Raw genomic sequence first — 57,142 nt, forward strand, 5'->3', positions numbered from 1 at the left:
CGCGCCCCCACCCGGCCACCCATAGGGTACTATCGTTGGGTGGCCGGGTGGGGGCGCGGGCCGGTGCCGCCTCTCGCCAAAAAAGAAGAGGATCTGCCTCGATGAACAAGATCTATCCCAGTGCGGAGGCCGCGCTGGAAGGCGTGCTCAAGGACGGCCTGCTGATCGCCAGTGGCGGTTTCGGGCTTTGCGGCATCCCTGAAAGGCTGCTCGACGCGATCCGCGATTCCGGCGTCAAGGACCTGACTTTCGCCTCGAACAATGCCGGCATCGACAACGAAGGCATCGGCAAGCTGCTGCGCACCAAGCAGGTGAAGAAGATGATCTCGTCCTACGTGGGCGAGAACAAGGAGTTCGAACGCCAGTTCCTCGCCGGTGAACTCGAGGTCGAGTTCTGCCCGCAAGGCACGCTGGCAGAGCGCATGCGCGCCGGTGGTGCAGGCATTCCGGGCTTCTACACCAGGACCGGTGTGGGCACCCAGGTCGCCGAGGGCAAGGAAGTGAAGCAGTTCCGCGGCGAGGACTATATCCTCGAGGAAGGCATCTTCGCCGACCTGTCGATCGTCAAGGCTTGGAAGGCGGACGCAACCGGCAACGTCGTGTTCCGCAAGACCGCGCGCAACTTCAACGTGCCCGCCGCCACTTGCGGCAAGGTCTGCGTCGTCGAGGTGGAGGAGATCGTCCCCACCGGCTCGCTCGATCCGGACGCGATCCACCTGCCCGGCGTCTTCGTCCAGCGCATCGTCGTCGGCGCACCTTACGACAAGAAGATCGAGTTCACGACGACGCGCGAGAGGGAGGCGGCATAATGCCCTGGAATCGTAACGAAATGGCCGCGCGCGCGGCGAAGGAGCTTCAGGACGGGTTCTACGTGAACCTCGGCATCGGCATTCCGACGCTAGTGGCGAACTACGTGCCCGAGGACATCACCGTCACCCTGCAGAGCGAGAACGGCATGCTCGGCATCGGTCCGTTTCCCTACCCGGACGAGGTCGATCCCGATCTCATCAATGCGGGCAAGCAGACCATCAGCGAACTGCCGCACTCGGCCTATTTCGACAGCGCCACCAGCTTCGGCATGATCCGCGGCGGGCACATCGACCTGACGGTGCTGGGCGCTATGGAAGTGGCCGAGAACGGCGACATCGCCAACTGGATGATCCCCGGCAAGATGATCAAGGGCATGGGCGGCGCCATGGACCTCGTCGCGGGTGTGAAGAAGATCATCGTCGTCATGGAGCACACCTCCAAGAACGGCGATCCCAAGCTCATCCCCGCCTGCACCCTGCCGCTGACGGGCGTGGGCGTGGTGGACATGGTGATCACCGACCTCGCGGTTTTCCAGCGTCCGGATCACGACAGTCCGTTCAGGCTGATCGAACTCGCGCCCGGGGTGACGGCCGAGGAAGTCGCCGCGAAGACGACCGCGCATTACGTGAGCTGACCTGGCCGTTCCTCCCCGAGCTCGTCTCGGGGAGGGGGACCGCCGCCGCAGGCGGTGGTGGAGGGGGAGAGCCTTGCGCAATTCCCCCTCCGTCAGTCGCTTTGCGACTGCCACCTCCCCGAGCAAGCTCGGGGAGGAATTTCGCCCCTCTCGCCACGCCGCAAACTTCACGCTATCCCTCGCGCACTCTTCGCAAGGGACCATCCATGACTTACACCCTCATCACCGCGAACCGGAACTATTCGAGCTGGTCGCTGCGCCCGTGGGTGCTGATGAAGGCGCTCGCCATCCCGTTCGAGGATGAGCTTGAGCCCTTCACCATGCCGGTGAACTACGACGCGTTCCGCAGCTTTTCCCCCACCGGCCAAGTGCCCGCGCTGATTGACGAGGAGCGTACCGTGTGGGATTCGCTCGGCATCACGCTCTATCTCGCCGACCGCCATCCCACCGTCTGGCCCAAGGCCCCGGACGCCCGCGCCTTCGCCCAGAGCGCGGTATGCGAGATGCACGCGGGCTTCTCCGCCTTGCGCAACGTCTGCACGATGAACGTGGGCGTGCGCGTGAAGCTGCGGCCGATGAGCGGCGCGCTGGTGCGCGAGATCCACCGCCTGCGCGAGATGTTCGAGGAAGGGCTGGACCGCTTCGGCGGCCCCTGGCTGGCGGGCGCCGAGTTCACCGCCATCGATGCCTTCTACGCGCCGGTGGCCTTCCGCATCCGCACGTATGGCCTCGACGTCGGCGGCGGGCAGGCCTGGGTCGATGCGATGCTCGCCCACCCCGCCATGCGCCAGTGGGAGGAGGAAGCCCTCGCCGAGACCTGGCGCGAGGAAAGCCACGAGGCCGAACTGGTCGAAGCCGGCGCGATCATCGCCGACTACCGCGCCCCGGCCTGACGAAGCGGCTGCGGCAGTCTTGCGGCGGTCATCCAGTCGTGCGCATAACCCGCCCGAACTCTAATGGGAGAACATCCAATGGCCGACCTCGCCTCCATCCCGCTCACCCGCATCGACGGCAAGCCCGACACCCTCGGCGATCACGCCGGCAAGGTGCTGCTGGTGGTCAACGTCGCGTCCAAGTGCGGCCTTACCCCGCAGTACGAGGGCCTCGAGGCGATCTACGGCGAATACAGGGACAAGGGCTTCGAGGTGCTGGGCTTCCCGGCCAACGACTTCGGCGCGCAGGAGCCCGGCACGCATGAGGAAATCGCCGAGTTCTGCTCGGTGAACTACGGCGTCTCGTTCCCGCTTTTCGCCAAGGCCGACGTGACGGGCGAAGCCAAGCAGCCGCTCTACGCCGCTTTGACCGAGGCTGTGCCCACCAAGCAGGGCGACGTCGAGGGGATGAAGGAGAAGTTCAAGGGCTACGGCATGACCCCGAACGACGATCCCGAAGTGCTGTGGAACTTCGAGAAGTTCCTGATCGCGCGTGACGGCTCGGTCGCGGGCCGCTTCGCACCGGGCACCGCGCCGCAGGATCCGCTGCTGACCGGTGCGATCGAGGCCGAACTGGCGAAGTAGGCGCCGCCCCCCGCCCTCAATCTCCCACCAGCACGAACGGCGCCCAGGTCGCGGGGTGGGCGCCGCCGGGCACGTCCTTGCCGCGCAGGATCGCCACTTGCGCGCGGCGCAGCGCCTCGGCGTGCGACAGGCCGCTGCGTGCGCCTTCCAGCGTGCGCAGCGTGAGGCGCCCGGCGACATCGTCGCGCACCGGCCAGTGCGAGAGCAACAGCGCCCGCGCGCCTGCCGATACGAAGGCGCGCGCGAGGCCCGAGTATGTCGGCGCATTCTCGCTGTCGCCGGCGCTGGTATCGCAGGCCGACAGGATCACCCAGTCCGCATCGAGCCGCAGCTGCGCGACTTCGGAGGCGGTGAGCAGCCCGTCGTCGAGCGGCGTCGCCACTTTGGGCGGCGTCATCACCAGCCCCGGTTCCACGACCCCGCGCAGGGCGCCGCCGACGAGGCCGTGGGTGGCGAAGGCGATCACCCGCGCCTGTTCCAGCGGGGCCGCCTTCACCGCCGTCTCGGTCGCCTCGGGGCCGACGAGAAGCTGGCTCTGGCCGCCGAAGTGGCTGGCCATGCTGCGCAGTTCCTCCGCCGCGTCGGGCAGGCTGCCGAGCTGGGCGAGCGCATCGATGCCGGTGTCGCCGGCCTTGAGCCGGGGGGCCGATCGCATCGCCAGCCTCGCCGGCGGCCCCAGCAGCGGCGCGCCGATCCCGGCGAAGGTGAGCGGCTGCCCGGCCCCGGCGGGGCGATGCGGCAGCGGCTCGGCGCTTATCATCACGCTGGTGGCGAAGTCGAGCGCCAGCCAGCGTGTCCCGCGCAGCGCCTGCGGGTCGGTGTCGGCCCCCTCGGGCGTGCGGGTCACGAGCGCGGCGAAGGGCACCGTCGACAGGCTGCCGGGGGCGAGGATTTCCAGCTCGCGAACCGATCGCAGGGTCTTGCGCAAGGGATCGGGGAAGATCAGCCGGTACAGTTCGAACGCGGCCTGCCGGTCGAAGCCCGCGTTCCCGTTGTCGAGCAGGCCGTTCTCCACCGAGGCGCGCAGGCGCTGCTGCAACTGCACCAGATGCCGTCCGGAAACCGCCGCCTCGCCCGAGACGACCGTGTCGTGGGTGACGAGCTGGGTGACGAGGCCGGTCTCGTCGCTGCCGACCAGCAGCAGTCCCTGGCCGCGCCGCAGCCGTGCCTGCGCATCGGCAAGGCGCGCGGGCGTCACTGCCGTCAGGGCCTGGTAGCCGGGTACGAGCCGGGCAAGCCGGGAATCGGCATCGCGCAGGCGGGCGTCGCTGTTGGCGGCCTGCGCCTCCAGATCGCGCGTCCTGGCGCTGTCGCCGGCGATCAGCGCCTGGTCGAGACTGCGGTGCAGTTGACGGCCCTGCGCCGCGAGCGTCAGGTACGTCCGGATCGCCTCGCGCGCCTGCGGCCCGTAATCGTCCTGCAGCGCCGCCAGCGAGGAGAACGCCCCCTGCAGGTCGCCGAGGTTGGCCATCTGCAGGGCGTCGAAGGCCTGCGGGTCGGCGCCGGCGCGCGCCGCGATGCGGGCCAGCTGCATGAACGCCGCGCGCGATTCGGTGGCCATCGCCAGCACGTCGGTGCGCGCGGTGGCCCGATCGAGCAGGCGCGCGCGCAGCGGCGCCAGCGCTTCGCCGAGCGCCGCCAGCGCCTGAGCATTGCGGCCATGGCGCGCGTCGATCCGCGCCGCCAGCCCGACGGCGGTGATGCGGCGCTTGTTGGTCGGCGCCATGCCCGTGATGAAGCCTGCGCGCGCATGCTCCAGCAGCGGCGCCGCGTCTCCCTCGCGCCCGGCATCGAACAGTGCGGATGCGAGGTTGAGTTCGGCGGTCAGCACGGTCTGGTCCTCGGCCGAGGACGAATAGCGGCGCGCGGCGGCCAGCGCCTTCTCGCGCAGGGCAAGGGCGCGCACGTCGTCGCCCTCCCACTGCGCGACGCGGGCCTGCTGGCCGATCATGGTGGCGAGGCCGTTGGCCTGCAGCCGGTCCGGGTTGGCCTCGAAGATCGCCACCGCCTTGTCGTAGAGCGGCCCGGCCTCGGCGCGCATCCCGGCATTGTCGAGGGCATAGGCGAGCGCATGGAGCGACATCGCCAGCTTGGGATCGTTGGCGGGAAGAATGGCGCGCCGCTTTTCCAGCGTGGCGCGCAGGATCGGGATCGCCTGCGCGTAGAGCCCGGCTTCGGACAGGATCGCGCCGAGCTGCTGCGCGGTGGCGACGCGCACGCGGTGGTTTTCGGGCAGGTGGGCCTCGGCCCAGGCGGCGGCGGCGCGGGCGGTGACGACGGCGCTATCGGCATCGGCGACGTTGAGCTGGAGCGCCGAGAGGCTGATGCCGTAGTCGGCGGGACCGTCGAGGTTCTCCCCGGTCGCCAGCGCGTGGGCGCGGGCGATGGCGAGCGCCTCGGCGATCTTGGGGATCGCCGCACCCTGCGCGCCGCGCTGGTAGTCGAGCAGGGCGAGGCCGTAGAGCGCCTCGGCATATTCGGGGCTCTGGCGCCCGCCGGTCCGCTCCGCGAGGTCGAGCGCCCGCCGGGTATAGCCCTGTGCCTCGTCCAGCTTGCCCAGCGCGCCCAGTTCGGAGCCGATGTGCAGCAGCAGGCTGGCGCGCTCCGCCGTGACCGGGGCCTGGCGCGCGGCCAGCCCGGCATCGACCTGCCGGAACAGCGCCAGCGCTTCCTCGGTGCGGTCGAGCGAGGACAGCGCGCGGGCACGGACGGCCTGGGCATAGAGCAGGTCGATCGGGTCGGCCCGCGGCGAACGGGCGGCGCGGGCCAGCACTTCGTCGACATGGCGCAGCGCGGCTTCCGGATCGCCGGCGGTATCGTAGCCGCGCAAGTCGCGCAGTTCCTCGGACGTCGAGGACACGCCTGGCGCGGGGAGCGCCGCGGCAGGCAGCGCCATCCCCAGCAGTATCGCGCAGAGCGCCGTGCGCATGCTTTCCCTATCCCCGCGGCGACGCGCGGATCGACCGCGCCTGGACGGAAAGGAGAAGCATTTTCAGCCGGTAATGCAATTCACAAGTGCTGTCATGTCGATGGCAAAGGCTCCGGATCGGTTCCTGTTCCGGTCTCCACGGGGCGGGCGGGGTCGGCGATCCACTCGCTCCACGAACCCGGATAGAGGCGCCCGGCGGGCAGTCCGGCGATCGCCATGGCCAGCGCGTTGTGACACGCGGTGACGCCCGATCCGCACTGCAGGATCGCGGGCGCGCCGCCGAGCAGGGCCGCGAATTCAGCGGCAAGTTCGGTGGCCGGGCGAAACCGTCCGTCGGGGCCCAGGTTGTCGCGGAAGAAGCGGTTGCGGGCACCGGGGATGTGGCCGGCGACGGGATCGAGCGAGTTGGGATTGCCCGCGAAGCGCGAGGGATCGCGCGCGTCCAGCACTTGCGCCGCCTGCTCGTCGATGTTGCGCAGCACCTGCCGGGCGCTGACCGGGGTGGGCACCAGCGGCTCGCCCGGCTCGAAATCGCCCGAGGCGGCGGGCGGGACGCCGCCCGCCTCCAGCGGCAGGCCGGCTGCGATCCAGGCGGGCTTGCCGCCGTCCAGCACCGCCACCGGTGCATGGCCGAGCCAGCGCAGCAGCCACCACAGGCGCGCCGCCCAGGCACCGCCGCTGCTGTCGCAGGCGACGACCTGCTGCCCCTTGCGCAGTCCCTGCGCGCGCAGCCACGCGGCCAGCGCCACGCGGGCCGGCAGCGGATGGCGGCCGTTCGTCCCGTCAGGGGGCGAGGCGAGATCCTCGTCGAGATGCGCATGGCGCGCACCCGGAATGTGTCCTGCGGCATAGACCCGTGCGCCCTTGCCGGGGTCGCCCAGGTCGAATTCGCAGTCGAACACCAGCACGTCCGCACCGGACGCGAGCATGTCCCTGAGCGCGTCGACCGCGATCAACGTTTCGTAAGCCATCGTTTGCCCCTGCCCCCGCCGGCGGTTGAATGGAAATGTCGCAAAGTGTGCCTAGTGCACACAACCAAGGATAAGCCCCTATTCGGGCCCGTGTCGACCGATCACTTCGACATCCCGGCGCTTTTCACGCCTTCGGACGGAATTCGCTCGATGTTTTTGCGCGATATAAAAGCAAAGGGGCCGGACAGCTTGCGCTGCCGGCCCCTGTCCACATGGGGAAGTGGACTCTGCTATTCTTTTCAGGGCGACTCTTATCAGGCGTCGGCCTTGGTCGCCTCGTAGCGCTCGATCGCCTCGATCACGATCCGGCGGGCGTCGGCGGCGGTGCCCCAGGTGCCCACGCGCACCCACTTTTCCTTCTCCAGGTCCTTGTAGTGGGTGAAGAAGTGCTCGACCTGCTGGTAGACGATGTCGGGCAGGTCTTCCTTCTCGTTGACGTGCGAATAGTACGGGAAGGTCGAATTGATCGGCACGCAGAGCAGCTTCTCGTCGCCGCCATGCTCGTCCTCGAGGTTGAGGACGGCGATCGGACGCACCTTGACCACGCAGCCCGGGATGAAGGGCGAGCGGGCGACGACCAGCGCGTCGAGCGGGTCGCCGTCGGGCGAGAGGGTGTGCGGCACGAAGCCGTAGTTGGCCGGGTAGCGCATCGGCGTGTGCAGGATGCGGTCCACGAAAAGAGCGCCCGACGCCTTGTCGAATTCATACTTCACCGGTTCGCCGCCGACGGGAACTTCGATGATGACGTTCAGGCTCTCCGGCGCGTTGTCGCCGACGGGGATCATGTCGATGCGCATAATGGTCCTTTTCAATACTGGCGCTGTTCGTCGTCGTGCCCAGGAATCACGTTGCGCGCGGGCTTAGCGTCGCCTCTATTGCGTCGCAACAGTCATTTCGGACTAATCCCGGGTGTTTGTGCGAATGCGGATGAAATCGTCCCGGCCCGGCCGGGACGACAATCGTTTTAACGCGTAACGGCCACGTTCCAGCCGCCGGAGCGTTATCTGCCGCGCGCGGTCAGCAGCTTGTCGAGGCCGTTCGCCTTGCCGGGCGTGGTGCTCTCCAGCCACGGGTAGCGCAGGCCGCCGTGGTAATCGATCGCGACCGTCTGGTAGTTGTCGCCGCGCTTGACGAGCAGGCTGATCGGCGCCTTCGTGCCCTTGGCGGCGGTAATCGCGCCGCGCATCACGTCGGGCTCGTAGGCGCGGCCGTTCACCGCCACCACCTTGACGGTGTTGACCACGCCGGCGTCGTAGGCCGGGCCATCCCACAAGGTCGCGGTGACCTCGCCGTCCTTGTTCAGCGTCATGCCGAGCGAATACGTCAGGTCCAGCGTCTTGCGGTTGTCGGAGACGCCCTTGTCGTAGACGTTGGGCTTGTCCTTCCACACCAGCTTGTAGCCGGCCATCTGCACGCCGTTCAGCGGTGCGGGCTGGTTGGTGGCGTAGAGGCGGGTGCGCAGGAAATTCGCCCAGTCGTAGGCATAGACCCCGTTCAGCACCTTCACGACCTCGTCGAAGTCGTACGTCACCTCGCCCCAGTCGCCGTCGCGCACGCCGAAGAAGGCCCTGGCGAAATCGTCGAGCCCCCTGGCGCCGCCAGTGCCCTTGCGGATGATCTGGTCGGCTTCCAGCCAGGTCAGCGCGCCCTCGACGTAGTAGTCCTCCGAGCGGGTGAGCGAGGTGTAGGGCAGCGGGCGGCGGCGCACGAGCTGCGGCGCGTTGACGGTATCCTCGACCGAGCGCCACGAGCGGCCGGGCGTGCCTTCGGCGTACTTGCCCGCCGCCGTCGCGAACTGCGCCATGACCATGTCGCGCGACTGCACGCCCGAACGCGCCGCCAAGACATAGCCCCAGAACTGCGTCTGGCCCTCGTAGACCCACAGCATCGTGTTCTGCATCGGCTGCTGGTAGTCCGGCGTCCAGGCATCGGCACCGCGGCGGAACTTGCCGTTCCAGCTGTGCACGAATTCATGGGCGATGACGTTGCGATCCCAGTCCATGGCGTCCCAGTCGGTCCACGACTTGGGCTCCTGCTGGTTCTCGCTCGAACGGTGGTGCTCCAGGCCGATGCCGCCCATGCGGTCGGTCAGCGCGAGCAGGAAGTCGTAATGGTCGAAGTGCTTCGAGCCGAACGTGGTGACCGCCTCGGTCACGAGCTTGCGGTAGGTCTGCAGGTTCTCGGGCTTGATCGCGAGCAGGTCGGGCTCGTCGGCGACGACGTCCATGAAGACGTTCTGGCCCAGATCCCAGCGCTGCGAATGGACGCCGGCGAAGATCGGCGAATCGACCAGGCGCTCGAAATCGATGGCGTTCCAGGTGACGGTGTCGCCGCTGCGGCTGAAGCCGTCGAGCGCGGTGTAGACCTGCCAGCCCCCGGGGAAGGTCACGGTCGGCTTGTAGGGGATGCCGCGTGTATAATAGCCCGCAGGGTAGAGGCTCATCTTCTCCCACTGCAGGTTGAGCATTTCCTGCGTCATCGTCACGCGCCCCTCGCTGGTCTGCAGCGGTGAGGTGTGGACGAACTTGGCGGTGACCGTCTTCGTGCCCTCGGGCAGGGCGAGGCGGAAGGCGTTGACCGCCACCACGTCGCGCACCCAGGGGATTTCCTTCCCGTCGGCGTAGAAGTGGATGTCGGCGAGCAGTGCGTAAGGCCCGGTTTCCGAGTGATTGCCCGGCAGCCAGCCCGCCTGCAGCAGGATCAGGTCGCGCGCGCCGGGGGCGACCGGGATCTGCTGCGTCACGCGGTAGACGCCGTGCGTGACGTCGCTGGCGTCGATCCTGAGGTCGATCGTGCCGGCATAGGGCACGTCCTTGGCGGCGGGCATCGCCGGCGGCAGCGGCGGGGCCATCGGGGTGGAACGGGTGGCGTCCTGAGCGAAAGCGGAAGTCGACAGGAGCAGGGAGGTGAGGAGGGTCGCGCCCGTAAGCAAGTTCTTCATTGCGCAGGTCTTTGCGCTTGTTGCCGCATTTGGCAACCATCCAATCCGCTCAAAGTGGCAGGACCACTTTTATAAAAGCGCCATTGCGGCTAGACGCGCGCGTCATGAACACCACACCACAGGCCATTCGCGGAACCCAGGACATCTTCGGCGCCGATGCCGAGGCTTTCGCCCACGTCGTCGAGACCTTCGAGCGCGTGCGCAAGCTCTACCGCTTTCGCCGCGTGGAAATGCCGGTGTTCGAGAAGACCGCCGTGTTCTCGCGCTCGCTGGGCGAGACGACCGACGTGGTCTCCAAGGAGATGTATTCGTTCGAGGATCGCGGCGGCGAATCGCTGACGCTGCGCCCCGAATTCACCGCCGGTATCGCCCGCGCCTACCTGACCGACGGCTGGAAGCAGTTCGCGCCGCTCAAGGTCGCGACGCACGGGCCGCTGTTCCGCTACGAGCGCCCGCAGAAGGGCCGCTACCGCCAGTTCCACCAGATCGACGCCGAAGTGATCGGCGCGGCCGAGCCGATGGCCGACGTGGAACTGCTGGTCATGGCCGACCAACTGCTCAAGGAACTGGGCATCGCCGATGGCGTCACGCTGCAGCTCAACACGCTGGGCGACGGCGAGAGCCGCGAGGCCTGGCGCGCGGCGCTGGTCGAATACTTCCGCGGCCACAAGGATGCGCTGAGCGAGGATTCGCAGGATCGCCTCGAGCGCAACCCGCTGCGCATCCTCGATTCCAAGGACCCGCGCGACAAGCCCTTCACCGCCGATGCGCCCAAGATCGACGATTACCTCTCGGCCGAGGCGCAGGACTTCTTCGGCGCGGTGACGTCGGGTCTCGATGCGGCGGGCGTCGCGTGGACCCGCGCCGAGGCGCTGGTGCGCGGGCTCGATTATTACCGCCACACCGCCTTCGAGTTCGTGACCGACCGGCTGGGCGCGCAAGGGACCGTGCTGGGCGGCGGCCGCTACGATGGCCTGATGGCCGCGCTGGGTGGTCCCGAGACCCCGGCGGTCGGCTGGGCGGCGGGTATCGAGCGTCTTGCGATGCTGGTCGCCGATGCGGGCCAGACCACCGAAGCGCCGCTGACGGCGATGCTCGCGGTCGAGGACGATGCGGCGCTGCACTTCGCCCTCAAGACGCTGACCGCGCTGCGTCACCAGGGCATCGATGCCGAGATCATCGCCACCGGAAGCCCGCGCAAGCGCTTCGACAAGGCGGTGAAGTCGAACGCCAAGGCGATCGTCTCGTTCGTGGTCAAGGGCGGCGTGCCGACTGCCAACTTGCGCGCGGGTGAAACCACCCCGGCGCGGCTGGCCGTGGAGCAGGTGCTGGTGACCATCCAGCCGTGATCCCGCGTCTCGTCCTGACTTTCCGTCACCCTGAACTTGTTTCAGGGTCCATCGTGCCGATCAGGCCGCCGGTCTCGGCGGCGCGATGGATGCTGAAACAAGTTCAGCATGACGGTGGTGGAGCAGGTTACGTGGCAGGTGCAAGCTGATGGCGATCTCCGACATCCGCCTCGCCCAGCTCGGCGGCCGTCTGGCCGAGCTGGAGGCGCGCCTTGCCTCTGGTACGCTGGAGGGCGAGGCTTTTGTCGCCGCCAGCCGCGACTACGCCGAACTCGAACCGGTGGCGCGCGCCGCTGCCGAGGTCGTCTCGATGCGCGGCGAACTCGAATCGCTGCTTGGCCTCGAAGACCCCGACCCCGAGATGCGCGCGCTTGCCGCCGAGGAAGCCGCACGCCTCAAGGCCGAACTGCCCGAGGCCGAGCGCCGCCTCGCCATCGCCATGCTGCCGCGCGATGCCGCCGACGTGCGGCCGGCGATGCTGGAAATCCGCGCCGGCACCGGCGGTGACGAGGCCGCGCTGTTCGCCGCCGACCTTTACCGCATGTACGAGAAATACGCCGCCGAGCAGGGCTGGCGTGTCGAAATGGTCAGCGCCAATGCCAGCGATGTCGGCGGCTTCAAGGAAGTCGTCGCCAACGTCACTGGCTCGGGCGTCTTCGCCAAGCTGAAGTTCGAAAGCGGCGTCCACCGCGTCCAGCGCGTGCCGGTGACCGAATCGGGCGGGCGCATCCACACATCGGCGGCCACCGTCGCGGTCCTGCCCGAACCCACCGAGGTTGACGTGGCGATCGAGGACAAGGATCTCAAGATCGACATCTACCGCGCCTCGGGCGCGGGTGGTCAGCACGTCAACACGACCGATTCGGCGGTGCGCATCACGCACCTGCCATCGGGCATCGTCGTCACCTGCCAGGACGAGCGCAGCCAGCACAAGAACAAGGCCAAGGCGATGCAGGTCCTGCGCGCGCGCCTCTACGAGAAGATGCGCGACGAAGCGCAAGGCGCCGAGGCCGAGGCGCGCAAGGCCATGGTCGGCTCGGGCGACCGCTCGGAGCGCATTCGCACCTACAACTTCCCGCAAGGGCGCGTCACCGACCACCGCATCAACCTGACCTTGCACCGCCTGCCCGAAGTGCTCGAAGGGCCGGGCCTGGCAGAACTGGTCGATGCGCTGATCGCCGAGGACGAGGCGAAGCGGCTGGCGGCGATGGATGGTTGACGGCACTACCGTAGTCGAAGCCATCCGCGACGCGGCTTCACGCCTTTCGGAAACCAGCGATACCGCCCGCCTCGACGCCGAAGTCCTGATGGCCCATGCGCTGGGCGTCACCCGCTCGCAGCTTCTGCTCGGCCGCATGCGCGATCCCGCGCCGGAAGGTTTCGCTGCGCTGATCGAGCGCCGCGCCGCGCATGAACCGGTCGCCTACATCACCGGCACGGCCGAGTTCTACGGCCTTGAACTTGCGGTCACTCCGGCGACGCTGATCCCGCGCGGCGATACCGAGACACTGATCGAGGCCGCCCGCGAGGCTTTGGCCGCCCGCCCGCCCGCCCGCATCCTCGATCTCGGCACCGGGACCGGCGCGCTGCTGCTGGCGGCGCTGTCGGTGTGGCCGGAGGCGCAGGGAGTCGCGATCGAACGTTCGGCTGAGACGCTGGCGGTGGCGCAGGTCAATGCCGATCGCCATGCTCCGACCGCACGGATGTTGCTCGCGGACTGGACGCAGCCCGGCTGGTCGGCCGATCTCGGCCGCTTCGACCTGATCCTCACCAACCCGCCCTATGTCGAGGACGAGGCCGAACTCGACACTTCGGTCCGTGCCTTCGAACCTGCGGGCGCGCTGTTCTCGGGGCCTGAGGGGCTCGACGACTACCGTGTTCTCGTGCCCCAGCTTCCCGGCCTCATGGCACCGGGCGGCGTGGCGATGGTGGAGATCGGCTGGCGTCAGGCCGAGGCCGTAGCGATGATCGGCGCTGCTGCCGGGCTTTCGCCCCGGATTCACCGCGATCTGGGCGGCCGTGACCGGGTCGTCGCGTTTTCGGGGACAAACGTACGTGAGGCGTAAGTTTCCGCTTGGAATCGTCCTCTACAATCCCTAATGATTACGGCGAACCGGCCGATGGACGATGATTTCCCATACCCGGTTCGCCTCCAGCATTTGCAAGCAGTCGGCGGCGTCAGCGTCTCCGACAGGGCAGATGGGGAAAATCGCGGCGGCCGGGGGGCCGGCCGGGATCATGTGACGCAGGGCAGATCCGGCTTTATCGGAACCGGAGCGTGCCAGGGTTTGAAGCCCGGGGTTTTGAGGAAAGTCATCCCTTGAATAACAACAATCGTGGTAACAACCGTCGGCGCGGCCGCGGTAACAATCGCCAGCAAGGCGGCCAGCAGACGAATCGGATCGACAGCAGGGCGCGCGGCAACGCGCCGCAACTTCTGGAGAAGTACCGCAAGCTGGCGCATGATGCCCATCTCAACGGCGATCGTGTGACCGAGGAATACTACCTCCAGTTCGCCGACCACTACTTCCGCGTCATCGCCGACCAGAAGCAGCGGCAGGAGGAATCGCGCCAGCCCAACCAGCCGCGCCGCGACGACCATCGCCAGAACGACTACGGTGACGATTACGGCTCCTACGACGATCCCTACGGCGAAGTGCCGTCGGCTCCCGTCGAGCGCGCCCCGCGCCCCGAGCGTGAGCCGCGCCAGTACGAGCAGCGTGCCGAGCACCGGAACGAGGCCCGGAATGAACAGCGCCATGAGCCGCGCGCCGAGCAGCGTGCTCCCGAGCCGGTCGTCGAGGATGTGGTCCCGCCCGTAGCCGAGGCCGCCGAAGGCGAGCCCAACGTCTACGAGCCGGCGGAGAACCCCTTCGTTCGCGACAACCGTGCATCGCGCGGGCTCAAGCAGCGCAAGCCCCGTGGCCCGCGTCGCGAAGGCGACGAGGACGAACCCGCGCAGCAGGTCGAAGCGGCCGCTGCGCCCGAGACCGCGCAGGAACCGGCCGGTTTCGACGCCGCCGCGCTGCCGCCCGCGATCTCGGCCAAGCCCGCCCGCAAGCGCGCGGCCAAGCCCGTTGCCGCTCCGGTTGCCGAAGCGGAAGACGAGCCCGCCGCCGAGGAAAAACCGCGCCGCCGCCGTACCCGCAAGGCTGCGGCTGGCGACGAGACCGCCCCCGAGGTCGTCAACGGCTGACCCCTTTCCCCCGGCGCGACGTCACCGACCGTAACTGGTCCCTTGCGTCGCGCCGGGTCGGGCTTACAAGCCCTTTGCGATGCAGTCCGACCGGTACGCTTCGCCTCTTTCCCAAGCCCTTGGCCTGGCCGTGCCCTCGAGGCCGGCCCTGCGCGCGCTGGCGGCGATCGCCGCCGGGGCGCTTGCCGCCTGCGGTTTCCAACCTTTCGCGCTCTGGCCCCTGACCCTGATCGGCGTGGCCTGGCTGCTCGAACTCGCGATGCGTTCGCGGACCGGGCGGCAGGTCTTCGCGCTCGGCTGGTGCTTCGGGCTCGGCCATTTCACCCTCGGCGACAACTGGATCGCGACGGCGTTCACCTATCAGGCGCAGATGCCGGCCTGGCTGGGCATGATCGCGGTGGTGCTGTTGTCGCTCTACCTCGCGCTGTTTCCGGCCTTCGCGCTTCTCGCCGCCTGGCTGGTGGCGCGGCCCGATCGGAACACGGGAAGCCTGCGTGGCTATGCGGGCCTGTTGCCGGCCTTCGCGGCGGCGTGGATCGTGACCGAGTGGATGCGCGGCTGGGTGTTCACCGGCTTCGCCTGGAACCCGATCGGCGTCGCCCTGCTCGGCGGGTTCGAAAGCCGGGGGCTGGCGCTGCTGACACCGTGGATCGGCACCTACGGCCTTTCGGGGGTGCTGGTGTGCCTGAGCGGATTGCCGGGGCTGGCGGCGCGCATGGCGCAGGGGCGCGGCGGGATGGTGGCGCGGGCCTTGCCGGCTATCGCGATCGCGCTGCTGGCGGGAGGGCTTGCCCTCGTCATGCATGCGCCCGCCCCGCCCGTTCGCGAGGGTGCGGTCCGCTATACGCTGGTGCAGCCCGACATCCGGCAGGAGTTCATCGACGATCCGCGCTACTTCGAAGGCAACTTCCAGCGCCTTGCCGGGCTGTCCCTGCCGCGTTCGCCGGGGGATCGGAGGCTGGTGCTGTGGCCCGAATCGGGGCTCGGCGATTTCCTGCGCGATGGCTATCCGAGCTACCTCTACCGTATCTATACTTATGCCGGTGACCCGGAGGTTGCGCGCCGCCGGCTCGGGCGCGTGGTCGGGCCCTATGGACTACTGCTGACCGGCGCGGTCGATCTCGTCATGGAGGGCGACAAGGAAGCCGCCGCGCGCAATTCGGTGACTGCCATCGACGGTGGCGGCGCGATCCTGGCGGGCTATTCCAAGGCCCACCTCGTCCCTTACGGCGAGTATCTTCCGCTGCGCTGGCTGCTGGAGCCGCTGGGCGCCAGCCGCCTCGTCGCCGGGGCGCTGGATTTCCTGCCCGGGCCGGGGCCGCGCACGATCGATTTCGGCGCCTATGGCAAGGCCGGCGTCCAGATCTGCTACGAGATCGTGTTCAGCGGCGAGGTCGTCGATCCCGCCAACCGGCCGGACTATATCTTCAACCCCTCCAACGACGGGTGGTTCGGCGCCTGGGGCCCGCCCCAGCACCTCGCGCAGGCGCGCCTGCGGGCGATCGAGGAGGGGCTGCCGGTGCTGCGCTCCACCACCACCGGCATCAGCGCGGTGATCGACGCTGACGGCATCGTGCGCGCCTTCGTGCCGCGCCACCAGCCCGGGCGGCTCGACGGGCTGATCCCGCAGGCGCACGAGCCCACCGTGTTCGCGCGGCTGGGCAACGTGCTGCCGCTGGCGCTTGCCGCATTGCTCATGGCGGTTGCGGTTTGCGTGGTTGCACTTGGTCGCCGTCGCGGCTAGACCGACGGCTCACATAAAGCTTCCTTTATATCCCAAGGGATCACATGCGCAGCAACTACGTCTTCACGTCCGAGAGTGTTTCCGAAGGGCATCCGGACAAGGTCTCCGACCAGATTTCCGACGCCATCGTCGATCTGTTCCTGTCGAAAGACCCGGAGGCGCGCGTCGCCTGCGAGACGCTGACGACCACCCAGCTCGTCGTCCTCGCCGGCGAAATCCGCTGCAAGGGCATCTTCGAGAACGGTGAGTGGGCCGAAGGCGCGCTCGAGGAAATCGAGAAGACCGTGCGTAACGTCGTCAGGAAGATCGGCTACGCGCAGGACGGTTTCCACTGGGAGACCTTCGAATTCATCAACCGCCTGCATGCCCAGTCCGCGCACATCGCGCAGGGCGTCGATGCCGCGGGCAACAAGGATGAAGGCGCCGGCGACCAGGGCATCATGTTCGGTTTCGCCTGCGACGAGACGCCTGACCTGATGCCGGCGACGCTCGATTACAGCCACAAGATCCTGCACAAGCTGGCCGAGGACCGCCACTCGGGCGCCGCGCCGTTCCTTGAGCCCGACGCCAAGAGCCAGGTGACCCTGCGCTTCGAGAACGGCGTGCCGGTGGCCGCCACCGCCGTCGTCGTCTCCACCCAGCACGCGCCGGGCTACGACAAGGGCGAGCAGGAAGCCGAACTCAAGTCCTACGTGAAGAAGGTCGTGACCGACCTGCTGCCCGAAGGCTTCGTCACCGCCGAGACGGTGTTCCACATCAACCCGACCGGCTCGTTCGAGATCGGCGGCCCTGATGGCGACGCGGGCCTCACCGGCCGCAAGATCATCGTCGATACCTACGGCGGCGCTTCGCCCCACGGCGGCGGTGCGTTCTCGGGCAAGGATCCGACCAAGGTGGACCGTTCGGCCGCCTATGTGACGCGCTATCTCGCCAAGAACGTGGTCGCTGCGGGTCTGGCGACGCGCTGCACGATCCAGGTGTCCTACGCGATCGGCGTCTCCGCGCCGCTCTCTCTCTATGTCGATACCCACGGCACCGGCACCGTGGACGACGCCGTGCTGGAAGCCGCGATCACCAAGGTCTCGGCCGACAAGCTCGGTGGCCTGACCCCGCGCGGCATCCGCGTCGGCCTGGGCCTCAACAAGCCGATCTACGGCCCAACCGCCGCCTATGGCCACTTCGGCCGCAAGCCCGAGGGTGATCTGTTCCCCTGGGAGCGCACCGACCTTGCCGACGCGCTGAAGGCCGCGCTGGGCTGATCTGGAAGGCCCTTCGACAAGCTCAGGGTGAGCGGGGATGGAGGAACCTCTCAATCCCGCGCAGGCTAAGCTTGTCGAAGCTCCCGGAACCACGCACCCGGTTCGACCAACCGCCGACGCTGTTCGATCAGCGTCGGCGTTTCTCTTGCAACGATGCGGCAAGGCGATAGCTTCGGCCGATCGACCGCGTTTCGGGCGCGGAATGCAAGGGACACACCATGATCGAAACCGACCGTCGCGGCGCGCTGGGCATCGCTGCCGCGCTTCCTCTCGCTTCGGCGCTCCCCTCCGTGCTGGCAGGCGCGGCGCATGCCGCCGACACCGCAGCGGCGCAGTGGGACTTGACCGAACTCTACCCCAGTCTCGACGGCTGGGACGCCGCGCGCAAGCAGGTTGCCGCCGCGCTGCCGCGCCTCGCCGCCTACAAGGACAGCTTCGGCACGGATGCCGCCGCCATGCTCAAGGCGCTGGAGGATATCTCCGAAGTCTCGAAGACCTTCGCCCGCGTCTATGTCTATGCCTCGCTGAAGGCGGACGAGGACGTGCGCGTTTCCGCCAACCAGGAGCGCAACGCGCAGGTCATGGACCTTTACGCCGCTTTCGGCGAGGCGACCGCGTGGACCGCGCCGGAAACGCTGAAGCTGGGCAAGGACAAGATCGAAAGCTTCATCGCCGCCGACAAGACGCTTTCCACTCGCTTCGCCTTCGGCCTGCGCAAGACCTTGCGCGAAGCCGAGCACACGCTCGATGCGAAGGGCGAGGCGCTGCTGGCGGCGGTGTCCTCGCCGCTGTCCGGCCCGCAGACGATCCGCGAGCAGTTGGTCTCCTCGGACATTCCCTGGCCCGAAGTGACGCTGTCGGACGGGCGCAAGCAGGTGCTCGACGCGCAGGGCTATACCCTGACCCGTGACGCGCCGAACCGCGATGACCGCAAGACGGTGATGGACGGCTTCTTCGGTCAGATGGGCAAGTTCGAAAGCTCGCTCGGCGCGGCGATGGCGGCCAAGCTGAAGGGCGACGTGTTCGAGGCCCGCGCCCGCAGCTACAAGAGCTGCCTCGCCATGGCGCTGGCGCCGGGGGCCGTGCCCGAGGGCGTCTACCGTACGCTGGTGGCGGAGACGAATGCCGGCCTGCCGCAGCTTCACCGCTCGTTCGAGCTGCGCGGCAAGATGCTGAAGCTGCCGGACATGCACTATTACGACATCTATCCGCCGCTGGTCAGCCTGGAGCGCAAGTTCACCCTGACCGACATGCGCAACATCACCCTGAAGGCGGTGGAGCCGCTGGGCCCCGACTACGTCAAGCGCCTCGGCGCGGCGACGGCGGCGAAGTGGATGGACCCCTGGCCGCGTCCCGGCAAGCGTCCGGGCGCCTACATGAACGGCTCGGCCTACGGTGTGCATCCCTACCTGCTGCTGAACCTCGGCGAGAACTACGAGGGGTTGTCCACCTATGCGCATGAGTGGGGCCACGCGATGCATTCGCTGCTGGCCGATTCGGTGCAGCCTTACGAATTGTCCGACTACCCGATCTTCACCGCCGAGATCGCCTCGACCTGCAACGAGGTGCTGCTGACCGAGTACATGCTGAAGCAGGCGAAGACCAAGGAAGAGAAGATCTACTACCTCGGCATGCGGCTGGAGGGCATGCGCGGTACCTTCTTCCGCCAGGCCATGTTCGCCGAATTCGAGCTGAAGATGCACGAGATGGCCGAAGCGGGAGAGGGCCTTTCCGGCGAGAGCCTGACGCGCGTGTACCTCGACCTGCTGAAGCGCTACCACGGCCCGAACTTCGTGATCGACGAGCCTTACGCGATCGAGTGGGCCTATATCCCGCATTTCTACAGCACGTTCTACGTCTACCAGTACGCCACCTCGATCTCGGCGGGGACGTGGTTCGCGCACTCGATCCTGAACGGCGGCAAGGCCGAGCGCGAACGCTACCTCGACGTGCTGCGGGCAGGCGGCTCGGCCGATCCGGTCGATATCCTGAAGAAGGCGGGGCTCGATATGACCGCTCCCGATCCGTACCGGGGCCTCGTGGCGGACTTCAAGGCGACGATCGACGAGATCGAGGCGCTTCTGGGGTGAATGCCCAGGGATGAATCCGCAATGACAAGCGGGGCGCGAGCGGCGATGATGCGGGCAGGACACTCTTTCGCACCAGGGAGATGCGTCGATGGCCCGTATCCTGTATCCGCTCGCGCTGCTGCTTCTGGCGCTCGCGGGGTTTCCTTCGAGCGCGGCGGCGCCGGAAATTCCGCCTGACCTGTTCGGTCGTTATGCGCCGGCCGGAAATTGCGCCGTTCTGCCACGCATAAACGTCGGCGCGGGCGGAGTCTTCCTCGACACCGCGACCGGACGCAGCGGGCCTTTGCCCATCGACATGTGCTTCAGCTGTGCGGGCGGGGCGCAATACGAAGGCATCCAGATCTGGATGGGCATCAAGTACGGCAAGGACAAATGGGGCGGTGACAACATGCCCGTCATCTTCGTCTTCAATGACGGAGAGAAACGCGGTGTGCTGTCGGTCAATCATGACGACACCCTGCGCACGCCGCTGGGCGCCCCGATGACGCAGGTGGTGAAGGCTGGGGCCTTCCGGAAATGCAAGGGTTGAGCGCTCCCCGGCAGATTGCAGGGAGCGCTCCGGATATCAGGCGGGCGTAATACCCATGCAGAGGTACTTGACCTCCATGTAGTCATCGAGGCCGTAGTGCGATCCCTCGCGGCCGAGGCCCGACTGCTTGACGCCGCCGAACGGGGCGACCTCGGTGGAGATCAGGCCGGTGTTGATGCCGACCATGCCCGCTTCGAGCGCCTCGGCGACACGCCACACGCGCGACAGGTCGCGGGCGTAGAAGTAGCTGGCGAGGCCGAACTCGGTGTCGTTGGCCATACGGATGGCGTCGGCCTCGTCGGTGAAGCGGATCACGCCTGCGAGCGGCCCGAAGGTCTCCTCGCGGGCGAGCTTCATGTCGGGCTTCACGCCTGCCACAACTGTGGGATTGAAGAAGCTGCCGCCGAGCGCATTGCGCTGGCCGCCCGCGAGCACCTTGGCGCCGCCGTCGATCGCGTCCTTCAGGTGCTCCTCGACCTTCTCGACCGCCTTCTCGTCTATCAGCGGGCCGACCTGCACGCCTTCGTCGAGACCGTAGCCGACCTTCATGCCGCTGACGCGCGCGGCCAGCTTGGTCACGAACTCGTCGTAGACGCCGTCCTGCACGTAGAAGCGATTGGTGCACACGCAAGTCTGGCCGCCGTTGCGGAACTTGGAGATCATTGCGCCTTCGATGGCGGCGTCCACGTCGGCATCGTCGAACACCAGGAACGGCGCGTTGCCGCCCAGTTCCATCGAGCACTTCTTGATCGTCTCGGCGCATTCGCGCAGCAGGTCGCGGCCGATCTCGGTCGAGCCGGTGAAAGTCAGCTTGGCGACCTTGGGGCTGGCGGTCAGCGCCGAGCCGATCTGTCCGGCGCTGCCGGTGACGACATTGACGACGCCCTTGGGGATGCCCGCCATCTCGCACAACTGCGCGATCGCCAGCGCCGAATAGGGGGTGGCCGAGGCGGGCTTGATGACGATGGTGCAGCCTGCCGCCAGCGCCGGGCCGAGCTTGCGGGTAATCATCGCATTGGGGAAGTTCCACGGCGTGATCGCGGCGACGACGCCGACGCCCTGCTTGAGCACGACGATGCGGCGGTCGGCGGCATGGCCGGGGATCACGTCGCCGTAAGCGCGCTTGCCCTCTTCGGCGAACCATTCGATGAAGCTGGCGCCATAGGCGATCTCGCCCTTGCCCTCGGCCAGCGGCTTGCCCTGCTCGCGGCTGAGCAGTTCGCCCAGATCGTCCTGGTGCTGGAGCATCAGTTCGAACAGCTTGCGCATCAGCTTCGCGCGCTCACCGGCGGTCTTGGCGCGCCAGGCGGGGAGGGCGGCTTCGGCGGCGTCGATCGCGCGGGCGGTTTCGTCGGCGCCCATCTTCGGGACGGTGCCCAGAACCTTGCCGGTGCCGGGGTCGGTAACCTCGAAGGAAGCCCCGGAATCCGCGTCGACCCACTCGCCGTCGATGTAGCACTGCTGCTTCAGGAAGTCGGTGTAGGCCATTTCGCGCGGGTTCCTCTTGGTTGCCGGTGGAGCGTCTCGGACGGACGCTCGCGGGTTCCGGCATGGTCTAGGCACGACCCCTAGCGGTTACAAGCCGCGCCGCCCCCTGCGACAAGCGCGAGGTGCGATGATTGACGCCTCGTCACGCGTCGGATAGTCTACAGTGAGAATAATAATTCGCAAATACGAATTGTATCTGGAGAGTGGGCTTGGAGTACGCAGGGTACATCGGCGGTCGCTTCGTGCGCGGCGAGGGTGAGCAGTTCGCCGTGCAGAACCCTTCCGACGAATCGATCGTCGCCGAGGTGGTCGGCGTTTCGGCCGGGCAGGCGGACGCGGCGATCGGCGCGGCGCGCGCGGCCTTCGATGGCGGCGCGTGGTCGGGCCTGTCGATGAAGGCGCGGGGCAAGGTGATGACCCGCTTCGGCGAGGCGCTGCGCAAACGCGCGGATTTCCTCAGGGATTGCGCGGTTAACGAGGCCGGTTGCCCGGTCTCCTCCACGGTCATGGGCGCGCAGGTTCACGCGCCGCTACGCATGACCGACGAGATCATCGACCTGTTCCTGCGCCTGCCCGAGCAGGAGGAAAACCCGCTGCCGATCCACGAGCGGGTCAATCCGCATTTCGTGGTGCAGAGCCTCAAGCGCTGGTTGCCGCTCGGGGTGGTCTCGGCAATCTCGGCCTACAACGTGCCGTTCTACACGGCGTTCTGGAAGGTCGTGCCGGCGCTGATGGCAGGCAATTCGGTGATCCTCAGGCCAAACCCTTTGACGCCCATCTCATCCATGATTTTCGCCGAAGCGGCCGAGGAAGCGGGGCTTCCCCTCGGCGTAATGAACGTGATCGTCGAGCCGGGGCTGGCGGGCGGGTTCGCCATGACCACCGATCCGTGCGTGGACATGGTCTCGTTCACCGGCTCCTGCACCGTCGGCGCGAAAGTGGCCGAGCAGGCGGCGCCGACGCTCAAGCGGCTGGTGCTGGAACTGGGCGGCAAGTCGGCGCAGATCTACCTGCCCGACGCTGTGGGACGGGCGGCTTCGGCGGCGGTCTCGGTCTGTACGTCGCATGCGGGGCAGGGCTGTGTGCTCGGCACGCGCGTCTTCGTGCCGCAGGAAAGCAAGGCCGAGGTGCTGGAGGGCATGGCGAAGCTGCTGGCAGGGGTGAAGATCGGCCCGGCCAGCGATCCGGCGACGCAACTCGGCCCGGTCATCAGCGCCGCCCAGCGCGACCGCTGCGAACATTTCACGCAAGCGGCAGTGGCGGCGGGCGGCCGCGTGGTCTGCGGCGGCAAGCGGCCGGAGGGTTTCGACAAGGGCTTCTACTGGGAGCCGACGGTGCTCGACCTGCCGGACAATTCAAACCCGGCCGCGCAGGAGGAGATCTTCGGGCCGGTGGTCGGGGTGATCGGCTACCGCGACCTCGATCACGCGGTGGAGATGGCCAACGACAGCCGCTTCGGCCTTTCGGGCTGGGTCCACGGGGCGGACAAGGTCAAGGCGCTGGAGGTGGGGCTCAGGATCCGCAGCGGGGCGGTCAACGTCAACGGCGCGGTGATGTCGAGCTACGCCAGCGGCGGCGGCATCAAGATGAGCGGGCTTGGCCGCGAACGCGGGATCGAGGGCCTGCGCGAATTCCAGATGACGACGACGTTCAACATCGGCGGGTGAGGGGAGAAAAGGCAATGCAAGGACTGGTTCAGGGCAAGGTTGCCCTCATCACCGGCGCGGGATCGGGCGTGGGCCGGGCGGCGGCGCTGCTGTTCTGCGAGCATGGCGCCAGGGTCGTCGCTGCCGACATCGACGGGACAAGTGCCGGGGAAACGGCTGCGCTGGCCAGGGCTGCGGGCGGCGAAGCCGTGGCGGTGTCCTGCAACGTCGCCGATCCGAACAGCATCGCTGCCGCCGTGGCACAGGCGGTGGAAAGCTTCGGTCGGCTCGACGTCATCTACAACAACGCCGGGATCACCATCAGCCCGGTGCCGGGCAATGGGCTGCGTTCGCTGGTCGAATGCGAGCCCGACGAGATGAAGCGGGTCGAGGACGTCAACATCAACGGCGTCGTCTACGGCTGCCAGGCGGCGATCCGCCAGTTCGACAAACAGGGCGGCGGAGGCGCGATCGTCTCGACAGCCTCGGTTGCGGGGCTGATGGGTTACGGCGGAGTGCTCTATGGGGCGACCAAGGGCGCGGTCGTCCAGCTGACCCGCGCGCTGGCGATCGAAGTTGCCGACAAGGGCATTCGCGTCAACGCCGTATGCCCTGCCGGGATGCTCACGCACTACGCCGGGATGAATCCCGACAGCGAGCACCGCGAGCGTATCCTCGACGGCATGGGCAAGGCGCACCCGCTGGGCAAGGCGATCGACCCGCGCGACACCGCCGCGGCCGCGCTGTTCCTGGCCTCCGACCTTGCGGGCAACATTACCGGCGTGAACCTGCCGGTGGATGGCGGTCTCTCCGCCGGCCGCAAGACGGGGGGCTGAGATGGCTGCGACGATGAAGCGGGTGGTCCTGGCCGCCTATGCGCGGGGCAACCCGAAGCCCGGCGATTTCCGGATCGAGCAGGTGGCCCTACCCGAAGCGGGCGAGGGCGAGATCCTGCTGAAGACGCTCTACATCGCCGTCGATCCGCTGCTGCGCTTTTCGGTCGATGAGACGGTGCTGACAGGAGCGGGGCGCATGGAACTCGGCATGCCGATGGTCGGCCCGGTGGTCGCCGAGGTCGTCGCCTCGAACCATCCCGCCTATGCGCCCGCCGACGTCGTCGAGGCGCGCACGGGCTGGCAGGAGTACGCGGCGCTCGCGCCCGACCGCAGCGATTATCGCGGGCCGCCGCGCAAGCTCGATCCCGCTCTGGCACCGGTATCGACCGCGCTGGGGGCGCTCGGTGGGCCGGGACAGACCGCTTACGAGGGCATCGTGAACGTCGGCAGGGTCAAGGCGGGCGAGACGGTGGTGATCTCGGCGGCGGCGGGCGCGGTGGGCTCGATCGCGGGCCAGATCGTCAAGGTGCTCGGCGGCCGGGCGGTGGGCATCGCCGGCGGCGCGGCCAAGTGCGCGGCGCTGCTCGACCTCGGCTTCGATGCGGTGGCGGACTACAAGGCGCCGGACTTCGCGGCCCAGCTCCAGACGGCGATGCCCGAGGGGGCGGACGTCTATCTCGACAATGTCGGCGGCGATGTGACGATGACCGTCCTGCCGCTCCTCAAACGCGGCGCGCGCATGCCGATGTGCGGGTTCATCGCCTATTACGGGGTCGGCATGGAAGGGCCGGGGCCGGATCGCCTGCCGGGCTTCTACCGGCTCATCATGAACAAGGGGCTGGAGATCCGGGGCTTTGCCGGGATGCTGGCGGGCCGGAAAGGGCTGGAGGATATCGCCGGGTGGATGAAGGCGGGGCGGATCCGCTTCCCGGAGTCCATCGTCGAGGGGATCGAGGCGGTCCCGGCGGCCTTTTCCAGCGTGTTCTCGGGGCATGACCACGTCGGCAAGCTGCTGGTGCGCGTCGGTGCGCCGGCCGGACCCGGGGCTTGATCCGGGGGAGCGGAGGGTGCAGCGTCATTCGTCATGGACACGATCACGCAACCGCCGCCGCCGCGCAGCACCGCCAATCCCGCCCCGCCGCGTAGCGCGGGATCGGTCCGGCGCACGACCAGCATCGACGTGTCCTGGCCCGACGGGCTTGACGGACAGCGACGCTTCATCGGCGGCGCGCGGGACTTGTGGACCCCGCTTGCCGGAGAGGACGGGCTGACCCTGGCCGAGGCGCGGTTCGACGCGCGCCTGACCGAGGACAAGACCATCACCGCCATCACCGCGCAGCCTTCCGGAGAGGCGATCGCCCGCCTCGTCGGTGCACGGGCGGGCGGGCACTTGCGTGGGCTGCTGCGCGAGGTCATGCCCGAGATGGTGGCCGCTGCGCACCCCCTCTACATCGTGCTCGACGACTTGTCCGGCACCGCGCTGGTAAGCTCGTTCGCCTGGTCGCAGTGGTATCCCGACTGGGCCGACCGCCTGCGCGAGAAGCTGGGCGAGGAGCGCCATGCGCAGATGATGGCGCAGCGCGCCAACGTGTGCTGGGGCCTGCAGGAGGGCAACAGCGGCCTCACCGACGAGGTCGATCCCGATCGCGTGGCGAACGCCGATGCGGGCGACTTGCGCAATCCGATCGACCCGTCTGGCTGGCACGATCTTGCCGAGGCCGATGGACCGGGCTTTCGCCGCGCTCGCCGCATCGACGTGACGCTCGACCGGGAAAACGGCGTGATCGTGGTCGATTCCGCGTTCCAGGACAGCGCGAAGCGGCGCGACGGCAGCCGCGTGGCGATCCACGAGTACCGCCTGGGTGCCCGCGCCGATGCGACCACGCTGGAACTGCTGTCGCTGCAACCCGAGGCGCGGATCCTGCCGTTTTCCGAATGCCCGGGCGCGATCGCGAACACCGGCCGGCTGGTCGGCCGCAACCTGGCCGAAATCCGCGAGGACGTGCTGGCGCAACTGCGCGGGCCGGAGGGCTGCACCCACCTCAACGACGCCCTGCGCGCACTGGCCGACGTGCCGGCGCTGGCGGCGCGGATGGCGGGAGCGGTGGAGGGCTGACCGGGGCCCGAGGGCTACCCGGTGAAGCTGGCCGCGCGATCCTTGCGGCCTTGCGCGTCCGCCTGATCGGCGATCACACCCTCGATCGCCTCGCGCATGACCGTGTAGAAGCCGCCGAGGCGTGAGAATCGCTCGGCCACGGTCGCAGGGATGGCGCGGTCGCGCTGGCCAGCGAACAGGCGCACCTGCCGGTCGAGCAGTTCCGCCTTGGCGATGAATGGCCCGCTGAATTCGGCAGGCACCGAATAGTAGATGCGGCGGCTTCCCGGCTCGCCCTGCCGCCGGGCGCTGCCGCAATGTTCGAGCGTGCGCGCGGCGACGCTGGCGTTGCTCTTGCTCATGCCTAGGTCGGCGGCGATCTCGTCGAGGGTCGCCGGCGCCTCGCGCAGCAGCAGGTAGGCGTAGATGCGTCCGACCGGCCGCGGCCAGCCCCACGGGGCCATCAACATCGCCATGGCGTCAAGGAAGGTCTCGTCCGACGGAGAGAGGTTGATATTCGGCATATTCCGTATTTACTGAATTTGACTGCGCAAGGCCAATGCAAAATCGCGGCGCGGCCAATCGGAGAGTTCAGGTGGAGAGATAGCATGGATCAGGCACAATTCGCGGCGCGCTACGGCCCCTGGGCGCTGATCGCGGGGGCGTCGGAGGGCACCGGCGCCGAATTCGCGCGGCAGCTGGCCGGCATCGGGTTCCACCTGATCCTCGTCGCCCGGCGCGAGGCGCCGCTGGCGGCCCTGGCCGGGGAACTGCGCGGCAAAGGGGCGACGTGCATCACCGCCTCGATCGATCTTGCCGGGCCCGATGCGACGCAGCGGTTGCTGGACGCGGCCGCCGGGCGCGAGGTCGGCCTGCTGATCCTCAACGCCGGGGCCGATCCCAACGGGGCGATGTTCCTCGACGGCGCGATCGATGCCTGGGATCGACTGGCGGCGCGCAATGTCCTGACGACGATGCGCGCGCTCCATGCCTTTGCCGCGCCGATGAAGGCGCGCGGGCGCGGCGGGCTGATCGTGGTCGGATCGGGCGCCTGCTACGGCGGGTTGCCCGGCATCGGCGTCTATGCGGCGAGCAAGGCCTTCGACCTGGTGCTGTGCGAGGCGCTCTGGGCGGAGCTGGAACCGCATGGCGTCGACGTGCTGAGCTACGTCATCGGCCGGACCGATACCCCCGCGCATCGCGAACTGCTGGAAGCGCGGGGCATGAGCGTTCCCGAAGGTCTTGCCGACGCCGCGCAGGTCGCCCGTCTCGGGCTCGCGCGGCTGCCGTTCGGCCCCGTCTGCAACTGGGGAGAGGCGGACGACGAGCCCGGGATGTCCGCCACTTCGGCAGCACAGCGGCGCGAGCGTATCCGCCGGATCGCGGCGATCTCCGCCGCCTATTCGGCGCCGGCCGCCTTGGGAAGGACCGATCGATGAGCGACCTTGCGGACAAGCATGCCATCACCGAACAGCTCTACCGCTATTGCCGCAGCGTGGACCGCCTCGACGTTGCCCTGGGGCAGTCGGTGTTCCACCCGGACGCCACCGTGGACTACGGGCCGAGCGGCTATCGCGGCGACGGGCACGCGGCGATCGCGTGGATCTGCGAAGCGCACGGCCAGCTTCTGGCGCATTCGCATCAGGTTTCCAACGTCCTCGTCACGCTGCGCGCGGACCGTGCGGGCAGCGAGGCCTACGTCACCGCTACCCTGCGCATGGAGCGCGAGGGCAAGCTGCTGCAGATGGACGTCTGGGCACGCTATTGCGACCGCTGGTCCCGGCGCGAGGGGATATGGCGGATCGACCATCGCGACGCCGTGATCGACCACGACAGCATCCGCGAGGTGACGCCGATGTACCCCCACCAATGGGCCCGCCGCGACCGCGGCGATCCGTCCTATGCCGCCCTGGGAGAAGCATGATGAAAGATTTCACGATCTCGATCTCGTTCGACATGCGCTCTCCCGAATGGGCGAGCCCGACGCCGCGGCTCTACCGCGCGGCGATAGAGATGGCGCAGTTCGCCGACCGCATCGGCGCCGACCAGATCGGGCTGATGCAGCACCATGGCGCCGATGACGGCTACCTGCCGCAGCCCTTCGTGCTGGCGGGGGGCATGGCGGCGGTGACCAGCCGCATCCGCTTCCTGCTCGGCGCGGTCATCCTGCCGCTGCACGACCCGCTCGAACTGGCGGAGCAGATCGCGGTGGTCGACAACATGTCCGACGGCCGGCTGGGGGTGATCTTCGGCGCGGGCTACGTGCCTTACGAATTCGCGATGTTCGGCAAGTCGCTGAAGGACCGGGCACGGCTGATGGACGAGGGGCTCGAAATCATCCTGCGGGCCCTGAAGGGCGAGCGGTTCGAGTTCGAGGGCCTGTCCGGCACGCGCCCGGTCTTCGTGCGCCCGCTGCCGGTGCAGGAGCCGGAGGACATCGTCCTCGTCGGCGGCGGGGTTGCGGCCTCGGCCCGGCGGGCGGCCCGTTTCGGGGTCGGCTTCGGGCCGATGAAGGGCGACCTCGTGGACATCTACCTCGCCGAATGCGCGCGGCTCGGCCATCGTCCCCGGCGCTATTTCCGCCCGCGCCCGGGCATGCCCATGGCGATCCACTTGTGCGAGGATCCCGACCAGGGCTGGGAGGCGATCGCCCCGCATGCCGTCCACGTCATCACCGAATATGCCAGGTGGGCCGAAGCGGAAGGGGAAGGCTCGAATTCGCCATTCAAGGGCCTGACCGATCCTGCCGTGCTGCGTCATGCGGGCATGTTCGCGGCATGGACGCCGCAGATGCTGCTCGACAGGGTGCGCGCGGCGGAAGGCGGCAACATCGGCTTCCAGCCGCTGCTGGGCGGCCTCTCGCCGGACGAGGGCTGGAAGAGCCTGCGCCTGCTGGAAGCGACGATGCCGGCGCTGCGCGAGGCGATCGCCGGATAGCGACACCGCTACATGCCGCGATAATGCGCGGTCACCAGCCCGACGAAGGGACTGCCCCGTGCCTGCTCCACTTGCGCCTCGCAGGCGTGGAGCAGGCCGATCTCGCGCACCAGCTCGAAGTCGCGCACCGGCACGAACCGCTCCGGGCCGGCGGCGAAGCTTTCCGGCATCATCCCGATGCCCATGCCGCTGCGCACCACCGCCAGCACGCGCTCGTCGCTGGTGGTCTTGAGCACGAAGCGCGGCCGCACCCCGCGCGCCACGAAGAAGCGGTTGATCTCCGGCAGCGCCTCGCAGTGGCGGCGCAGCGCCATGCGGTCGCGGGCGAGCTGTTCGGCCTGGACCTCGCTTTCGCCCGCCAGCCGGTGGTCGGGCGGCAGCACCATCATGTAGCGCTCGCGGGCGAGCACGTTCGGCAGGTAGCGGGCGTGATGCGGGCGCACGACGGTCAGCGCCACGTCGATGCGGCCGCGATCGAGCCGCTCGGCGATGTCGCGTTCGGAGCCGTCGAGGATCTCCACCGCCTCGCCGGAGCCGAGTGCCCGGTGCGCGCCGAGCCAGCCTTCGACGAGGCGGGTGGGTATCGTGTTCAGCACCCCGATCCGCAGCAGCGTGGGATCGGTGACCTCGCTCAGTTCGACGAGGGCGTGTTCGTATTCGGCCGCGATCCGCCGGGCGCGCATCAGGAAGCGGCTGCCCGCCGCCGTCAGCGCCACCCGCTGGCGGTCGCGGTCGAACAGGCGGGCGCCCAGTTCGCGTTCCAGCTTGGCGATGCCGGCGGAGAGCGTGGGCTGGGTGACGCTGACCCGGCGAGCCGCGCGGCTGAAGTTGCCGGTTTCGGCCACGGCGAGGAAGTAACGCAGGAGGTACTGGTCGATCATAGAAACTGTCTATGACGAAGCCGGGAAACTTTCAATTTCCGCTGCCGTTCCTGCTTGGCTAGATAGATGTTGCAAATCGAGAGAGGCGGCGCGTTGCGAAGCGCCGTCCCCAAGGAAGGAAGAGGCATGAGCGCGCCGGTCCTGCAGACCAACCTCAATTGCGATAGCCCCGAGGCAAAGGCCCGCGATGCGCACAACCGCGCGCTCGCCGCGCAATTGCGCGAAAAGGTGGCGAAAGCGGCACTCGGAGGGGACACAAGGGCACGTGAACGGCACATGGCAAGGGGCAAGCTGCTCCCGCGCGAGCGTGTGGAGCGCCTGCTCGATTCCGGATCGCCCTTCCTCGAGATCGGCCAGCTTGCCGCGCACGGCCTCTATGGGGATGAAGTGCCGGGCGCCGGAATCATCGCCGGGATCGGCCGCGTCTCGGGCCGCCAGTGCATGGTCTTCGCCAATGACGCGACGGTGAAGGGCGGCACGTACTTCCCGATGACCGTCAAGAAGCACATCCGCGCGCAGGAGATCGCCCAGGCGAACCGGCTGCCCTGCGTCTACCTCGTCGACAGCGGCGGCGCCAACCTGCCCAACCAGGCCGAGGTCTTCCCCGACCGCGAGCATTTCGGCCGCTTCTTCTTCAACCAGGCGCAGATGAGCGCGAAGGGCATCCCGCAGATCGCCAGCGTCATGGGCAGCTGCACGGCGGGCGGCGCCTATGTTCCGGCGATGAGCGACGAGACGGTTATCGTGAAGGAGCAGGGCACGATCTTCCTCGCCGGTCCGCCACTGGTGCAGGCCGCCACCGGCGAGGTCATCAGCGCCGAGGATCTGGGCGGCGGCGATCTCCATTCGCGCAAATCGGGCGTCACCGACCACCTTGCCCAGGACGACGAGCATGCCCTGACGATCGTGCGCGACATCGTCAGCCATCTCGGTCCCGCGCACCGCCACGGCCTCGACTTGCGCGAGCCCCGCCCGCCGAAGTACCCGGCCGAGGATCTCTATGCGATCGTCCCCGAGGACGTGCGCGCGCCCTACGACGTGCATGAAGTCATCGCCCGGATCGTCGACGGCAGCGAATTCCACGAATTCAAGGCGCTCTACGGCACCACCCTGGTCTGCGGTTTCGCGCATATCCACGGGGTTCCGGTGGCGATCCTCGCCAACAACGGCGTGCTGTTCTCCGAAAGCGCGCAGAAGGGCGCGCATTTCATCGAACTGGCCTGCCAGCGCCGCATCCCGCTGCTGTTCCTGCAGAACATCTCGGGCTTCATGGTCGGCGGCAAGTACGAGGCGGAGGGCATCGCCAAGCACGGCGCCAAGCTCGTCACCGCCGTCGCCACCGCGCAAGTGCCCAAGCTGACGGTGCTGATCGGCGGCTCGTTCGGCGCCGGCAACTACGGCATGTGCGGCCGCGCCTACGACCCGCGCTTCCTGTTCACCTGGCCCAACGCGCGCATCTCGGTGATGGGCGGCGAGCAGGCGGCCTCCGTGCTCGCCACCGTCCACCGCGACGCGGCCAGCTGGTCGGCCGAGGACGCCGAGGCGTTCAAGGCGCCGATCCGCCAGAAGTACGAGGACGAGGGCAATCCCTACTACGCCACGGCGCGGCTGTGGGACGACGGCGTGATCGACCCGGCGCAGACCCGCGACGTGCTGGGTCTGGCGCTGTCCGCCTGCCTCGAAGCCCCGATCGAGGAGGCGCCCCGCTTCGGGGTGTTCCGGATGTGAAGAAGGACACGCTGTTCGTGCTCGACGTCGACTGGGCCGATCCGGCTTACGAAGGACGGCGCTTCTACTGCAAGGACTGCGTCACGGTGGAGGGCCTGCTGGCGCTGTTCCCCGCGCGCGCCGCGAACATCGAGGTCGTGCGCGTCGGCTGGCCCCGCCCGCGCGGGGCGGTGGCGGCGATGCTGGGCGAGGCGAACCAGAACCTGCCCGCGCTGGCGTTTGCCGAAGGCGGCTTCGTGAATGCGATCGAGCCGCTGCTGCTGGCGCTGCACACCCGCCACGGCTTTCCGGAGCGCCATCCGTGAGCCCCGCGCTATTCCTCCCCCGACGGGGGAGGGGGACCATCCGCAGGATGGTGGAGGGGCACCTGCGGGGTCTCCGACCCTTGCCGCGCGCGCCCTTCGCAAACCTCGACGATCCGCGACACGACGAAAGCCATATCGTCCAGCACCACTCGCGCCGGAATCCGCAGCGTCGCGACACCTTGCGATCGCAGGAAGTGCGAGCGCCGGCGATCCCGTTCCACGACCTGCCCGGTATTGTGCGCGAAGCCATCGATCTCGATCGCAAGCCGCGCCGCTGCGCAATAGAAATCGAGCACATAGACGCCCGCCGGATGTTGCCTGCGGAATTTGAACCCGCCGGGCCGGCTTCGCAGCGCGCGCCACAACGCGCCTTCGGGCAGAGTCATTTCGCTGCGCAACTTGCGAGCCCGTTTCACTGTATCGCGAGGTCCGGTGATCATGGCTTGTGCCCCTCCACCACCCTTCGGGTGGTCCCCCTCCCCCGACGGGGGAGGAACCAGTGTCATGCACCCGGCGCCGAAACAGGAGTTAACTCATGATCACATCGCTCCTCATCGCCAATCGCGGCGAGATCGCCTGCCGTATCATCCGCACCGCGCGGGCCATGGGCATCCGCACCGTCGCGGTCTATTCCGACGCCGATGCACAGGCCCTTCACGTTCGCGAGGCCGACGAGGCGGTCCACATCGGCCCCTCGCCGACGCGCGAGAGCTATCTCGTCGCGGAACGGATCCTCGCCGCCGCGAAGGCGACCGGGGCCGAGGCGATCCACCCCGGCTACGGCTTCCTGTCCGAAAATGCCGCATTCGCGCAGAGCGTGATCGATGCCGGGCTGGTCTGGGTCGGCCCGAACCCGTCGTCGATCACCGCGATGGGCCTCAAGGATGCCGCCAAGACGCTCATGGCCAAGGCGGGGGTGCCGGTGACGCCGGGCTACATGGGGGCCGATCAGGACACGGCCTTCCTCGCCCGGGAGGCCGCGAAGATCGGCTATCCGGTGCTCATCAAGGCGGTCGCCGGCGGCGGCGGCAAGGGCATGCGGCTGGTCGAGAGCGCCGATGCCTTCGCCGACGCGCTGGCATCGTGCAAGCGCGAGGCCGCCGCGTCCTTCGGCAACGACCACGTCCTGATCGAGAAGTACATCGCCTCGCCCCGCCACATCGAGGTGCAGGTCTTCGGTGACCGCCACGGCAACGTTGTCCACTTGTTCGAACGCGACTGTTCGCTGCAGCGCCGCCACCAGAAAGTGATCGAGGAAGCCCCCGCGCCCGGCATGGATGCGGCGACGCGCGAAGCGCTCTGTGCTGCGGCGGTGCGCGCAGCAAAGGCGGTGGACTACGTCGGCGCGGGGACCATCGAATTCATCGCCGATGGTTCGGGCGCGCTTTCGGCGGACCGCATCTGGTTCATGGAGATGAACACCCGCCTGCAGGTGGAGCATCCCGTCACCGAGGCGATCACCGGGGTCGATCTGGTCGAATGGCAACTGCGCGTCGCCAGCGGCGAGCGCTTGCCGCTGGCGCAGCATGACCTGACGATCGACGGCTGGGCCATGGAGGCCCGCCTCTATGCCGAAGACCCCGCCAAAGGCTTCCTCCCCAGCATCGGCCGCCTCGAATTGCTGCAGTTCGGCGAGGCTGAGGGAGGGCGCATCGACACCGGCGTGTACGAAGGCGCGGAAGTCTCGCCGTTCTACGATCCGATGATCGCCAAGGTCATCGCCTGGGGCGACGACCGCGAAGAAGCGCGCGAGCGGCTGGGCGCCATGCTGCAGGACACCGCCGTCTGGCCGGTGCGGACCAATGCCTCGTTCCTGGTCAAGGCGCTGCAGCATCCGGACTTTGCCGCAGGCACCATCGACACCGGCCTGATCGGCCGCGACGGCGAGGAACTGGCGCAGCCCCCGGTGCCTTCCGCCGAGGCGCTGCGCGCCGCCGCCGCCGCGCTCGTCCCGGCGGCGATCGCACCGGGCCTGCGGCTCAATGCGCCGCCCCGGCGTACGGCGTGGTTCCTGCTCGACGGGGAGAAGATCGAGATCGCCATCGACGCCGCGGGCAGCGATGAGCCGTCGAACGGCGTCCTCGTCACCGAACAGGGGCAGGCCTGGCTGCTCGCGCCCTGGCGGCGCGACGGGACGCACGGCGCGGCGGACGGTTCCGGCGCGATCCTGGCGCCGATGCCGGGCAAGGTCATCACCGTCGACGTCACCGCGGGGCAGTCGGTCGTGCGGGGGCAGAAGCTGCTGACGCTGGAAGCGATGAAGATGGAACATGCCTTGACCGCGCCTTTCGATGGCGTAGTCGCACGGCTCGAAGTCACGGCCGGGCAGCAGGTCCAGGTCGATGCGCTGCTCGCGCAGATCGAGGAGACGGAATAGAGATGCCCGGACGCTTTTTCGACGAATGGCAGGTCGGCGATCGCCTGACGCACCAGCCCAGCCGTACCGTCACCGAAACCGACAACCTGCTGTTCTCGGCGATGACGCACAACATGCAGCCGCTGCACCTCGATGCCGAAACCGCCAAGGCCAGTGAATTCGGGCAGATCCTGGTCAATTCGACCTTCACCTTCAGCCTCGCGGTGGGGCTGTCGATCGCGGACACGACTGTCGGCACGCTGGTGGCCAACCTGGGCTTCGACAAAGTGGTGACGCCCAAGCCGACCTTCATCGGCGATACCCTCACCTGCTCCAGCGAAGTGGTGGAAATGCGCGAGAGCCGATCGCGGCCGGGGCAGGGGATCGTCGTGTTCCGGCACGAACTGACCAACCAGCGCGGGGAAGTGGCGCTTTCGATGCTGCGCACGGTGCTTTTGAAGAAGAAGGAAGGGTGAAAGGCAGGGTTTTACCCCCCCTGCACCCCGTAAACCATAAAGCCTGCGGCGCCATGTGGGGCTGAGGATGCTGGGCGCGTGCAGCCGACAGTATGATGGTCTGGGGCCCAGAAACTACTGGCGCCCCAGGACTTCCTTACTCTTCTATCTGCTCACTGAGAGATTGCGCCGCACTCTTCACCGTCCACTTCAATCTAGGCAGTTCGCTGCGCAGCGAAGCCCCGATGCCGATCGCCACGAGTGCGTGGCTCGGCCTTCCGCCTTTCCATACCGGAGCGGCGATCACGGTGACGCCGGCGATGTAGTTTCCCGCGTCCACCGCGACGCCGGTTTGCCGCGCGTCCTCGACCTGAGCCAGCCAGTCCTCCCAGTCCGGCGCCTCGTCCCATCGTAGCTGGGCGAACCGGGACTCGATCTCCTCCTCACCATAGCCGCCGAACGCCGCGATGCAGCGTCCGGTCGCCGAGACCAGCGCCGGAAAGCGGCTGCCCACTTGCGTCGAGAGCTGGAAGTTCTGCCCTGACTGCGACATCGCCGTCACGATGATGTGGTCGAGGCCGAAGACCTGCACCCCCAGCATCGTCGTGCCGAATTCGCGGGCAAGGCGGTCCAGCGCAGGCTGGGCGAGGTCGCTGAAGCGGTCCTTGCGCAGCCACGCCCGCGCCAGCGTGAGCACGCCTGCGTCGAGCGCATAGCGCTTGGTATCGGCGTCGAAAGCCACCAGTTCCTCGGCCACCAGCGCCCTCAGGACATAGAGGCAGGTGCTTGGGACCAGTCCCAGTTCGCGGGCGATCGCCTGCACCCCCATCGGCGCGCCCCGCTTGCCGAGGAGACGCAGCACGGCAGCCGCCCGGGCGATGGCTGGGGCCTTGCTGGCCCTGACGGTATCGGTGATGTCGATCATTCAATATATCGAATAACATTCAATATTTACAAAAACAATGCCTCCGTGGCAGCACGACGCTGAACACAAGGACAATCTCCGGCGCGACGATTCGACCGGAAGGGATGGGGCACTTGATGGCCAAGTCGATTTCCGGACTGACCGGCTTTACCAGCTACGCGGACGCCCAGGCTCATGCCTCTTCGGCGGCGCTGTGGGAGCTGTTCGACGGCGACCGGGACACCTTCAACATCGCCCACGAATGCGTCACCCGTCACGCCGATGGTTCTGGCCGGGCGGCGGTTCGCATCGCCCATGCCGACGGCGCCGACGCAGTGCTCAGCTTCGACACGATCGCGAGCGGCGCGGCGCAGTTCGCGCACTGGCTCGATGCGCAGGGCGTGCAGCCGGGCGAGCGCATCGCCTTCATGCTGGAACCCTCGCTGCCGTTCTACGTCTGCCTGTTCGGGGCGATGCAGACCGGCGCGATCTCGGTGCCGCTGTTCACGCTGTTCGGGCCGGACGCGCTCCGCCTGCGCATAGGCGACTGTGAGCCCTCGATCCTCGTCACCAATGCCGAGAAGGCCGACCTTGCCCGCGCGGTGGCCGTCGATGGAAAGCCCAGGGTGATCGTGGCGGACGAGGCGTTCCTCGCCTCGCTCGCGGGCTTGCCGACCAGCTACGAACCGAAGACCCGCGCCAACGACATGGCCGTGTTCCAGTATACCAGCGGCACCACGCGCGAACTGCCCGAGGCGGTGAAGCACTCGCACCGCACGCTGGTGACGCTGATGTTCGCCGCGCTCTACGGCACCGGCATCCGGCCCGGCGACGCATTCTTCTGCCCCTCGAGCCCGGCCTGGGGGCATGGCCTGTGGCACGGCACGCTCGCCCCGCTGGCACTGGGGGTGACGACGGGGACGTTCGCCGGCCGCTTCGACCCGGTGCGGCTGATGCAGGCGCTGGACGATTTTGGCATCACCAACATGTCGGCGGCCGCGACGCATTACCGCATGATGAAGAACAGCGGCCGGGCGGCGGACTTCGCGTTCCATTTCGACAAGCTCTCGTTCACCGGGGAGCCGATCGACCCGGCGACGCTGGAGTGGATCGACCAGTGGTTCAAGGTGCCGGCCTGCTCGATGTACGGCACCACCGAGATCGGCGTCGTGCTGGTGAACTACCCCGGTGCGGACGACTTCCCGGTCAAGCCCGGCGCGCTCGGCAAGGCGGTGCCGGGGCAGCGACTGGAGGTCCAGCGGCCTGACGGCTCGGTCTGCGATCCCGGCGAGATCGGCGAGCTGATGCTGTTCCGCGGCGGCGGCTGGATGACCACCAAGGACCGCGCGAAGACCGACGCGGACGGCTATTTCTACCACTGCGGCCGGGCCGACGACGTCATCATCTCGGCCGGCTGGACGATGAGCGCGGTCGAGATCGAGAACACCATGCTGCGCCACGACGACGTCCTCGAATGCGGCGTGATCGGTGTGCCCGACGAGCAGCGCGGGCAGGTGGTGAAGGCCTTCGTCGTCTCGAACCGCGCCGCCGACGACGCCTTTGTGCGCGAGTTGCAGGGCTTCACCCGCGAACGCCTCGCCCAGCATGAATTTCCGCGTCTCGTCGAGTTCGTCGACGAGCTTCCCAAGAACCCCGCAGGCAAGGTCCACCGCAAGATGCTGCGCGACCGCGAAGCCGCAAAAGCCGCCGAAGCGGTCGGCTGAGACATCCAGGAGAGCAGAGAAATGGCCACCACAGCAGAACCGAAGAACAAGTTCCCCAAGATCACCGAGGAAGGTCTCGACGACCTGCGCCAGCGCATCGGCGTGAAAATCGAGAACACCGTCGAGCCATGGAACTACGAGGCCACCCGTGACGCGATCCGTCACTACGCCCACGGCATCGGCGACGACAATCCGCTGTGGTGCGACCCGGAATACGCGGCGAAGACCAGGTACGGCTCGCTCGTCGCGCTGCCTTCGTTCCTGTTCACCACGAGCCGGATCATCTCGGGCTACTGCGGCGGGCTTTCGGGCGTCCACGCGATGTGGGCGGGTGCCGACTGGACCTGGCACAAGCCGGTGCTGCGCAACGACACCATCAGGGTCGAGGCGTACCTGAAGGATCTGGTCGAGCACCAGACGAAGTTCGCGGGCCGCTCGTTCCAGCAGATCTACCACGTCGACTTCTACAACCAGCACGGCGACCATGTCGCGGGCGCGGACAGCTGGGTGTTCCGCACCGACCGCGACGAGGCGCGCGAGCGCGGCACCAAGTACACCGAGGCGCGCGGCCGCGTGGAGCCCTTCACCCAGGAACAGCTCGACGAGTTCTACGAGATCTACGACCAGGAAGAGCAGCGCGGAGCGGTGCCCCGCTACTTCGAGGACGTGAACGTCGGCGACAAGCTGCCGCCGATGATGAAGGGCCCGATGACCGTCACCGGCTTCATCTGCTACGCACAAGGCTGGGGCGGCCTCTACATCCGCGCCAACAAGCTGGCCTACAAGATGCAGAAGGCGCACCCAGGCCTCGGCATCCGCAACCGCTTCAACGTGCCCGACTGCCCCGAGCGCGTGCACTGGGACGAAGCCTTCGCGCTCGAAGTCGGGGCGCCGGGCGCCTACGACTACGGCCCGGAGCGCTGCTCGTGGCTGACCCACCACATGACCGACTGGATCGGCGACGACGGCTTCCTGCACAAGTCGAGCTGCCAGATCCGCCGCCACAACCCGGACGGCGACGCGATGGTCATCACCGGCGAAGTGACCCGCAAGTTCGAGGAGAACGGCAGGAAGTACGTCGAAGTGGCGCAGAAGGCGACCACGCATCGCGGCGAGCTTTCGGCCTTCGGCACCGCCGTGGCGGAATTGCCGAGCCGGGGGTGAAGGCGGCTTAACTTGCCATCGTGCATCCTGCCTCGGATTGTCTCACGCAAAGGCGCGAAGAGGCAGGGTGCGATGGATCTGGAAGAAGTGGCCCGCGTGGCTGTCGATTGCGGGTTCAAGCTGCATCGGCGGCTCGGACCGGGTTTGCTGGAAACGGTCTATGAGGCTGTACTCGGCGAATTGATTGCGCGGCGGGGGCTGGTGGTCGAGAGACAGGTTCCGATTTCGATCCGGATAGACGACATCGTCGTCAATGAAGGTTTTCGGGCGGACATGTTGATCGAAGGCAGGCTTCTGGTGGAACTCAAGTCTGTGGAGCGGCTGCACCGGTCCACGGCAAGCAGGTTCTGACCTATTTGCGGCTCATGGACCTGCCGCTAGGTCTCCTGATGAACTTCGGTGCCGCCACTTTCCGCGAGGGCATCAGGCGGATAGTCAACAATCACGAGGATTTCGCGTCTTCGCGTCTTCGCGTGAGATAATCGGAAAGGTAACGCCGGAGTGACCGAACTAGCCCCGGCCTGGCCCGGCCCTCTTTCCGGTGTTCGCGTGATCGACTTCACCCGCGTTCTCGCCGGCCCGGCGGCGAGCCTGGCGCTGGCCGATCTCGGCGCCGAGGTCTTCAAGATCGAACCGCCCGGTGGGGGTGACGAGACCCGCAGCTTCCCGCCGCTGCGCGATGGCGAAAGCCATTACTACCTCGCCGTGAACCGGGGCAAGAAATCGATCGTCGTCGATCTCAAGAGCGCCGAAGGGCTGGCGCTCGTCAAGGATCTCGCCGCGCGCTGCGACGTGCTGGTCGAGAATTACCGGCCCGGTGTCATGGAGCGGCTGGGGCTCGGCTGGGAGGCGCTGCACGCGATCAACCCGCGGCTGATCTACTGTTCGATCTCGGGCTACGGCCAGACCGGGCCGCTCAGGGACAGGCCCAGCTTCGACATCGTGCTCCAGGCGATGTCCGGCGCGCTGTCGATGAATGGGGAAGCCGGCGGGCTGCCGACCAAGCTGGGGATCCCGCTCGGCGACCTGGTCGGCGGCATCAATGGTCCGATCGGCATCCTCTCCGCCCTCTACGAGCGCGAGCGCACCGGGCGCGGGCGCCATATCGACGTCAGCCTGATGGACGGCTTGATGGGCATGCTGGGCTACATCGCGCAGCTGTCCTTCTTCACCGGGGCCGATCCGCAGCGGGTGGGCTCGCAGCATCCCAACCTCGTGCCCTACGGGATATTCCCGGCGCGGGACGGCTCGATCGTGGTGGCCTGCCTCACGCCCGGCTTCTGGGGCCGGATTTGCGGCGCCATCGGCCGCGACGACTTGCGCGACGATCCGCGCTACGACACGCTCGAAAAGCGGCGCGATGCCCGCGAAGAGGTCAACGCGCTCGTCGCCGCGTTCACCTCGCGCCATGGGGTGGACGAACTCGTCGCGCTGTTCACCGCGCATGAAGTGCCGCATGCGCCGATCCTGGGGGTGACCGAGGCCCTGTCCCAGCCTCAGGCCCGGGCGCGCGGCATGGTGGTCGAGACCGAGCACGCCGCGCTGGGGCCGATCCCCATCGTCAACCGCCCGATCCGCTTCACCGACGCCGAACAGCCCGTGCCCGAGGCGCCGCCGGTGCTCGGGCAGCATACCGACGCGATCCTGGCCGAAGTGCTCGATCTGCCGCCCGGACGGATCGCGGCGCTGCGGGCGGCCGGCGTCATCGCCTGACGGCGAAATGGCCCGGCGGTCAGCTCGAGACCACCCGCCGCACGGCTGCGGGACGATCCGCGAAGGAACGGGCCGAGGGTTCAGAGCATCGAGAAGCGGACCGGCGGCGGTCCCGGCGAGCGATTGCGCTTCGCCTCGTAGAGCCGTGCATCGGCGCTGCGCAGGAGCGCTTCGAGGTCGTTCCCGCCGCCGCTCTCGCTGGAGACCACCGTGCCCACGCTGGTCGAGATCAGCACGGCTTCACCGGCCAGGTCGAACGGCTGGGCGATTGCCGCGCAGATGCGGCGTGCCAGCAATTCCGCCTCCTCGTGGCGGTTGAGCCCGAACTGGACGATGCCGAATTCGTCACCGCCCAGACGCGCGACGATGTCGCCGGCGCGCACGGCGGCGCGCAGGCGTTCGGCCACCGCCGCGAGCAGGGCGTCGCCCGCAGCATGGCCGAGGCGGTCGTTGACCGGCTTGAAGCCGTCGAGATCGAGGTAATGGACCGCGACCACGCTGGACGAGCCCAGCAGCAGCGCATTCTCCTCGAAATATTCGTGCAGCGCCAGGCGGTTGGGCAGCGCCGTCAGGCCGTCGCGGCGGGCGAGCGAAACGGAGGTCAGCCGCTTGCCGATCTCGGTGCTGGCGGCGCGATGCAGGGTGAAGACGCTCTGGATCCCGCCGGTGAGGAAGGCGCCGGCGATGACGCTCATGCCCAGGTGCATCGCCTCGAAATGCAGCGCGGACACGACGATCGTGGGCGCCAGGGCCGCGACCATGCTGACGATCGCGATGCGCGGCCTGAGCGCGGTTCCCGTCGCGGCTCCCGCGCAATAGCCGACCGCGACGCAGATCGTCAGCATCTGCGCGGCGGCGTCGGACCCGGCGAAGACATGGCTGGCAAAGGCGCCCAGCAGCACCGCGTAGAGATAGTAGGGCCAGGCGAACATGCGCTCCAGCCGGCGCGCGGCCGGGCCGTCGAGCACTTCGGTCATGGCCCTGTCGCGATGGAGCAGCGTCATCGTCACACGCAATGCGCAGGCGAGCAGGGCGGCCAGGCCAAAGCCCCATGTCACGACGTCGCGGGTGCTCCAGCCGATCAGGCCGACATGCAGCGCGGTAATGCCGAGCATGATCTTGGAGGGCAGCACGTTCGCATAGAGGCTGCGGACAAGCTCGCAGTAGACCTTCTCTTGCAGCGAATCGGACTGAATCATATTCGGAAGAACTCTGCGCGAAATTCCTGCGTATTAATACAAGGTTCGCAGCGAATGCGACGGGAATGAGAACGGCCGTCCCGATGCGATACGTACCGTCCGGTCGGGTCGCCGGGCCGCCCTGAGGTGAACCTCTCCTGAAAATTCTGGAACTTCGAGGGCTGCGTGCCGTTTCATCGATGAGAGGTTGCCACCATGCGACGCTGAAAAAAGCAGGTTTGCAATGATCGACACATTCGACGCACACATCGAAGTCCCGCCGTTCGACTTGCCCGTGATCCTCGCCTTCAACGGCATGCTCTGGGCGATCATCGTGATGCTTGCCGCGACGATCTGGTGATCTGGCGAAGGATCACAGCCCGGTATAGGCCCGGAACCATTCGACGAAACGGGGCACGCCGACCTCGATCGTAGTGCCGGGAGCATATCCGGTGTCGCGGGTCAGGGCGGTGATGTCCGCGTAAGTCGCGTGCACGTCGCCCGGCTGCATCGGCAGCAAGTTGCGCCGGGCCTTGCGGCCGCATGCATCTTCCAGGACTTCGATGAGACGCAGGAGCGGTTCGGCACGGTTGTTGCCGATGTTGTACAGCGCGTGCGGCTTGGTGCTGCCCCCGGCCTTGGGCGCGCCGTCGTCCAGCGGCGCGCGGTCGAGGCAGGCCAGCACGCCGCCGACGATGTCGTCGATGTAGGTGAAGTCGCGGCTCATGTCGCCGTGGTTGTAGACGTCGATCGGGCGGTCGGTGAGGATCCGCTCGGCGAACTTCCACATCGCCATGTCGGGGCGCCCCCACGGACCGTAGACGGTGAAGAAGCGCAGGCCCGTCAACGGGATGCGGAAGAGGTGGGCGTAAGTCTCGCTCATCAGTTCGTCCGCCTTCTTGGTGGCGGCGTAGAGGGAGACCGGATTGTCGGCGCGGTCCTCGACCGCGAACGGCAGCTTGGCATTGCCGCCGTAGACCGAACTGGAACTGGCGTAGACCATGTGCCGGATCTGCCGCGCCCGCGCGAGTTCGAGCATGTTGACGTGCCCGGCCAGGTTCGAAGCGACGTAGGCGTGCGGGTTGTCGAGCGAGTAGCGCACCCCGGCCTGTGCGCCGAGATGGACGATGCGTTCGAACGCGAAAGGCGCGAGCGTGGCGCTCAGCGCGCCCATGTCGGAGAAATCGAGGCGGTGGAAACGGAACCGCTCGCCGTGGCGCACCGCGAGATCGTCCAGCCGGGCCTGCTTGAGCGAGGCCGGGTAATAGTCGTTGAGGCTGTCGATGCCGATCACCTGCTGCCCGCGCAGCAGCAGGGCATCGGCAACCGCCGCGCCGATGAATCCCGCCGCGCCGGTGACCAGCACCGTCGATCGGGTATTCGTACCCGGTAGCGCAGTCTGTTCCGTCATCATGTTTCCCATGCTCGGCGCCCGTATCTCACGCCGCGAACCGGCGGCGTAGCGCAAAAAGGTGGATCAGATGATAACCGCCGCGATGGTGTTCCGGCGGGTGGACCGGACGCGCGGGGGGGAGTCAGAACGACAGCCGCAGGGCCGCGCCCGCAGAGGTGACGTTCCCCGCCTTCATCCCGAAGCTGCGCGAGGTGAACAGGTCGAGGTACAGGCCGCGGGTCAGCTTCATGTTGGCGGTGGCGCCGACCTCGAACCAGCTGTCGGCGTAATGCTTGCTGTCGAGACGGAACGGCATGGCCGCGTCGGGATCGTCGTTGCGGCGCAATCGCAGTTCGGAAAGGCCATTGCTGGTCCAGTTGCGCGATATCGAGAGCCCCGCGTAATTGACCCCGGAGGCCCCGAAGGCATGGTCGATGCGCATCGCGGCGTTGGCGGACCATGTCGGCTCGCCGGTTTCCTGGTCGCGCACGCGTTCCACCACTTGCGCGGGCCGCAGCAGCTTGCCGTTGGCGAACGATGCGGTGACGGTCGGCGTCAGGTAGAAGCCGGAACCGAGCGACAGGACGCGGCCGAAGTCGCCGCCGATCGCATAGTAGTCGCTGCCCTGGGCGCCGGTGCTCTTTCGCTTGCCTTCCGGGGTGCTGATCCGGCCATAGACCTGGCGGCCGTAGCTTACCCAGCCATCGACGACCCAGTTGTCGAAGTTGCCGCCGGCGCCCAGCGTGCCGACATAGTAATCCGAGGGCAGCGCCAGGTCGGCCTGAAGCAGCGTCCCATGGTAGCGCATCAGGCTGCCGCGCACGTAGCCCTTGCCGACGGTGCGCGAGAGGCTCATCGACTGCCAGTAGCCATCGGGGCCATCGTCGCGCACGCTGATGCCTGCGGAAACCGAAGCGGTCCACAGCAGTGGCTCGGGCTCTGGTCCGGGCGCCGGAACCTCCACGGTTGCCGCAGCCGCCTCGGTCGAAGCAGGAAGAGCGGTATCCTGAGCCAGCGCCGGAGCGGGGAGCAGCAGGAGGCCGAGCCATGGAGCGGCCCGCATGCAGGTCTGCATGATGCGCGTGCTCCTCAGGCGGCTTTGCGCAGGGTGGGGACGAAGGCGGCCGGAACCGTCACGCGTGCCACGAAGCCGTCCTGGCCATGGGCGAACGACACGTCGCCGCCATGCGCGCGCGCGATCGAGCGGCACACGGCGAGGCCGAGGCCGCTGCCGTTGCGTCCGGAACTGCGCGCCGCCTCGCTGCGGTAGAACGGCTCGAAGGCGCGGTCGAACTCGTCCTCCGGGATGCCGGGGCCGGCATCGACGATCTCGGCCACGGCCTCGCCGCCGTTGAGCGAGACGCGGACCTTCGCGCTCTCTCCGTACTTGACCGCGTTTTCGAGCAGGTTGCCGAGCAGGCGGCGAATGCCGACCGGATCGACTTCCACGGGGATATGCGCGTTATGCTCGATCTCGACTTTCGCGCCGACCAGTTGCCAGTCGGCGACGCTGCCTTCGATCAGGTCCGCGAAGTCCAGGCGCTGGCGCGGGCCCGGCGTCGATGCGTCGCGGATGAAGGCGATGACCTGGCTGATCATCGCTTCCATCTCCGTCACTTCCTTGAGCAGCCCTTCGCGCTGCTCGTCGGGCACGTCCTCGATGCGGAAGCGCAGGCGGGTGAGCGGGGTGCGCAAGTCGTGGCTGATGGCGCCGACCATTGCCGTGCGATCATCCACGAAGGCGCGCAGGCGATGGCGCATCTGGTTGAAGGCATTGGCGGCGCGGCCGATCTCGGCCGGACCCGACAGCGGCAGGATCGTCGCGGAGGGATCACGGCCGAGCTGTTCGGCGGCCCGCGCGAAATCGCGCAGCGGCAGCACGATCCGGCGTACGAACAGCCAGGCGAGCGGGCTGACGATCGCCAGCGAAAGCGCGAACCACAGCATCACCCGCATCTGCCAGGCGTTCGGGAAAGGCTCCGCGCGCGGCGCGACGGCCAGCCAGGTGCCATCTGCCTGCTGGGCGGCGGCGACGAAGTCACCCTCGATGAAGGGCGGGGATGCCGCGTCGAACAGCGAGCTGTGGACGCGCCTGAACGGGATCGGTTCGGCCGCGGGCGCCGCAGCCGCGCGCGCGCCGGATGCCGGCGCGGTGGTCGGCGCGGGAACCGCCACCGGCGCGGTGGTCGCGATCGGCGCGGGAGTCGCGGTCGGGCTCGTCCTGGGCGCCGCGGTGGCGGTCGCAGTGGCGGTCGGGGCCGGTTCGACCGTAACGGGCGTCGGTGCGGCTGCGGGGGGGGGCGCCGTGATGACCGGTATCGAGGACAGCGTGCCGATACCGGGGGCAAGGCCCGGGTGTACCATCGGCGCCTGGACACGTCCCGGCAGTCCGCCGCCCGGACGACCTGCGATTTCACCCGTTCCGCCAGGGCGACCCGCCTGGGGCTGGCCGCTGTCGATGCCGCCGCTGCCGATCCCGCCCGTGCCGCCGGGCCGGGGCATCGACGAGCCCGGCTGCGATGGGCCGCGCGGCATGGAACTGCCAGGGAAATGGCCGCCGCCGGGGAAGCTGCCGCCCGGCATGCGGCCTCCGGGGAAGCCGCCGCCCGGCATCCCTGCCGGTCCGGGACTGCCGCCGGCGGGAGGGCCGCCGGGAATGGCCTGCGCCTGCGCCTGCTCCACCAGCAGTGAGGACCAGCTTGTCTTGTGCACGGGCGTCACCGCGAGCGGCGAGCGGGTGGCGCTGGGCACGGCGACGCCGCCGACGGGGAGCTGCGTGTAGAAGGCCAGAACGACCTTGTCCGCAGGGCGCCCGATGCGCTGCGCGAGGGCATCGCGCGATGATTCCGATACCAGCCAGCCCTGGCCGCTGACGTCCGGAGGGCCACCCATCGCCTTGCGCTCGAGACGCTCGGGAGGCGGACCGCCGCCCAGGGCCTGTGCGACCTCGGCCATGTCCCAGCGCTCGGTCGGGCGCGGCGGCAGGATGACGGTGAGGGCGAGCGTCACCGCCTGCGCCGCCAGCAACGCGCAGATGAGGATGGCGACCATCTGCATGGCCAGCGGCATGCCTAGCCGGCGCGGGATCTGTGGCAGGTTCATGGGAAGCGTTCTGCCACGAAGGTGGATGGATTTCGAGATGGAGGATTGTCGCAGGCAGGCATCCGGTGTTGCAGATGCGAAGCGGGGACAGGAGAGAGGGACACGTCCCTCCTGTCCCCGCTCCGCGTTCCCGCCGGCCGCCGAAACGGTTGACGGGAACGGTCACCCCGGTTTCCGGGAGCGGACGGGCGCTCTCCGGGAGAATCTGTGCGGCCTGCCAGCCGCCGGAGCGGCGAGTAGCACGGGCCTGTGTCAGTTTGCCGACTCTGTGATCGACGGACATTCGCCGCATCGGCGTCGCCCTGGGCGATGTGCCGGGAAAGTCCGGAGCCGTCGGCGAGCGGGACGGGTGCGACTACAGAACCCGCTCGGTCGACGGCTCCGGCACCGCAGGGCCCCTTGGCGGAGGGATCCCGGACGGTGGCCTTGAACGCAGCGGAGCCATGCTTCGCGGCAAAGAGCGCGGGGGGCGCCGTAAGAACCGCTGGCATGGCTGGCCGATACGCATCGCGGCAAGCTCGACTGTCCATGGCCTGATTTTTGGGCGGGGCAGGTTGCGCGTGGATTTCACTGCTTTGCGCGGACATTTCAGAGGTGTCGCAAGCTGTAGCAGGCCCTGAAATTCGCCCGGAACATGGGCTATCCATCTGCGCCAAATGATCCTAGAACCGCTGACAATGGACCTGCAGACCCGCATTCTCATCGTCGATGATGACGAAGGCATCCGCTCGCTGATCGGTGATTTTCTCGCCAAGCATGGCTATGAGACCGAGACTGCGGCGGATCCGGTGGAAATGCGCCGGCTTCTGGCAGGCGATCACTTCGATCTCGTCGTGCTCGACGTGATGATGCCGCGTGAGGACGGCCTTACCGCGCTGCGGCAGATGGGGCCGGATGCGCCCCCCGTCATCATGCTGTCCGCGGTGGGCAGCGACGTGGATCGCATCGTCGGGCTGGAGATGGGCGCCGAGGACTACCTCGCCAAGCCGTGCAATCCCCGCGAACTGCTTGCCAGGATCCGCACGGTGCTGCGTCGCCGCGCGGCGACCGCCCCTTCGCCTGCGCCGGTCCAGCTTCCGGCGGGATCGCCCGTGCCCCTGGCGCCTCGCGCAGTGGAGATCGATTCCGGGGATTGCCTGTACTTCGGCGGCTGGCGCATGGACCTGGGGCTGCGCCTCCTGTTCGATCCGGCCAATGCGCTGATCTCGCTGTCCGATGGCGAGTTCCGGCTGCTGCGTGCCTTCGCCGAGCATCCGCGCCGGGTGCTGACCCGTGACCAGCTGCTCGACTGGTCGCGCGGCGAGGACTCCGATCACTACGACCGGGCCATCGACGTGCAGCTGTCGCGCCTGCGCCGCAAGCTGTCCGAGGGGCAGGGCGGCAGCGACATCATCCGCACGGTGCGCAACGAAGGCTATCTGTTCGTACCGGCGGTCGGTTCCGAGCGGCCGGCAAATTAGCTGCAATTCTTCTGAAATCTTTCAGCAAAGGGTGACGCACAATCCTTCGTGCAAGTTCGGCGACGATGCCGGGCGCAAGGAGGATCAGATGCAAGCTCGGGAGTAGGAACCCCAGGGTCGTGCGTGATGCACGCGGTCCGGGGCCTGGTCTGCATGGCGCGCCGCGCCGTGCCAGCCCGACGTTGAACCGCATCCACCGCACGCTCACGACCTGACCGCGCGCATCCCCTCCGGACGATCACGTTTCACCGTTCCGGGACATACACTCATGCTTTTGTTGAAAAGTACCGCCAGCTTCGGCGCGCTTGCGCTCGCCCTCGTCGCTGCTTCGACCCCGGCCCTGGCCGACACATCGGTCACCACCGACACGACGACCGCGCTCTCCACGTCCAGCGCCGGCAACGTCACGGTCGGCGCCAACGGCTCGATCACCCTGCCGAGCGGCAGCGCCATCACCGTGAACAGCAATTCGACCGTGACCATGGGCGGCACCATCGAGATGGGCAGCGCCACCGGGGCCTCTGCGATCACCGTGAATGCCGGCACCAGTGCGTCGATCGACATCGGCGAGGACGGCGCGATCACCGTGCTGGAGGACTTCGTCGCCGAAAACACCAATGACGACAGCTATGTCACCAAGAACATCGCCTCCGCCAGCAATCGCTACGGCGTCTATGTGAACGGCGCGGCCTCGGGCACGATCCTCAACGAAGGTGCCATCACCGTCGAAGGCCAGAATTCGGGTGGCATCGTGCTGGCCGACACCTGGACGGGGTCGGTCACCAATACCGGCACGATCTCGGTCATCGGCGACTACGCGAAGGGCATCTCCACCCAGGGCGTCAATGGCGACCTGACCGTGGAGGGCACGGTATCGGTGGTCGGCTATGGCTCCAACGCCCTGAACGTCGGCGGTGACGTGACCGGCACGGTCACCATCCAGGGCGCGGTCACGAAAGGCTATACGTATACCGACGACGACGGCTCCGCCCGGATCCTGTCGCGCGATGCGCTGCGTACCGGAACCGCAGCGGTCTCGATCACCGGCAATGTCGATGGCGGCATCTACGTCGCCGCTCCGCCGGTGAACCGTGACGACGACGACGATGACGAGGACGGCGACGGGGTCGACGATTCCGATGAAGGCACCGGCTCGATCACCACTTACGGCAACGGCCCGGCGATCCAGGTGGGCGGGGCCAGCGACATCACCGTCGGTTCGGTGACGGGCAACTTCGGAGCCTATTCGATCGTCATCGACGGCTCGGTGACGGCCAATTCCTACTACAGCAACACCGACGCCTATGGCCTCGTGATCGGCGGACAGGGCGGCAACGTGACGCTCACCGACGGCATCGGCGTATCGGGCACGCTCAACGCGACGTCCTACGACCAGTCCGCCACCGCCCTGCTCATCAATGCCGGCAGCACGGTGAACACGCTGTACAACAGCGGCACCATCTCCGCCGCGCTGACATCGGGCGGGGAGGGGTCGACCACGGCGGTCCGGGATCTCTCGGGCACGCTGACAACGATCGAGAACACCGGCTTCATCACCGCCAGCGGCACCAGCACCGACACCCGCACCGCGCTCGACCTGTCCGCGAACACGACGGGCGTGACCATCACCCAGTACCTCAACGACGACGACGCGGCGACGCGCGCGGACAACGAGGAAGACGGCGACGAGGACACGACCGTCTACGCCAAGATCACCGGCGACATCCTGCTGGGCTCGGGCAACGATTCGATTTCCGCCTCGACCGGCCAGATCGCCGGCGACACCTATTTTAATGGCGGCAACGACGCGCTGACGCTCTCCGACGATGCCGCCTACATCGGCGACGTCTATTTCGGCAGCGGCACGGGGACGGCGACGCTCTCGGGCGAATCGAGCTTCTCGGGGACCATGGACTTCGCCGGCGAGGCGGGGACCGTCACGATCAACGATACCGCTACGTATTCGGGCCAGTTCAGCAATGCCGGGAACGTCGCGGTCACGGTGAACGGCGGCACCCTGATCCCCGACGAGGCGACGACGGTGAACTTCGGTTCGCTCACCGTCGGCTCGGGGGGCACCATCGGTGTCTATGTCGACGGCGCCGAAAGCTCGACCATCGTGGTCGACAGCGCCACCCTGGCCGACGGGGCCAGCGTCTCGGCCACCGTCAACAGCCTGGCCACGGCGGAGGGCACCTACACCGTGCTGACCTCCGACAACCTGAACATCGAAGGCTCGCTCAGCTCCTCGATCGACACGCCGTTCATCTACAACGGGTCGGTGACCAGCGACGATGACAACATCTACCTGACCCTCGCCCGCAAGACGACGGGCGAACTGGGGCTGACGAAGTCGCAGGCGGCTGCCTGGGACGCGATCTATGCGACCGCCCAGAACGACGACTACATGACCGACAGCCTGCTGCAGGTCGCGGATTCGGCGACGCTGCGCGATCAGGTGGGCGGCCTGCTGCCCGACCACGCCGGCGGCGTCTTCCGCGCCGTGACCACCGCCGATCGCCTGGCCGCGCGCCACATCAGCGACGATACGACGATGTTCGACGTTTCCGACATCGGCGGATGGTTCGAGCCGGTCTACTGGCGCGCCAGCAAGGACGCTACCGACACCGCCGGCTACAAGGCCAATGGCTGGGGCCTGTCGGGCGGTGTCGAGCGCGCCACCGACCTCGGCCACTTCGGCATCTCCTATGCCTGGCTGCAGGGCAGCGTCACCAACAACGGCGGGACGGGCAAGCTCGACATCGGCCAGCACGACGTGGGGCTGTTCTGGCGCACCGCGAAGGGGCCGCTGATGGCCTGGGCCCGCGTCGGTGCCTCGCGCGTGTCGATCGATTCGACACGCACTTATACCGGCACGATCGACGATACCGACTTCTCCTATGCGGCGGACGGCAGCTGGAAGGGCTGGCTGTTCTCCGGGCTCGCGGGGGCGTCCTATCGCTTCGAGATGTCGCGCCGGTTCACGCTGAAGCCCAAGGTGGAGCTGGAGCAGATGTGGCTGAAGGAGGACGGCTATGCCGAAACCGCCGACAGCGATGCCATGGCGCTGACCGTCGCCGGCCGCACCAGCAAGCAGCTGAGCGTGACGCCGACGGTCACGGCGGCCTATGCGCTGGGCACGCCGAGCGAGGACTATCGCCCGCTGACCTTCCAGGTCGAGGCCGGCCGCCGCGAGGTGCTTTCGGGCAAGCTCGGCAGCACCACCGCCTACTTCAACGGCGGCGACAGCTACGACGCCGGAGAGGCGTTCACGATCGCCGGAGACGGCCTGAACGGTGCCTGGATCGGCGAGGCCAGCGTGCTGGCCGGCGGCTACGACTTCACCTGGAAACTGTCCGCGCGGACGGAGCGCATGAACACCGGCACGGATTTCTCGGCCCGCGCTTCGCTGAGCGTGGCGTTCTGACATCCCCGGCAGAGCCGGGGGCGCCGATCCGTGGCGCCCCCGGCTCTGCCGCTTTCATCGCGCGGTATGGGACGGCTGTTCCCGCATCCTGAATATTCAGGAGGGATTCCAACGCATCCGGGCTGCTTCGGCGTTGATTCTGCAGCTCCTTCTGCCGCAACGGACCGCGATCCTGCCTTGACGCGGCTTGCAATCGGAACGATGCACGCAGATCATCTCGGAAATTACGCGTTTTTCCGGGCAGGGGCGAGATGATAAGAAACCCCGGCTCGTACGATGAAGGAGGTCACATGAAGCTGAAGCAGACTCTGCTTACGCTCAGCGCCGCCGCCATGATCGCGGCTCCGGTCGCGGCTCAGGCCGGTACTACCGCTGCGGCGTCGGTCGGCAAGATCAGCAACCTGAGCGGTGTCGGCGAGCGTCGCTCGACCGACGTGAAGGCGAAGCAGAAGGCAGACGGCACGCTTGTCGTCGTTGGTCTTCTGGCCGCCGGTGCTGCTGGTTTCGGGATCTACAAGGCCGTTGACGACGACAAGTCGAACGGTTCGTAATCCCTTAGCCTGAAGCTAAGCGAGTAAAGGATGGCCGCGGCGGGATTTTCCGGTCGCGGCCATCTGTCGCTCGGCCATCCTGCGAAGGAATGTGTCGTGGCGTAACCTGTTGGTGCGATGGGGTTCGTCAGATCTTGCAAATTTTTCAGTTTTTCCGATGCCTTCTCAATCGTCATCGCCCCGCCAGGGGCAAGGACCAGTGGAATGGCACCATGTACGTACGGATATGTCGAGCGTGCGGAGCCCCTATCGTCCGAAAAGGACATGGCGGCCGCTGGATTCGCAAATCCTGAATTCCGATATCCGGCGCTGAAACAGGGCGGTGAGGCAGCGCAGTGAGGCAGGGCGGCAACCGGTACTGGACCGGATGCCGCCTGCCGATATCGGACATGGAGGCGTCTGCCGCCCCCGGCCGATCAGCCTTCTACGCTGACCGCAACGTCGAGGCCGTGCTCCTTGAGCAGGGCGTGGCGGCGTGCCGCCTTGTGGTCTTCCGCGACCATTTCCGCGCACATTTCCTGAACGGTGATCTCGGGCGTCCAGCCGAGCAGCTCCTTGGCCTTGGCCGGATCGCCCAGCAGGGTGTCGACTTCCGCCGGGCGGAAGTAGCGCGGGTCGATGCGCATGACGACATCGCCGACCTCGAGCGCCGGAGCGAGATCGCCCTCGATCGCGGCCACGGTGGCGATTTCATCGATGCCTTCGCCCGAGAACTCGAGCGTGAGGCCCAGTTCCTTGCCGGCCCAGGCGATGAACTGGCGGACCGAGTACTGCACGCCGGTGGCGATCACGAAGTCGCGCGCCTCTTCCTGCTGCAGCATCATCCACTGCATGCGGACGTAGTCCTTGGCGTGGCCCCAGTCGCGCAGCGAATCGATGTTGCCCATGTAGAGGCAGGGTTCGAGCCCGAGCGCGATATTGGCGAGGCCGCGAGTGATCTTGCGCGTCACGAAGGTCTCGCCGCGGCGGGGCGATTCGTGGTTGAACAGCACGCCGTTGCACGCATACATGCCATAGGCTTCGCGGTAGTTGACCGTGATCCAGTAGGCGTAGAGCTTGGCCACCGCGTAAGGCGAGCGCGGGTAGAACGGCGTCGTCTCGCGCTGCGGAATCTCCTGGACGAGGCCATAGAGTTCCGAGGTCGACGCCTGGTAGAAGCGGGTCTTCTTCTCGAGACCGAGGAAGCGGATGGCCTCCAGCAGGCGCAGGGTGCCGATGCCATCGACGTCGGCGGTATATTCGGGCGCCTCGAAGCTGACGGCGACGTGGCTCTGCGCGCCGAGGTTGTAGACTTCGTCAGGCTCGATGTCGCGGATCAGGCGCGTCAGGTTCGACGTGTCGCTCAGATCGCCGTAATGCAGATTGAAGCGCGTCCCGTGCTTGTGGCGATCCTCGTAGATGTGATCGACGCGAGCGGTATTGAAAAGGGAAGCACGACGCTTGATGCCGTGTACTTCGTATCCCTTTTCAAGGAGAAATTCTGCGAGGTACGAACCATCCTGGCCCGTCACGCCCGTAATTAATGCCTTCTTGGTCATCTGCGCGGCATTCCTATGTGACTTTCCGAAACGGGATAGTCCGGAAGCGCAATTGCTGCAATGCAAAATGGCAATGCTGCGCAAGATCTCGCGAATTGGTTCCCGGCTTATCTTGCGTCTGAGGCTTTACGCGACAAAACGACGGGTATTTGCGATAGAAAGTTAGTTACCCTGAATTTCGGTCAGGCGCCGTTCCCAGGCTAGCGCATGCTCGATCATCGTCGGCAGGTCGTCGTAGCGCGGGGTCCAGGGCACGGTCGCTTTGATGCGCCGGTTGTCCGAGATCAGCGCGGCCGGATCTCCGGCCCGGCGGTCCTGTATGCGGCGGTCGATCGTACGGTTGGTGGCGCGATCGACGGCGTCGAGCACTTCCAGGACCGAGAAGCCCTTACCATACCCGCAATTCATCGTGAGCGACCGTCCCGGCTCCGCGATCAGCGCTTCCAGTGCCAGGACATGTGCGCTGGCGAGATCGGAGACGTGGATATAGTCCCGCACGCCGGTGCCGTCCGGCGTGTCGAAGTCGCTGCCGAATACCGCGACATGGTCCCGCTTGCCCAGCGCCGCCTCGACCGCGACCTTGATAAGGTGCGTGGCGCCTGCGGTGGACTGGCCGGTGCGGGCCTGCGGATCGGCCCCGGCCACGTTGAAGTAACGCAGGGCGCAGTAATTGAACGCATGAGCGGCACCGACGTCGGCCAGCATGAACTCGGTCATCAGCTTTGACATGCCGTAGGGATTGATCGGCGACTTCGGGCTGTCTTCGGGCACCGGCGAGACTTCGGGGATGCCGTAAGTGGCCGCGGTGGAACTGAAGATGAAGTGCGGAACGCCCGCCTGCACCGCCGCCGCGATGAGGGCCCGGCTCTTCGCGGTATTGTTGTGATAGTACTTGAGTGGATCGCTGACCGATTCGGGAACCACGACCGATCCCGCGAAATGCATGATGGCGCCTCGCCCGGCGCCCATTCCCTGCTCCGAGAAGATCCGTGCGAGGAGGCCCGCATCCTCGATGTCGCCGTGGTAGAAGGGCACGCCATCGGGCACCGCGAACCGGAAGCCGGTCACCAGATTGTCGATCACCGCCAGCGGCCATCCCGCATCGGCGAGGGCGAGCACGGCGTGGCTGCCGATGTAGCCGGCGCCACCGGTTACGAGAACGGGTTGCTTGGTGGTCATGGCGTCCTCACGGGCTGGAGCGGGGTGCGGGCGGAAATCTGGCGCAGCGTGCCACCGTCTTCAAGCGGCGAATGATCCGCGAACCCGCCGGAAATGGTGGCATTTCCGGCGGAAGGCGCTGCATCCGGGGCTTGCGGGGTGGCCGCGAGCGGCCCCTATCGCCTTGCGATGATAAGGAAGGTGTTGAGCAGCGGGGTCGCCTTGAGGACGTTCATCACGATGCCGCGTATCGGGGAGAAGCCCACCATCACGACGTCGCCATCGAGAATCGTGGGGTCTGCGGCGATGCCGGTACGGATATCCTTGAGGTTGAAGCGCGCCACCAGCCGTTGCTCGCCTACCGTACGGAACACGACGACTTCGGAGAGCCTTGCGGTTTCGGTCGGGCTCTGCGCGCGGGCGAGCGTGGACAGCAGTGTGGTGTTGCCATCGATTTCGTAGACGCCCGGCGACTTGACCTCGCCTTCGACGGAAACGTAGCGCGGTGCGAGCAGGCTGACCGCGACGCTCACCTGCGGATTGACCAGGTAGCTCCTGTTCAGGCGATCCGTGATCTCGCTTGCCACTTCCGGCGTGCTGCGGCCGGCGGCCTGGACGCTGCCGATAAGGGGCACCTGGATGAAGCCGGCTTCGTCGACCAGCAGGTCGGGGGACGAAATTTCCGCTTCACCGAACACCCGCAGGTTGAGCTTGTCCTTGGGGCGAATGGCATAGGCGGCCGGCTTGATGACGGTGGCCGGGATCAGCTGGTACGCGGCCGGACCCGTCGGAAGGTCGGGGTTGGTCGTCGACGTGGCGCAAGCGGTAAGGGCCATGCATGAAAGGATCGTGCCCAGCAGAGCGAGCGACTTAGTTTCGGGCACTACCGGGAATCTCCATGGCCTGCTGTCCGTCGCAACGGGTAGTCGCGGAGTCTGTGGAGCGCAAGTGTGCAAGCATTTCACTTTGTCTGAGTCTCCGTGGTGTGATCCGGAAGTCCCTGGGCCGCAAGTGTCTGGGGAGGGCATTCGAGGTGGCGCGCTTCCTCGCGCATCAAGGCTACGCGGGCCTTGCGCGAACGATGCGTGGGATCGCGCAGGAAGCGCAGCCAGTCCTGGGCGTCCCGCCGTAGCCAGAACGCCTGGGCATTCACCGGATCGTAGCCCGCGCAGTAGGACAGGCGCACGCCCATGAGGTCGGCCCGGTCTTCCATGGCACGCCTTTGCGCAATGCTGCGGGCCTGCGCGTCGCGGTTGACGATGTGGCCGAGTTCGTGCGCCGCCACCAGTGCCAGCTCGTCGTCGTTGCGGGCGAAGCCGATCAAGGTATCGGACAAGGCCGCGTTGGTGCCGTCGGTGAAACCGTCGAAACCGCGCCCGGTCTTGATGACGAAGCGCGCGGAGCAGATCGCGACGGGCTGGAGCCGGGCGATCCTTCGTTCGCCGCCCCGATCGAGGGCAAGCGCGATGGGGGCGTCGGCCGGCTTTGCCGCAAGCAGGTCTTCGAGTTCGTCGGCGAACAGCGAGGCATCCCGGCTTCGCGAGCGGATCTGCTCGACCGATACGCCGTCGATCGCCGCGATTTCGTCTCCGGGCACGACGCCTGCCTGGTCGGCGGGGCTGCCCGGCGCCACTGCCGCGATCTGCGGGCGGTCGGACATCTTCAGCAGTTCGCGGATGGCAGGCCTGTCTCCGGCATCGTAAGCCTCGATATAATCGAGCGTCAGGCCGGTCCCGGCGGCGGTGCGCGGGCAGAGTTTTGCTGCAGTCGTGCCCAGGCGAAAGCCGACCGCGTTCAGGCGGACCATCTTTTCGCGCAAGGTGACCGGCCAGGGCGTGGCCGGCGGTGCCGCGCCGACGCAGAGGTGCAGCATCGCCAGGCAGCCGAGGCTCCGCGCCAGGGGGCTGGCCGGCGGGCTGAGGGATGTTTCTGGTTTGCGGTTGCCTGCCATTGTGCGCTGCGGTATAGCAAGTGCACGTACATAGTCCACCGACGCAATTTTAGAGATTTCAATGAGAGCGGGAAATGGACTTCTTGCAAGGGGTGAAAGGGTTGCCGCAGAACCGGTTTCCGCGCGGCGTGGTGGCCTTCGCCTTACCCTTGCCGGGTCCGATTCCGCAGCATGCGGTGCTCGCGGTCCTTTGACTGGACGCCGTGCCGAGCCGGGCGGTATCTGATCTGTGATCGATATCGTCAGTGTCGTTCGCCGCGGGCGAAGAGACCCGGTCCTGCCGGGCGCCCGCTCGGGCGATCTTGCACCCCTTCGCCATGACTTGCGCTTCCTCGGGGAGGGCTGTTGACCATGGCCTCCGCGCTGCGAATGCCGCTGTCCGGGACCGTGCTGGCGAGCGTTCTGCTGGTCACCGCCGTTGTGTTCGGCGGTGGCGGTGCGGCTGCGGGCCTGATGAACCTCGTGGTCGAGCTTGCGGCGCTGGCCGTGCTTCTCCTGTCCCGGGGCAGCGTGGTCGCATTCTTGCGTGAGGCGCCGCGTCCCTTCGCGGTGCTCGTCACGGCGAGCCTGGCCTTGCCGCTGATCCAGTGCGTGCCCCTGCCGCCGGCGCTCTGGCATATGCTCCCGGGCCGGGATCTCGCTCGCGAGGCGCTGGTGCTGGTGGATCGGCAGGACGTCTGGTTCCCGATGTCGCTCGATGTTCGGCGTACCTTCGGTGCTTTTCTGTCCCTGCTGGCTCCGGCCACGATCATCGTGCTGTCGTGGCGGGCCTCGACGGAAAAGTCCCGCAATCTGCTTCTCGTCATGGTGGCGTGCGGGGTGGGGCTGGTGCTTTTCGGTGCGCAGCAACTCGCGCTCGGGAATACGCGGCTCATCCTCTATGCGGAGACTTTCAGGTCCACCGACCTGCACGGGGTCTTCGCCAACCACAATGCTGCGGGGCTTTTCATCGATATCGCGCTGTGCGCGCTGATCGGTGCCTTCCCGCGCCGCCGGGTCGGCACGGGGTGGATCGCCTTTGGTGTCGGCGCGGGCCTGCTGTTGCTGCTCGGCCTGATCCTGAGCCGTTCGCGGTCGGGCATGGTGCTGGTGGTCGTGCCTGCCGCGCTGCTGCTGGCGCGCATCTGGATCTTCGATCGCTTGCGTGAAGGGAGCAGGGCCCTGCGGCTTTCGCTGGTCGGCG

At 67.6% G+C, this 57,142-nt stretch carries 47 protein-coding genes and 1 pseudogene (1 of these 48 cut by a window edge); 31 read left to right on the forward strand and 17 right to left on the reverse strand.

Features of this window, described 5'->3' with window-relative positions:
- The first annotated feature begins 101 nt into the window (after positions 1-101).
- The 4 genes from V2S85_RS19740 (at position 102) to V2S85_RS19755 (ending at position 2,961) form a co-directional block, all read left to right on the forward strand.
- A complete protein-coding gene (locus V2S85_RS19740; RefSeq protein ID WP_330704528.1) occupies positions 102-809 on the forward strand; it encodes a CoA transferase subunit A in 708 nt (235 codons plus the stop codon).
- Positions 809-1,444, forward strand: a complete 636-nt coding sequence (locus V2S85_RS19745) for a CoA transferase subunit B (protein ID WP_036531046.1) — start codon at positions 809-811, stop codon at positions 1,442-1,444. The genes V2S85_RS19740 and V2S85_RS19745 overlap by 1 nt, the downstream gene beginning before the upstream one ends.
- Before the next feature lie 206 nt (positions 1,445-1,650).
- Complete coding sequence (locus V2S85_RS19750; RefSeq protein ID WP_330704529.1) at positions 1,651-2,337, forward strand: glutathione S-transferase family protein; 687 nt, start codon at positions 1,651-1,653, stop codon at positions 2,335-2,337.
- A 78-nt stretch (positions 2,338-2,415) separates the two neighbouring features.
- Positions 2,416-2,961, forward strand: a complete 546-nt coding sequence (locus tag V2S85_RS19755) for a glutathione peroxidase (protein WP_330704530.1) — start codon at positions 2,416-2,418, stop codon at positions 2,959-2,961.
- A gap of 16 nt (positions 2,962-2,977) precedes the next feature.
- Here V2S85_RS19755 and V2S85_RS19760 read toward each other — a convergent pair whose 3' ends face one another.
- The 4 genes from V2S85_RS19760 to V2S85_RS19775 all read right to left on the reverse strand — a co-directional run bounded on the left by V2S85_RS19760 (position 2,978) and on the right by V2S85_RS19775 (position 9,802).
- Positions 2,978-5,890, reverse strand: coding sequence for a CHAT domain-containing tetratricopeptide repeat protein (locus V2S85_RS19760; RefSeq protein WP_330704531.1), 2,913 nt, complete (start codon positions 5,888-5,890; stop codon positions 2,978-2,980).
- A 92-nt stretch (positions 5,891-5,982) separates the two neighbouring features.
- A complete protein-coding gene (locus tag V2S85_RS19765) occupies positions 5,983-6,861 on the reverse strand; it encodes a sulfurtransferase (RefSeq protein WP_330704532.1) in 879 nt (292 codons plus the stop codon).
- Positions 6,862-7,115: 254 nt separating this feature from the next.
- Entirely contained in the window at positions 7,116-7,658 is a 543-nt protein-coding gene (gene ppa, locus V2S85_RS19770) for an inorganic diphosphatase (RefSeq protein WP_330704590.1), read from the reverse strand.
- Between the two features lie 203 nt (positions 7,659-7,861).
- Positions 7,862-9,802: a peptidase M61 gene (locus V2S85_RS19775; protein WP_330704533.1), complete on the reverse strand. Its 1,941-nt coding sequence runs from the start codon at positions 9,800-9,802 to the stop codon at positions 7,862-7,864.
- Positions 9,803-9,906: 104 nt separating this feature from the next.
- Between V2S85_RS19775 and hisS the strand changes: the two genes are divergently transcribed.
- The 8 genes from hisS (at position 9,907) to V2S85_RS19815 (ending at position 19,969) form a co-directional block, all read left to right on the forward strand.
- Positions 9,907-11,151, forward strand: coding sequence for a histidine--tRNA ligase (gene hisS, locus V2S85_RS19780; protein ID WP_330704534.1), 1,245 nt, complete (start codon positions 9,907-9,909; stop codon positions 11,149-11,151).
- 148 nt (positions 11,152-11,299) lie between these two features.
- Entirely contained in the window at positions 11,300-12,370 is a 1,071-nt protein-coding gene (gene prfA / locus V2S85_RS19785) for a peptide chain release factor 1 (protein WP_008831904.1), read from the forward strand.
- On the forward strand, positions 12,363-13,217 hold the full coding sequence (gene prmC / locus V2S85_RS19790; RefSeq protein WP_330704535.1) for a peptide chain release factor N(5)-glutamine methyltransferase: 855 nt from the start codon (positions 12,363-12,365) through the stop codon (positions 13,215-13,217). The genes prfA and prmC overlap by 8 nt, the downstream gene beginning before the upstream one ends.
- Before the next feature lie 254 nt (positions 13,218-13,471).
- Positions 13,472-14,347 carry a DUF4167 domain-containing protein gene (locus V2S85_RS19795; protein WP_330704536.1) on the forward strand — a complete coding sequence of 292 codons (876 nt, stop codon included), beginning with the start codon at positions 13,472-13,474 and terminating at the stop codon, positions 14,345-14,347.
- A 79-nt stretch (positions 14,348-14,426) separates the two neighbouring features.
- A complete protein-coding gene (gene lnt, locus V2S85_RS19800; RefSeq protein WP_330704537.1) occupies positions 14,427-16,091 on the forward strand; it encodes an apolipoprotein N-acyltransferase in 1,665 nt (554 codons plus the stop codon).
- Positions 16,092-16,135: 44 nt separating this feature from the next.
- Positions 16,136-17,350 (forward strand): methionine adenosyltransferase, encoded by a 1,215-nt coding sequence (gene metK, locus V2S85_RS19805; protein WP_330704538.1) that lies wholly within the window; start codon positions 16,136-16,138, stop codon positions 17,348-17,350.
- Positions 17,351-17,568: 218 nt separating this feature from the next.
- Positions 17,569-19,440, forward strand: coding sequence for an oligoendopeptidase F (pepF, locus tag V2S85_RS19810; RefSeq protein WP_330704539.1), 1,872 nt, complete (start codon positions 17,569-17,571; stop codon positions 19,438-19,440).
- Between the two features lie 88 nt (positions 19,441-19,528).
- On the forward strand, positions 19,529-19,969 hold the full coding sequence (locus V2S85_RS19815; protein WP_330704540.1) for a hypothetical protein: 441 nt from the start codon (positions 19,529-19,531) through the stop codon (positions 19,967-19,969).
- A gap of 36 nt (positions 19,970-20,005) precedes the next feature.
- Here the strand turns inward: V2S85_RS19815 and V2S85_RS19820 are convergent, their stop codons facing one another.
- Complete coding sequence (locus tag V2S85_RS19820) at positions 20,006-21,457, reverse strand: NAD-dependent succinate-semialdehyde dehydrogenase (protein ID WP_330704541.1); 1,452 nt, start codon at positions 21,455-21,457, stop codon at positions 20,006-20,008.
- Between the two features lie 203 nt (positions 21,458-21,660).
- Here V2S85_RS19820 and V2S85_RS19825 point away from each other — a divergent pair, with 203 nt between their 5' ends.
- From V2S85_RS19825 to V2S85_RS19840, 4 genes are read left to right on the forward strand one after another with little or no spacing between them, the layout of a single operon-like run.
- The gene (locus V2S85_RS19825; protein WP_330704542.1) at positions 21,661-23,124 is read left to right on the forward strand and encodes an aldehyde dehydrogenase family protein; all 1,464 of its coding nucleotides are present in this window, start codon (positions 21,661-21,663) and stop codon (positions 23,122-23,124) included.
- 14 nt (positions 23,125-23,138) lie between these two features.
- Positions 23,139-23,939: an SDR family oxidoreductase gene (locus V2S85_RS19830; protein ID WP_330704543.1), complete on the forward strand. Its 801-nt coding sequence runs from the start codon at positions 23,139-23,141 to the stop codon at positions 23,937-23,939.
- Between the two features lie 13 nt (positions 23,940-23,952).
- Positions 23,953-24,990 carry an NADP-dependent oxidoreductase gene (locus V2S85_RS19835; protein ID WP_330704544.1) on the forward strand — a complete coding sequence of 346 codons (1,038 nt, stop codon included), beginning with the start codon at positions 23,953-23,955 and terminating at the stop codon, positions 24,988-24,990.
- 33 nt (positions 24,991-25,023) lie between these two features.
- Complete coding sequence (locus V2S85_RS19840; protein WP_330704545.1) at positions 25,024-26,055, forward strand: DUF2889 domain-containing protein; 1,032 nt, start codon at positions 25,024-25,026, stop codon at positions 26,053-26,055.
- A 14-nt stretch (positions 26,056-26,069) separates the two neighbouring features.
- On the opposite strand, the gene V2S85_RS19845 is transcribed toward V2S85_RS19840, so the two are convergent.
- Complete coding sequence (locus V2S85_RS19845) at positions 26,070-26,558, reverse strand: GbsR/MarR family transcriptional regulator (RefSeq protein WP_330704546.1); 489 nt, start codon at positions 26,556-26,558, stop codon at positions 26,070-26,072.
- Between the two features lie 84 nt (positions 26,559-26,642).
- Here V2S85_RS19845 and V2S85_RS19850 point away from each other — a divergent pair, with 84 nt between their 5' ends.
- From V2S85_RS19850 to V2S85_RS19860, 3 genes are read left to right on the forward strand one after another with little or no spacing between them, the layout of a single operon-like run.
- Complete coding sequence (locus V2S85_RS19850) at positions 26,643-27,473, forward strand: SDR family NAD(P)-dependent oxidoreductase (RefSeq protein ID WP_330704547.1); 831 nt, start codon at positions 26,643-26,645, stop codon at positions 27,471-27,473.
- Entirely contained in the window at positions 27,470-27,958 is a 489-nt protein-coding gene (locus V2S85_RS19855; protein ID WP_330704548.1) for a nuclear transport factor 2 family protein, read from the forward strand. The genes V2S85_RS19850 and V2S85_RS19855 overlap by 4 nt, the downstream gene beginning before the upstream one ends.
- Positions 27,958-28,971, forward strand: a complete 1,014-nt coding sequence (locus V2S85_RS19860) for an LLM class flavin-dependent oxidoreductase (RefSeq protein ID WP_330704549.1) — start codon at positions 27,958-27,960, stop codon at positions 28,969-28,971. The genes V2S85_RS19855 and V2S85_RS19860 overlap by 1 nt, the downstream gene beginning before the upstream one ends.
- Positions 28,972-28,979: 8 nt before the next feature.
- Here V2S85_RS19860 and V2S85_RS19865 read toward each other — a convergent pair whose 3' ends face one another.
- Positions 28,980-29,852, reverse strand: coding sequence for a LysR family transcriptional regulator (locus V2S85_RS19865; RefSeq protein ID WP_330704550.1), 873 nt, complete (start codon positions 29,850-29,852; stop codon positions 28,980-28,982).
- Positions 29,853-29,978: 126 nt separating this feature from the next.
- On the opposite strand from V2S85_RS19865, the gene V2S85_RS19870 reads away from it, so the two are divergent.
- On the forward strand, positions 29,979-31,580 hold the full coding sequence (locus V2S85_RS19870; RefSeq protein ID WP_330704551.1) for a carboxyl transferase domain-containing protein: 1,602 nt from the start codon (positions 29,979-29,981) through the stop codon (positions 31,578-31,580).
- Complete coding sequence (locus tag V2S85_RS19875; protein WP_330704552.1) at positions 31,577-31,885, forward strand: DUF3088 family protein; 309 nt, start codon at positions 31,577-31,579, stop codon at positions 31,883-31,885. Before V2S85_RS19870 ends, V2S85_RS19875 begins: the two co-directional genes overlap by 4 nt.
- A gap of 8 nt (positions 31,886-31,893) precedes the next feature.
- On the opposite strand, the gene V2S85_RS19880 is transcribed toward V2S85_RS19875, so the two are convergent.
- Complete coding sequence (locus V2S85_RS19880; RefSeq protein WP_330704553.1) at positions 31,894-32,325, reverse strand: endonuclease domain-containing protein; 432 nt, start codon at positions 32,323-32,325, stop codon at positions 31,894-31,896.
- Between the two features lie 95 nt (positions 32,326-32,420).
- Between V2S85_RS19880 and V2S85_RS19885 the strand changes: the two genes are divergently transcribed.
- Positions 32,421-34,262 carry an acetyl/propionyl/methylcrotonyl-CoA carboxylase subunit alpha gene (locus tag V2S85_RS19885; protein ID WP_330704554.1) on the forward strand — a complete coding sequence of 614 codons (1,842 nt, stop codon included), beginning with the start codon at positions 32,421-32,423 and terminating at the stop codon, positions 34,260-34,262.
- A gap of 2 nt (positions 34,263-34,264) precedes the next feature.
- Positions 34,265-34,717 (forward strand): MaoC family dehydratase, encoded by a 453-nt coding sequence (locus V2S85_RS19890; protein WP_330704555.1) that lies wholly within the window; start codon positions 34,265-34,267, stop codon positions 34,715-34,717.
- Between the two features lie 136 nt (positions 34,718-34,853).
- Here the strand turns inward: V2S85_RS19890 and V2S85_RS19895 are convergent, their stop codons facing one another.
- Positions 34,854-35,621: an IclR family transcriptional regulator gene (locus tag V2S85_RS19895; protein WP_330704556.1), complete on the reverse strand. Its 768-nt coding sequence runs from the start codon at positions 35,619-35,621 to the stop codon at positions 34,854-34,856.
- Between the two features lie 116 nt (positions 35,622-35,737).
- On the opposite strand from V2S85_RS19895, the gene V2S85_RS19900 reads away from it, so the two are divergent.
- From V2S85_RS19900 to V2S85_RS19915, 4 genes and pseudogenes are all read left to right on the forward strand, one after another.
- On the forward strand, positions 35,738-37,324 hold the full coding sequence (locus V2S85_RS19900) for an acyl-CoA synthetase (protein ID WP_330704557.1): 1,587 nt from the start codon (positions 35,738-35,740) through the stop codon (positions 37,322-37,324).
- 21 nt (positions 37,325-37,345) lie between these two features.
- Positions 37,346-38,488: an FAS1-like dehydratase domain-containing protein gene (locus tag V2S85_RS19905; protein ID WP_330704558.1), complete on the forward strand. Its 1,143-nt coding sequence runs from the start codon at positions 37,346-37,348 to the stop codon at positions 38,486-38,488.
- Between the two features lie 72 nt (positions 38,489-38,560).
- Positions 38,561-38,970, forward strand: a pseudogene (locus V2S85_RS19910) (GxxExxY protein).
- A gap of 19 nt (positions 38,971-38,989) precedes the next feature.
- Positions 38,990-40,201 (forward strand): CaiB/BaiF CoA-transferase family protein, encoded by a 1,212-nt coding sequence (locus tag V2S85_RS19915; protein WP_330704559.1) that lies wholly within the window; start codon positions 38,990-38,992, stop codon positions 40,199-40,201.
- A gap of 80 nt (positions 40,202-40,281) precedes the next feature.
- Here V2S85_RS19915 and V2S85_RS19920 read toward each other — a convergent pair whose 3' ends face one another.
- From V2S85_RS19920 to V2S85_RS19935, 4 genes are all read right to left on the reverse strand, one after another.
- A complete protein-coding gene (locus V2S85_RS19920) occupies positions 40,282-41,400 on the reverse strand; it encodes a GGDEF domain-containing protein (protein WP_330704560.1) in 1,119 nt (372 codons plus the stop codon).
- A gap of 352 nt (positions 41,401-41,752) precedes the next feature.
- Entirely contained in the window at positions 41,753-42,793 is a 1,041-nt protein-coding gene (locus V2S85_RS19925) for an NAD-dependent epimerase/dehydratase family protein (RefSeq protein ID WP_330704561.1), read from the reverse strand.
- A gap of 121 nt (positions 42,794-42,914) precedes the next feature.
- Positions 42,915-43,847, reverse strand: a complete 933-nt coding sequence (locus V2S85_RS19930) for an autotransporter domain-containing protein (protein ID WP_330704562.1) — start codon at positions 43,845-43,847, stop codon at positions 42,915-42,917.
- Positions 43,848-43,861: 14 nt separating this feature from the next.
- Entirely contained in the window at positions 43,862-45,874 is a 2,013-nt protein-coding gene (locus V2S85_RS19935) for an ATP-binding protein (protein ID WP_330704563.1), read from the reverse strand.
- Positions 45,875-46,551: 677 nt separating this feature from the next.
- Between V2S85_RS19935 and V2S85_RS19940 the strand changes: the two genes are divergently transcribed.
- The 3 genes from V2S85_RS19940 to V2S85_RS19950 all read left to right on the forward strand — a co-directional run bounded on the left by V2S85_RS19940 (position 46,552) and on the right by V2S85_RS19950 (position 51,312).
- Positions 46,552-47,334, forward strand: a complete 783-nt coding sequence (locus tag V2S85_RS19940; protein WP_330704564.1) for a response regulator — start codon at positions 46,552-46,554, stop codon at positions 47,332-47,334.
- 268 nt (positions 47,335-47,602) lie between these two features.
- The gene (locus V2S85_RS19945) at positions 47,603-50,761 is read left to right on the forward strand and encodes an autotransporter outer membrane beta-barrel domain-containing protein (RefSeq protein ID WP_330704565.1); all 3,159 of its coding nucleotides are present in this window, start codon (positions 47,603-47,605) and stop codon (positions 50,759-50,761) included.
- Positions 50,762-51,051: 290 nt separating this feature from the next.
- Positions 51,052-51,312 (forward strand): hypothetical protein, encoded by a 261-nt coding sequence (locus V2S85_RS19950; RefSeq protein ID WP_330704566.1) that lies wholly within the window; start codon positions 51,052-51,054, stop codon positions 51,310-51,312.
- 416 nt (positions 51,313-51,728) lie between these two features.
- Here the strand turns inward: V2S85_RS19950 and gmd are convergent, their stop codons facing one another.
- From gmd to V2S85_RS19970, 4 genes are all read right to left on the reverse strand, one after another.
- Positions 51,729-52,850: a GDP-mannose 4,6-dehydratase gene (gmd, locus tag V2S85_RS19955; RefSeq protein ID WP_330704567.1), complete on the reverse strand. Its 1,122-nt coding sequence runs from the start codon at positions 52,848-52,850 to the stop codon at positions 51,729-51,731.
- Positions 52,851-53,012: 162 nt separating this feature from the next.
- Positions 53,013-54,029 (reverse strand): UDP-glucose 4-epimerase GalE, encoded by a 1,017-nt coding sequence (gene galE, locus V2S85_RS19960; RefSeq protein ID WP_330704568.1) that lies wholly within the window; start codon positions 54,027-54,029, stop codon positions 53,013-53,015.
- A 155-nt stretch (positions 54,030-54,184) separates the two neighbouring features.
- A complete protein-coding gene (locus tag V2S85_RS19965; RefSeq protein WP_330704569.1) occupies positions 54,185-54,892 on the reverse strand; it encodes a polysaccharide biosynthesis/export family protein in 708 nt (235 codons plus the stop codon).
- 77 nt (positions 54,893-54,969) lie between these two features.
- The gene (locus V2S85_RS19970) at positions 54,970-55,881 is read right to left on the reverse strand and encodes a M48 family metallopeptidase (protein ID WP_330704570.1); all 912 of its coding nucleotides are present in this window, start codon (positions 55,879-55,881) and stop codon (positions 54,970-54,972) included.
- A 429-nt stretch (positions 55,882-56,310) separates the two neighbouring features.
- Here V2S85_RS19970 and V2S85_RS19975 point away from each other — a divergent pair, with 429 nt between their 5' ends.
- On the forward strand, positions 56,311-57,142 hold the 5' portion of the coding sequence (locus V2S85_RS19975) for an O-antigen ligase family protein (RefSeq protein WP_330704591.1). The gene runs 563 nt beyond the window's last position; the window shows 832 of its 1,395 coding nt (coding positions 1-832); the start codon lies at positions 56,311-56,313; its stop codon lies beyond the right edge, outside the window.

The sequence above is a fragment of the Novosphingobium resinovorum genome (assembly GCF_036352595.1).
Lineage (GTDB): Bacteria > Pseudomonadota > Alphaproteobacteria > Sphingomonadales > Sphingomonadaceae > Novosphingobium > Novosphingobium resinovorum_B.

What these genes read in the sequence shown, in the direction of transcription:
- V2S85_RS19740 (WP_330704528.1), top strand. Translation starts at nt 102, where the DNA reads ATGAACAAGATCTATCCCAGTGCGGAGGCCGCGCTGGAAGGCGTGCTC.
- V2S85_RS19745 (WP_036531046.1), top strand. Translation starts at nt 809, where the DNA reads ATGCCCTGGAATCGTAACGAAATGGCCGCGCGCGCGGCGAAGGAGCTT.
- V2S85_RS19750 (WP_330704529.1), top strand. Translation starts at nt 1,651, where the DNA reads ATGACTTACACCCTCATCACCGCGAACCGGAACTATTCGAGCTGGTCG.
- V2S85_RS19755 (WP_330704530.1), top strand. Translation starts at nt 2,416, where the DNA reads ATGGCCGACCTCGCCTCCATCCCGCTCACCCGCATCGACGGCAAGCCC.
- V2S85_RS19760 (WP_330704531.1), bottom strand. Translation starts at nt 5,890, where the DNA reads ATGCGCACGGCGCTCTGCGCGATACTGCTGGGGATGGCGCTGCCTGCC.
- V2S85_RS19765 (WP_330704532.1), bottom strand. Translation starts at nt 6,861, where the DNA reads ATGGCTTACGAAACGTTGATCGCGGTCGACGCGCTCAGGGACATGCTC.
- ppa (WP_330704590.1), bottom strand. Translation starts at nt 7,658, where the DNA reads ATGCGCATCGACATGATCCCCGTCGGCGACAACGCGCCGGAGAGCCTG.
- V2S85_RS19775 (WP_330704533.1), bottom strand. Translation starts at nt 9,802, where the DNA reads ATGAAGAACTTGCTTACGGGCGCGACCCTCCTCACCTCCCTGCTCCTG.
- hisS (WP_330704534.1), top strand. Translation starts at nt 9,907, where the DNA reads ATGAACACCACACCACAGGCCATTCGCGGAACCCAGGACATCTTCGGC.
- prfA (WP_008831904.1), top strand. Translation starts at nt 11,300, where the DNA reads ATGGCGATCTCCGACATCCGCCTCGCCCAGCTCGGCGGCCGTCTGGCC.
- prmC (WP_330704535.1), top strand. Translation starts at nt 12,363, where the DNA reads ATGGTTGACGGCACTACCGTAGTCGAAGCCATCCGCGACGCGGCTTCA.
- lnt (WP_330704537.1), top strand. Translation starts at nt 14,427, where the DNA reads ATGCAGTCCGACCGGTACGCTTCGCCTCTTTCCCAAGCCCTTGGCCTG.
- metK (WP_330704538.1), top strand. Translation starts at nt 16,136, where the DNA reads ATGCGCAGCAACTACGTCTTCACGTCCGAGAGTGTTTCCGAAGGGCAT.
- pepF (WP_330704539.1), top strand. Translation starts at nt 17,569, where the DNA reads ATGATCGAAACCGACCGTCGCGGCGCGCTGGGCATCGCTGCCGCGCTT.
- V2S85_RS19815 (WP_330704540.1), top strand. Translation starts at nt 19,529, where the DNA reads ATGGCCCGTATCCTGTATCCGCTCGCGCTGCTGCTTCTGGCGCTCGCG.
- V2S85_RS19820 (WP_330704541.1), bottom strand. Translation starts at nt 21,457, where the DNA reads ATGGCCTACACCGACTTCCTGAAGCAGCAGTGCTACATCGACGGCGAG.
- V2S85_RS19830 (WP_330704543.1), top strand. Translation starts at nt 23,139, where the DNA reads ATGCAAGGACTGGTTCAGGGCAAGGTTGCCCTCATCACCGGCGCGGGA.
- V2S85_RS19835 (WP_330704544.1), top strand. Translation starts at nt 23,953, where the DNA reads ATGAAGCGGGTGGTCCTGGCCGCCTATGCGCGGGGCAACCCGAAGCCC.
- V2S85_RS19840 (WP_330704545.1), top strand. Translation starts at nt 25,024, where the DNA reads ATGGACACGATCACGCAACCGCCGCCGCCGCGCAGCACCGCCAATCCC.
- V2S85_RS19845 (WP_330704546.1), bottom strand. Translation starts at nt 26,558, where the DNA reads ATGCCGAATATCAACCTCTCTCCGTCGGACGAGACCTTCCTTGACGCC.
- V2S85_RS19850 (WP_330704547.1), top strand. Translation starts at nt 26,643, where the DNA reads ATGGATCAGGCACAATTCGCGGCGCGCTACGGCCCCTGGGCGCTGATC.
- V2S85_RS19855 (WP_330704548.1), top strand. Translation starts at nt 27,470, where the DNA reads ATGAGCGACCTTGCGGACAAGCATGCCATCACCGAACAGCTCTACCGC.
- V2S85_RS19860 (WP_330704549.1), top strand. Translation starts at nt 27,958, where the DNA reads ATGAAAGATTTCACGATCTCGATCTCGTTCGACATGCGCTCTCCCGAA.
- V2S85_RS19865 (WP_330704550.1), bottom strand. Translation starts at nt 29,852, where the DNA reads ATGATCGACCAGTACCTCCTGCGTTACTTCCTCGCCGTGGCCGAAACC.
- V2S85_RS19870 (WP_330704551.1), top strand. Translation starts at nt 29,979, where the DNA reads ATGAGCGCGCCGGTCCTGCAGACCAACCTCAATTGCGATAGCCCCGAG.
- V2S85_RS19880 (WP_330704553.1), bottom strand. Translation starts at nt 32,325, where the DNA reads ATGATCACCGGACCTCGCGATACAGTGAAACGGGCTCGCAAGTTGCGC.
- V2S85_RS19885 (WP_330704554.1), top strand. Translation starts at nt 32,421, where the DNA reads ATGATCACATCGCTCCTCATCGCCAATCGCGGCGAGATCGCCTGCCGT.
- V2S85_RS19890 (WP_330704555.1), top strand. Translation starts at nt 34,265, where the DNA reads ATGCCCGGACGCTTTTTCGACGAATGGCAGGTCGGCGATCGCCTGACG.
- V2S85_RS19895 (WP_330704556.1), bottom strand. Translation starts at nt 35,621, where the DNA reads ATGATCGACATCACCGATACCGTCAGGGCCAGCAAGGCCCCAGCCATC.
- V2S85_RS19900 (WP_330704557.1), top strand. Translation starts at nt 35,738, where the DNA reads ATGGCCAAGTCGATTTCCGGACTGACCGGCTTTACCAGCTACGCGGAC.
- V2S85_RS19905 (WP_330704558.1), top strand. Translation starts at nt 37,346, where the DNA reads ATGGCCACCACAGCAGAACCGAAGAACAAGTTCCCCAAGATCACCGAG.
- V2S85_RS19920 (WP_330704560.1), bottom strand. Translation starts at nt 41,400, where the DNA reads ATGATTCAGTCCGATTCGCTGCAAGAGAAGGTCTACTGCGAGCTTGTC.
- V2S85_RS19925 (WP_330704561.1), bottom strand. Translation starts at nt 42,793, where the DNA reads ATGATGACGGAACAGACTGCGCTACCGGGTACGAATACCCGATCGACG.
- V2S85_RS19930 (WP_330704562.1), bottom strand. Translation starts at nt 43,847, where the DNA reads ATGCAGACCTGCATGCGGGCCGCTCCATGGCTCGGCCTCCTGCTGCTC.
- V2S85_RS19935 (WP_330704563.1), bottom strand. Translation starts at nt 45,874, where the DNA reads ATGAACCTGCCACAGATCCCGCGCCGGCTAGGCATGCCGCTGGCCATG.
- V2S85_RS19940 (WP_330704564.1), top strand. Translation starts at nt 46,552, where the DNA reads ATGGACCTGCAGACCCGCATTCTCATCGTCGATGATGACGAAGGCATC.
- V2S85_RS19945 (WP_330704565.1), top strand. Translation starts at nt 47,603, where the DNA reads ATGCTTTTGTTGAAAAGTACCGCCAGCTTCGGCGCGCTTGCGCTCGCC.
- V2S85_RS19950 (WP_330704566.1), top strand. Translation starts at nt 51,052, where the DNA reads ATGAAGCTGAAGCAGACTCTGCTTACGCTCAGCGCCGCCGCCATGATC.
- gmd (WP_330704567.1), bottom strand. Translation starts at nt 52,850, where the DNA reads ATGACCAAGAAGGCATTAATTACGGGCGTGACGGGCCAGGATGGTTCG.
- galE (WP_330704568.1), bottom strand. Translation starts at nt 54,029, where the DNA reads ATGACCACCAAGCAACCCGTTCTCGTAACCGGTGGCGCCGGCTACATC.
- V2S85_RS19970 (WP_330704570.1), bottom strand. Translation starts at nt 55,881, where the DNA reads ATGCTGCACCTCTGCGTCGGCGCGGCACCGCCGGCCACGCCCTGGCCG.